Source organism: Pseudoalteromonas sp. P1-7a (assembly GCF_001401855.1).
GTDB lineage: Bacteria > Pseudomonadota > Gammaproteobacteria > Enterobacterales > Alteromonadaceae > Pseudoalteromonas.
This window is the reverse complement of sequence record NZ_LKDU01000036.1, coordinates 1-41,121: the sequence shown is the minus strand read 5'-3', so window position 1 is coordinate 41,121 and position 41,121 is coordinate 1. Positions and strand designations below refer to the sequence as shown.

38 protein-coding genes, 2 tRNA genes and 1 pseudogene are annotated in these 41,121 nt (G+C 40.4%); 23 read left to right on the top strand and 18 right to left on the bottom strand.

Annotation, left to right across the window (positions count from 1 at the left end; genetic code table 11):
- Window positions 1-2 precede the first annotated feature (2 nt).
- The 5 genes from AN389_RS17375 (at window position 3) to AN389_RS17355 (ending at window position 6,023) form a co-directional block, all read left to right on the top strand.
- Window positions 3-79, top strand: a tRNA-Arg gene (locus AN389_RS17375).
- A 569-nt stretch (window positions 80-648) separates the two neighbouring features.
- A complete protein-coding gene (locus AN389_RS17370; RefSeq protein ID WP_055020345.1) occupies window positions 649-1,824 on the top strand; it encodes an exo-beta-N-acetylmuramidase NamZ domain-containing protein in 1,176 nt (391 codons plus the stop codon).
- Between the two features lie 9 nt (window positions 1,825-1,833).
- The gene (pbp4b, locus tag AN389_RS17365; RefSeq protein ID WP_055020344.1) at window positions 1,834-3,495 is read left to right on the top strand and encodes a penicillin binding protein PBP4B; all 1,662 of its coding nucleotides are present in this window, start codon (window positions 1,834-1,836) and stop codon (window positions 3,493-3,495) included.
- Window positions 3,496-3,681: 186 nt separating this feature from the next.
- On the top strand, window positions 3,682-5,058 hold the full coding sequence (locus AN389_RS17360; protein WP_055020343.1) for a Na+/H+ antiporter NhaC family protein: 1,377 nt from the start codon (window positions 3,682-3,684) through the stop codon (window positions 5,056-5,058).
- Between the two features lie 98 nt (window positions 5,059-5,156).
- The gene (locus AN389_RS17355; RefSeq protein WP_055020346.1) at window positions 5,157-6,023 is read left to right on the top strand and encodes a hypothetical protein; all 867 of its coding nucleotides are present in this window, start codon (window positions 5,157-5,159) and stop codon (window positions 6,021-6,023) included.
- Window positions 6,024-6,156: 133 nt separating this feature from the next.
- Here the strand turns inward: AN389_RS17355 and AN389_RS17350 are convergent, their stop codons facing one another.
- The 4 genes from AN389_RS17350 to AN389_RS17335 all read right to left on the bottom strand — a co-directional run bounded on the left by AN389_RS17350 (window position 6,157) and on the right by AN389_RS17335 (window position 8,775).
- Window positions 6,157-6,666, bottom strand: a complete 510-nt coding sequence (locus AN389_RS17350) for a hypothetical protein (RefSeq protein WP_055020342.1) — start codon at window positions 6,664-6,666, stop codon at window positions 6,157-6,159.
- 289 nt (window positions 6,667-6,955) lie between these two features.
- Window positions 6,956-7,579, bottom strand: a complete 624-nt coding sequence (locus AN389_RS17345) for a hypothetical protein (protein WP_055020341.1) — start codon at window positions 7,577-7,579, stop codon at window positions 6,956-6,958.
- Window positions 7,566-8,132, bottom strand: a complete 567-nt coding sequence (locus AN389_RS17340; protein WP_055020340.1) for a sigma-70 family RNA polymerase sigma factor — start codon at window positions 8,130-8,132, stop codon at window positions 7,566-7,568. Before AN389_RS17340 ends, AN389_RS17345 begins: the two co-directional genes overlap by 14 nt.
- A gap of 13 nt (window positions 8,133-8,145) precedes the next feature.
- Window positions 8,146-8,775, bottom strand: coding sequence for an energy transducer TonB (locus AN389_RS17335; RefSeq protein WP_055020339.1), 630 nt, complete (start codon window positions 8,773-8,775; stop codon window positions 8,146-8,148).
- Window positions 8,776-8,920: 145 nt separating this feature from the next.
- On the opposite strand from AN389_RS17335, the gene AN389_RS17330 reads away from it, so the two are divergent.
- Together AN389_RS17330 and AN389_RS17325 are read left to right on the top strand one after the other, a co-directional pair.
- Window positions 8,921-9,427: a DUF3087 domain-containing protein gene (locus tag AN389_RS17330; RefSeq protein WP_055020338.1), complete on the top strand. Its 507-nt coding sequence runs from the start codon at window positions 8,921-8,923 to the stop codon at window positions 9,425-9,427.
- A 33-nt stretch (window positions 9,428-9,460) separates the two neighbouring features.
- The gene (locus tag AN389_RS17325) at window positions 9,461-9,910 is read left to right on the top strand and encodes a low molecular weight protein-tyrosine-phosphatase (RefSeq protein ID WP_055020337.1); all 450 of its coding nucleotides are present in this window, start codon (window positions 9,461-9,463) and stop codon (window positions 9,908-9,910) included.
- A gap of 45 nt (window positions 9,911-9,955) precedes the next feature.
- Here the strand turns inward: AN389_RS17325 and AN389_RS17320 are convergent.
- Window positions 9,956-10,180 (bottom strand): annotated as a pseudogene (locus AN389_RS17320) (energy transducer TonB); the annotation flags it as partial.
- A 249-nt stretch (window positions 10,181-10,429) separates the two neighbouring features.
- On the opposite strand from AN389_RS17320, the gene ribA reads away from it, so the two are divergent.
- From ribA to csrA, 6 genes are all read left to right on the top strand, one after another.
- A complete protein-coding gene (gene ribA / locus AN389_RS17315; RefSeq protein WP_055016555.1) occupies window positions 10,430-11,053 on the top strand; it encodes a GTP cyclohydrolase II in 624 nt (207 codons plus the stop codon).
- Window positions 11,054-11,133: 80 nt separating this feature from the next.
- Window positions 11,134-11,922 (top strand): BPSS1780 family membrane protein, encoded by a 789-nt coding sequence (locus AN389_RS17310; RefSeq protein ID WP_055020335.1) that lies wholly within the window; start codon window positions 11,134-11,136, stop codon window positions 11,920-11,922.
- Complete coding sequence (locus AN389_RS17305; protein WP_055016553.1) at window positions 11,922-12,374, top strand: regulatory protein RecX; 453 nt, start codon at window positions 11,922-11,924, stop codon at window positions 12,372-12,374. Before AN389_RS17310 ends, AN389_RS17305 begins: the two co-directional genes overlap by 1 nt.
- A gap of 19 nt (window positions 12,375-12,393) precedes the next feature.
- Window positions 12,394-14,994, top strand: a complete 2,601-nt coding sequence (gene alaS, locus AN389_RS17300) for an alanine--tRNA ligase (protein ID WP_055020334.1) — start codon at window positions 12,394-12,396, stop codon at window positions 14,992-14,994.
- A 6-nt stretch (window positions 14,995-15,000) separates the two neighbouring features.
- Window positions 15,001-16,218, top strand: a complete 1,218-nt coding sequence (locus AN389_RS17295) for an aspartate kinase (protein WP_055020333.1) — start codon at window positions 15,001-15,003, stop codon at window positions 16,216-16,218.
- 89 nt (window positions 16,219-16,307) lie between these two features.
- Window positions 16,308-16,499: a carbon storage regulator CsrA gene (gene csrA, locus AN389_RS17290; RefSeq protein ID WP_004587515.1), complete on the top strand. Its 192-nt coding sequence runs from the start codon at window positions 16,308-16,310 to the stop codon at window positions 16,497-16,499.
- Window positions 16,500-16,549: 50 nt separating this feature from the next.
- Here the strand turns inward: csrA and AN389_RS17285 are convergent, their stop codons facing one another.
- The 3 genes from AN389_RS17285 to AN389_RS20235 form a co-directional block, all read right to left on the bottom strand.
- On the bottom strand, window positions 16,550-17,017 hold the full coding sequence (locus AN389_RS17285) for a YcxB family protein (protein ID WP_055016550.1): 468 nt from the start codon (window positions 17,015-17,017) through the stop codon (window positions 16,550-16,552).
- 157 nt (window positions 17,018-17,174) lie between these two features.
- Entirely contained in the window at window positions 17,175-17,366 is a 192-nt protein-coding gene (locus AN389_RS17280; RefSeq protein ID WP_004587517.1) for a hypothetical protein, read from the bottom strand.
- Window positions 17,367-17,418: 52 nt separating this feature from the next.
- Entirely contained in the window at window positions 17,419-17,592 is a 174-nt protein-coding gene (locus tag AN389_RS20235; RefSeq protein ID WP_002961939.1) for a DUF1328 domain-containing protein, read from the bottom strand.
- Window positions 17,593-18,121: 529 nt separating this feature from the next.
- Between AN389_RS20235 and AN389_RS17275 the strand changes: the two genes are divergently transcribed.
- The 5 genes from AN389_RS17275 (at window position 18,122) to AN389_RS20575 (ending at window position 22,597) form a co-directional block, all read left to right on the top strand.
- Entirely contained in the window at window positions 18,122-18,367 is a 246-nt protein-coding gene (locus AN389_RS17275; RefSeq protein WP_055016549.1) for an OadG family protein, read from the top strand.
- Between the two features lie 9 nt (window positions 18,368-18,376).
- Window positions 18,377-20,155 carry a sodium-extruding oxaloacetate decarboxylase subunit alpha gene (gene oadA, locus AN389_RS17270; protein ID WP_055016548.1) on the top strand — a complete coding sequence of 593 codons (1,779 nt, stop codon included), beginning with the start codon at window positions 18,377-18,379 and terminating at the stop codon, window positions 20,153-20,155.
- An 11-nt stretch (window positions 20,156-20,166) separates the two neighbouring features.
- Window positions 20,167-21,297 (top strand): sodium ion-translocating decarboxylase subunit beta, encoded by a 1,131-nt coding sequence (locus AN389_RS17265; protein WP_055016547.1) that lies wholly within the window; start codon window positions 20,167-20,169, stop codon window positions 21,295-21,297.
- 138 nt (window positions 21,298-21,435) lie between these two features.
- Window positions 21,436-22,407 carry an aldo/keto reductase family oxidoreductase gene (locus tag AN389_RS17260; RefSeq protein WP_055020332.1) on the top strand — a complete coding sequence of 324 codons (972 nt, stop codon included), beginning with the start codon at window positions 21,436-21,438 and terminating at the stop codon, window positions 22,405-22,407.
- Between the two features lie 13 nt (window positions 22,408-22,420).
- Entirely contained in the window at window positions 22,421-22,597 is a 177-nt protein-coding gene (locus tag AN389_RS20575) for a hypothetical protein (protein ID WP_162838354.1), read from the top strand.
- 74 nt (window positions 22,598-22,671) lie between these two features.
- Here AN389_RS20575 and AN389_RS17255 read toward each other — a convergent pair whose 3' ends face one another.
- The gene (locus AN389_RS17255; RefSeq protein ID WP_055016545.1) at window positions 22,672-23,985 is read right to left on the bottom strand and encodes a peptidoglycan DD-metalloendopeptidase family protein; all 1,314 of its coding nucleotides are present in this window, start codon (window positions 23,983-23,985) and stop codon (window positions 22,672-22,674) included.
- A gap of 379 nt (window positions 23,986-24,364) precedes the next feature.
- Between AN389_RS17255 and tyrS the strand changes: the two genes are divergently transcribed.
- Window positions 24,365-25,564 (top strand): tyrosine--tRNA ligase, encoded by a 1,200-nt coding sequence (tyrS, locus tag AN389_RS17250; RefSeq protein ID WP_055016544.1) that lies wholly within the window; start codon window positions 24,365-24,367, stop codon window positions 25,562-25,564.
- Between the two features lie 56 nt (window positions 25,565-25,620).
- Here the strand turns inward: tyrS and AN389_RS17245 are convergent, their stop codons facing one another.
- The 4 genes from AN389_RS17245 to folE2 all read right to left on the bottom strand — a co-directional run bounded on the left by AN389_RS17245 (window position 25,621) and on the right by folE2 (window position 29,022).
- Window positions 25,621-26,565: a regulatory signaling modulator protein AmpE gene (locus AN389_RS17245; protein ID WP_055016543.1), complete on the bottom strand. Its 945-nt coding sequence runs from the start codon at window positions 26,563-26,565 to the stop codon at window positions 25,621-25,623.
- Window positions 26,566-27,273, bottom strand: coding sequence for a 5'-methylthioadenosine/S-adenosylhomocysteine nucleosidase (gene mtnN, locus AN389_RS17240; protein ID WP_004587526.1), 708 nt, complete (start codon window positions 27,271-27,273; stop codon window positions 26,566-26,568).
- A 119-nt stretch (window positions 27,274-27,392) separates the two neighbouring features.
- Window positions 27,393-27,986 (bottom strand): DUF2726 domain-containing protein, encoded by a 594-nt coding sequence (locus AN389_RS17235; RefSeq protein ID WP_055016541.1) that lies wholly within the window; start codon window positions 27,984-27,986, stop codon window positions 27,393-27,395.
- Window positions 27,987-28,101: 115 nt separating this feature from the next.
- Window positions 28,102-29,022, bottom strand: coding sequence for a GTP cyclohydrolase FolE2 (folE2, locus tag AN389_RS17230; RefSeq protein ID WP_055016540.1), 921 nt, complete (start codon window positions 29,020-29,022; stop codon window positions 28,102-28,104).
- Between the two features lie 226 nt (window positions 29,023-29,248).
- Between folE2 and arcB the strand changes: the two genes are divergently transcribed.
- Window positions 29,249-31,567: an aerobic respiration two-component sensor histidine kinase ArcB gene (gene arcB, locus AN389_RS17225; protein ID WP_055020331.1), complete on the top strand. Its 2,319-nt coding sequence runs from the start codon at window positions 29,249-29,251 to the stop codon at window positions 31,565-31,567.
- A 14-nt stretch (window positions 31,568-31,581) separates the two neighbouring features.
- Here arcB and arcA read toward each other — a convergent pair whose 3' ends face one another.
- From arcA to trmB, 4 genes are all read right to left on the bottom strand, one after another.
- Window positions 31,582-32,298 (bottom strand): two-component system response regulator ArcA, encoded by a 717-nt coding sequence (arcA, locus tag AN389_RS17220; protein WP_004587530.1) that lies wholly within the window; start codon window positions 32,296-32,298, stop codon window positions 31,582-31,584.
- 490 nt (window positions 32,299-32,788) lie between these two features.
- On the bottom strand, window positions 32,789-34,393 hold the full coding sequence (locus AN389_RS17215; RefSeq protein ID WP_055016538.1) for a HAMP domain-containing sensor histidine kinase: 1,605 nt from the start codon (window positions 34,391-34,393) through the stop codon (window positions 32,789-32,791).
- A gap of 153 nt (window positions 34,394-34,546) precedes the next feature.
- Window positions 34,547-35,572 carry a methyltransferase gene (locus tag AN389_RS17210; protein ID WP_055018680.1) on the bottom strand — a complete coding sequence of 342 codons (1,026 nt, stop codon included), beginning with the start codon at window positions 35,570-35,572 and terminating at the stop codon, window positions 34,547-34,549.
- Between the two features lie 44 nt (window positions 35,573-35,616).
- A complete protein-coding gene (gene trmB, locus AN389_RS17205; RefSeq protein WP_055016536.1) occupies window positions 35,617-36,342 on the bottom strand; it encodes a tRNA (guanosine(46)-N7)-methyltransferase TrmB in 726 nt (241 codons plus the stop codon).
- A 161-nt stretch (window positions 36,343-36,503) separates the two neighbouring features.
- Between trmB and mutY the strand changes: the two genes are divergently transcribed.
- Both mutY and AN389_RS17195 read left to right on the top strand, forming a co-directional pair.
- Window positions 36,504-37,565, top strand: a complete 1,062-nt coding sequence (gene mutY, locus AN389_RS17200; RefSeq protein WP_055020330.1) for an A/G-specific adenine glycosylase — start codon at window positions 36,504-36,506, stop codon at window positions 37,563-37,565.
- A gap of 33 nt (window positions 37,566-37,598) precedes the next feature.
- The gene (locus AN389_RS17195; RefSeq protein WP_004587535.1) at window positions 37,599-37,871 is read left to right on the top strand and encodes an oxidative damage protection protein; all 273 of its coding nucleotides are present in this window, start codon (window positions 37,599-37,601) and stop codon (window positions 37,869-37,871) included.
- A 50-nt stretch (window positions 37,872-37,921) separates the two neighbouring features.
- Here the strand turns inward: AN389_RS17195 and AN389_RS17190 are convergent, their stop codons facing one another.
- A complete protein-coding gene (locus AN389_RS17190; protein WP_055020329.1) occupies window positions 37,922-40,696 on the bottom strand; it encodes a hybrid sensor histidine kinase/response regulator in 2,775 nt (924 codons plus the stop codon).
- A gap of 338 nt (window positions 40,697-41,034) precedes the next feature.
- Here AN389_RS17190 and AN389_RS17185 point away from each other — a divergent pair.
- Window positions 41,035-41,110 (top strand) — tRNA-Phe (locus AN389_RS17185).
- The last annotated feature ends 11 nt before the right edge of the window (window positions 41,111-41,121 follow it).

Here is a 41,121-nt window from a genome sequence, read left to right as displayed (position 1 = left end):
GTGGGCGCATAGCTCAGCTGGATAGAGTACCTGGCTACGAACCAGGCGGTCGGAGGTTCGAATCCTCCTGCGCCCACCACTTTCATAGATAAGCCGACATAAGCGTCGGTTTTTTTGTGCCTGAAATAAAGTAAAGCGTAGATATAGATAAAGTAGCTTACTGCGAACCAAGCAGTCTGAGGTTCACTCTTAGAAGAGACGTCCTGCGCCCATCACTTTCAAACATATGCCGACATTAAGTCGGTTTTTTTGTGTCTGAAATAAAGTAAAGCGTAGATATAGATAAAGTAGCTTACTGCGAACCAAGCGGTCAGAGGTTCACTCTTAGAAGAGACGTCCTGCGCCCACCACTTTCAAACATATGCCGACATTAAGTCGGTTTTTTTGTGCCTGAATTTTGAGAAAGCTTTCAGCTATCAGCTATCAGTTAAGTCAAGCAAACACCCCTGCTAAAAATTTCAGCGTAGACGTAGAGCTTGCTCACGTTAGAAGCGCAGCGCCTCTTAACCTCTTTGTGAATCATTAGTCTTAAAAAGTAACAGGACAAAGAGAAGTAAAAGAGGAATAAATGAGAAGCCTAAAACCATTCACTGCTCTTTAACTTAAGCTGTGGTATTTTAAACGCCTAGTTTAAAAGGATCTTGCTGTATGTTTAAAGCCGTATTTATCACCTTTGTATTATTATTTAGCAGCTTACTTAATGTAAGCGCTAAGCAAAGCGAAGCGCAAAATTCCCCCGTTGTTGGCGCTGCTCAATACAAACATTATTTGCCGCAGCTACAAAATAAACGTGTTGGGCTTGTGGTAAACCAAACATCACTTGTTGCTAACACGCACTTGGTCGATGCTTTACTCACTAAAAATATAAACATAACTAAAACTTTTGCACCTGAGCATGGCTTTAGGGGCGATCACGATGCCGGTGCCCATGTTAAAAATGCAGTTGATAGCAAAACCGGTATCCCGCTTATTTCTATTTATGGCAAAAACAAAAAGCCAAGCGCCGAAGCCCTTAGCAATGTAGATGTTATTATTTTTGATATTCAAGATGTGGGCGTACGCTTTTATACCTACATAAGTTCTATGCATTACATGATGGAGGCCGCAGCGGAGCAAGGTATTAAATTTATTGTGCTTGATAGGCCAAACCCCAATATTGCCTACGTTGATGGGCCCATACTTGAGCGCCAATTTAAATCGTTTGTAGGCATGCACCCAATCCCCGTGTTGCACGGTATGACGGTAGGCGAGCTTGCAAAAATGATCAAAGGCGAAAGCTGGATCAATAAAGCGGCTGATTTAAAGCTGACGGTGATCCCGGTTGATCATTACACGCGCTCAACATCCTATAGTTTACCTGTAAAACCCAGCCCTAACTTACCGAACGATCAATCAATTGCGCTTTACCCGTCGCTGTGCTTTTTTGAGGCAACGCCAGTAAGTATTGGCAGAGGCACCGACTTTGCGTTTCAGGTAATGGGCTATTCGCCCGTTGCGCTTGGGGATTTTAGTTTTACTCCACGCTCTATTAAAGGTGCAGCTGCAAACCCTAAATTTAAAAATATCATGGTAAAAGGGCTCGATTTACGCACAGCAGACACGCGCGGGCTTGATTTAAGTTACTTGATTACGGCTTATAATCAATTATCTAAAAATAATATTACCTTTTTTGAACGCGCTGATTTTATGGATAAACTGGCTGGCACTAATAAACTACGTTTAGCTATTGAAGCAGGGCAATCAGAGGCACAAATAAAGCAAAGTTGGGAGCAAGGGCTTGCAGCATTTAAAAAGCAACGCGCGCCATATTTACTGTACAACTAAGGGTTATAAATGGCGTTAGTAATAAACACAACAACAAGCACCTATTTTAAAGCCACCTTATTAGCAATTACGGGTCTTTTACTTGCAGCGTGTAGTAGTAACAAGGCTAATAATTTTAAAGAAAGTGAGCTTAAACAAAGTAAATTAGTAACGCTTCCAAACGCCCAAGTTATTGCCACTTTTCCTGAGGCTAACCCAAGCAGCCGTGAATACGTAAATAACCGTGGCACATTTAAAGCGTACAAAGGGCGAGGGCAGTTATTAATTCAAAATAATAATGCAATAAGCGCCGATATTTTTATAAACAACCAAAAGCTTAATATTACCAACCAACTAGCCGAGAATACTTTATACGAGTATTCGCTCGCAAGGCGCACTCATAACGGGGTAAACACATTTAAAGTTGAAAATATTAAGCCTAAAGGCGCAAGCCTTACTTTACGCTTTGAGTTTCCTACGTTAAATACTGCCGTGCAAAGTAATATAGACTTTAGCCAAGTAGATGCCTTGATAGAAAAAGACGTAAAAGCAGGTTTTCCAGGGGCGGTATTGGCCGTTGTAAAAAGTGGCGAACTCATAAAGCTTAGCGCCTATGGCGATGCCAAGCAGTACCAACAAAGTGATTTAATGCTACTACGCCCAGAGCCAATGCAAACACACACTTTGTTTGATTTAGCCTCTAACACTAAAATATTTACCACTAACTTTGCCCTTATGAAACTAGTAAGCGAAGGGCTTTTAAATATAAACAAACCCGTGCAAAGTTACTTACCCGAATACAAAGGTGAAGGGCGCGAGCTGCGTACAGTAAAAGACTTACTCACACATACCGCGGGTTACCCGCCAGTGTTTGATTTTCATCGAAAAAGCACTAAAAATGGCGAGGCGTATTTTTCACAAAATAGCCAAACCACAAAGCAGCTGTTACTGACGCAAGTACCGCTGAGCAATAAATACCCCGCACAAGCCGTTTACTCCGATATTGATTACATGATTTTAGGCGTACTGGTCGAGCGCATAACCAAGCAACCACTTGATGACTACCTAGAGCAACACATTTACGCCCCACTTAAACTAACCAATACGGTATTTAACCCACTTAAAAAGGGCTTTAAACGCGCTGAATTTGCAGCTACCGAGCTTAGCGGTAATACCCGCGATGGGCGTATAGAGTTTGATAATATTCGCACTAATGTTTTGCAAGGCGAAGTGCACGACGAGCGGGCATTTTACTCGTTTGATGGCGTAGCAGGGCATGCGGGTTTATTTAGTAATGCGCCCGATTTAGCGGTGCTTTGCCAAGTGCTATTAAACCAAGGTGGTTTTGGCAATACCCAGTTGTTTAGCGCATCAACCTTAGCGCAGTTTTTAACGCCACAATTAAACAACGAAACCTACGGCCTTGGTTTCAGGCTTGCAGGTAACAATCAAGCTAGGCGTTGGCACTTTGGCCCTTACGCAAGTGCACAAGCGTATGGCCACACTGGTTGGACGGGCACAGTTACGGTTATTGATCCAACCTACGATTTAGCCATTATTTTATTGACCAATGCGCGCCATACACCAATAAAAGGTACCCAAAAACATTACCAATTTTTGGGCAAACAATACGAGACCGCGCAATATGGCTCGGTGGTATCGCTTATTTACGAAGCACTACTAAATCAATAAATTATCGTTTAGGTTAAAATGGCCTAAGTGCAGTACCTTAAGTGATTTATTTGCAGGTGACTTAACTAAGCCAATCCATTAAGCTAAGCGGTTTACAAATTCAGGCCATATTTTTAAAACGGCTTGCAAAATAAGCGTTTCAACGTGAATAAGCGAACGCACTTCGCTATTAATAAAGGTTAATTTATGTCTTGGTATTCTATATTACCGCCGCTCATTGCTATCGCCATCGTGTTTTGGCGAAAAGAAGTAATAATGGCACTTTTGGTGGCCGTGGCTTCATCAGAACTTTTACTCGCAATACAAGGCGAGGGTAATACCTTATTTGCTACATTTTTAAATACCATTGAGCGCATAATATCGGTAGCCAGCTCGCCAGGTAACACCCGCATTTTAATATTTAGTATTATGATTGGTGCCTTGCTTGCCTACATTCGCGAATCAGGTGGCGTAGCAGCCACCGTTAATATGCTAATGAACAAAGGCATTGCAAAAAGTAAGCGCCAAGTAGGCTTTTTAACCATGTTTACCGGCATCGCGGTATTTATAGAATCAAACCTAAGTGTATTAACCTCTGGCATTGTATCGCGCGGCCTGTTCGACAAATTTAAAATGAGCCGAGCGCGTCTTGCTTACATTATTGATAGCACCAGTGCACCGGTATGTATTTTAATATTACTTAACGGCTGGGGCGCATTTGTGCTGGGGTTACTTGGCAATTATGAGCTAAGCGAATCGGCAGTTTCTATTTTATGGGGCAGCGTAGGATATAACTTTTACGCCATTATCACCTTAGTCATTGTGTTTTACACCATCGCGTTTGATAAAGTACACGGCCCAATGAAAGAGGCCGAGCAAAAGCTAGAGCTGCAAAAAACCGACCTAAAAGAAGAAGTAAAAGGCTCTAAAGCGCGCTTTATGCTAGTGCCACTGCTTACCTTAATTGTAAGCATGGTAGGCTTTATGTTTTACACTGGTAACGGAGTATTAGCAGAAGGGAGCGGCTCTAAATCAGTATTATACGCAACGGTGCTTGCCATTATTGTTGCCTACGTTTTAATGATCAGCTCGCGCCAATTTACCCACCATCAATTAGTAGACACCGGCTTTAAAGGCATGGGCGAGCTATTACCATTGGTAAGTATTGTATTGCTTTCACTTACACTGGGCGCAAGCTTAAAAGAGCTAGGTACCGGCGTATTTGTCGCATCGCTAGTAGGCGACTACTTACCCATTTACCTAATTGTACCTGTGCTGTTTTTAACAGGCGCGGTTATGTCGTTTACTACGGGTACATCGTGGGGCACATTTGCCATACTCATTCCTATTGGCGTACCACTTATTCAAGAGCTTGGCCTACCGCCTTCACTTGTAGTGGGTGCTATTTTGGGGGGGGGCATATTTGGCGATCACTGCTCGCCTATATCCGACACCAGCGCCGTATCGGCTCTTGCCTCGGGTTGTGACTTACTCACCCACGTTAAAACACAGCTACCGTACGCATTATTTGGCGGCGCACTCACGTTTATAGCGTACTTAGTAACAAGCATAATTGTGTTATAAAAACGTATTGTAAATACTGAGTTTTAATTAATTATAAAATGCCTTAAAAGCCTGCAAATATGCAGGCTTTTTTAGGGCATAAAACAAGGATTGTTAAAATGAAAAATAAAGCTTTTGTCCTTTTTAGTTTTTTATTGTTTTTGAACTCATGCTTTTACCAAGAAAGTGAAACAGAGCAATCTAATAGGTTAGCAAAAACATACCAGCTCGATATTAAAGCTGGCGATACTCGTTTATTTTTCCCTGAACAATTTTTAGGAGTTGGAGGCAACCCACCTACACTTGAAATGCAAAGCACTTCTTTGAAGGATTCTTCAGAGTCACTTGATGGTATTGAAACCGCGTTGGAGGTTTATCCTGAAGGTTTTGTTTCCAAATTTATTAATGCTATTTATATTTCAGGGCCTATGCTTATTGAGGGGGCTGAAGCGGGGGGAACATATTCAAGAAATTCTATAATATTATCAAATATCTCAGATAAGAACGGTACTAACTTCAATTATGAAAATTCGTTACGGGGAGTTCATCACGAGCTCAGTTCTTTAATTTATTTACGCTCCCCTTTTGTTAATATTGCATGGCAAGGTCTGTTGCCTGAAAGTTGGAGTCCTGCTTCCTCAAACTATGAGGCGTTAACGCAAGATAGAAATATGGGGCCTGATTATAAAAATGGCTTTCTATCTACCTACGGTAAAACTAATATTGAGAACGACTTTAATATTTATGCTGAATTTGCTTTTGCTGAACCTGAAAAATTACGGGGACTTGCTGCTAAGTATCCAACTATAGCTAAAAAGCTGAGTTTATTTATTACTGCGTATACGCAGGTTTTTCCTGAATACCAGCAGGGCTTCGAAGAATATTTTACTAGAACAGGTTTAAGTGATGTTGCTGTAGAACCTGAGAATGTAGAAATGACGATTCATTTGGACTTGAGTAGCGTTAAGCCGCAAATCATCAGATAACGTAATTTGGTGCTGACCTTACGTTTTTAGCATACTTAGTAACAAACATAATAGTGTTATAAAATTTGATTATTTAAATACTCAAAGCCTGCTTAATCGCAGGCTTTTTATTAGGGATCATCGAATATGGATATTAATTATTAAGTGAGTAATCAACGTTTACAAAAGGCCATTCGTTTTTAATCCATGTTTCAACGTTCGTTTTTAATTCGGTAAAAAGTGGTGTTGCAATATGCTCTTTAGCGACCCAACTAAACACGGTGGCGTCAAACTTATCACTAGCGGCACCTGAAATGTAAATGCAGCCAATCACTTTCGTTTTATTGTTATTTATTACATGGAAAGTAAAAGACTCTTTATTATCAAATGCGATTAAATCATTTTCTAATGTTTGTGTGTTTTCATCCAAAGTAAAGTTATCAGCAGGCCATGTTGTGCCTAAGCTATTTTGAATAAACTCCCGAGCAGACATAAGTGCTTTGTAATCGAGAACTGTGTATTTAGGGTTTACTTTAACTAAGGTAAAGTTTTCAAAGCGCTTTTCAACCGGTACTACAAATACGTTCTTCACTAAAGCCTCAGCCTGCACAAACGAGCAGTAAAATGTATAAATTGCAAAAAAGAGTAAAAGTAGCTTTTTCATATTTCTTTCTTAAATTTAAACTAAAAGTTAAATAAAATTATACCTTTACAACGCATACATCCAAAGAACTAAAATAACGTACATAAAAAGTGGATATACCTTCTGTAAACAAGAACCCAAATGAGACTGACTGTTTTCTAACTTTTATTGAGCACTGCTCGAAGCTTTAAATAATGATGAGGGATAAAAATAGCTATTTTTAATCTCCCCTCAGTGCAGCGCGAAGCGCCTCTGTGTTCTCGGTGGTAATTTATCTAAATTACCACCAACATTAACTGAGCTAAACCACCTAAGCCCCACACTGCCTAACTCCAGCACCCGCATGTTTAAGTGCTACAATCTGCCCTTTACCGTTATGCGCCATAGCCAGCATATCACCCGTATTTAGACCACTTTCTACCGCATGTTTACCCTTTAAATCACTGAGCAGTGATTGCTTAATTTGTACCAGTACCTCGTCATTACAGCTGGCTATGAACCAGTCGTTATCAACCTTTACGAGCGTGCCGTATTCTATGTGGCGTTGTTGGTGTAAGCGTAAGTTATTGGCGTGTTGAGTGTCGAGTGCATGTTTTTGCTCGGTAATAGCGCTTGTGTAACTGCCTGATGGGGTTATTTCGTGAGTTTTTATAATTGAGTAGTCGTGAATGTCTATAGTCTTAAATGAGCTGTTAAGCACGGTTTTTGGCGCGTGAATAACGCCATTGCTGCTATCAAACACAATAAATGCGAACACGCCCAGTGCGCAGGCGAGGCTTGCAAGCTGTAGTGTAAAGCCGAACTTTTTAGGCTTTGTGTGCGTGGCTTTATTAAGTAACGCTTTTTGCTGCGAAGCAGTGAGTGTGGTGCGTGCTTTTCGCTCTTTGTAGTGTTGAGTGAGCTTTTGGTCAAACTGCTCATCAGGCTTGTTCATTGTTTGCTCCTAATAAACGTTTAAGGTTTTGTTTGGCATAGCGCAAGCGCGTTTTTACGCTTTCATGGTTGCTTTGGGTTATAAGCGCTATGTCGGTAAGGCTAAAGCCTTCTTGTTGCAAGGTAATGGCTTCGCGTTGTACAAAGCTTAGCTGTTTAAGTGCACTATCGAATGCTTGATAACTTATATTGCTAATGTGATTGCTTTGCTCATTTTGCTGCGCGGGTAGATGAGTGTTTTCGTCAAGCTCTACAAAGCGCTGCTGTTTGCGGTATTCGTCTATGAGTGTGTTGCGCGCGAGTTTAAATAACCAGGCTTTTGGCGTGGTTTGCGCTTGGTAAAGGTGGCGTTTTTCGATTACCTTTAGCCATATTTGTTGGCTTACGTCGTATGCTAAATGTGTATTAGATTGCGTTACTAGGTAGTGATATAAATCGTTACTGTATAAGGCAATAAGCTGCTCTAAGTGACGATTGTCGCCACTTTTTGCGTAGCTTGCCATGCAATCCTTGCTTGGCGTTTCAAATAACCATGACTTAATACTTAGTAGCATAGGCTCATCGCTTTTATTGTTGTAATTTAAAATCGAGCTGTACGGTTTGACCTGTTTGTAATTGTGCCACACCTTCAATTACTTTGGGGCGATATTTCCAGCGTTTAATGGCTCTTATTGCTTCGCGGTCAAAGGTGCGTTTTGGCTCTGCGTTAATCACTACTGGGTTTATTACTTCGCCGGTGGGCGAAATGCTAAAGCTAAGTTGTACCCAGCCTTCAATGCCATCGCGAGCAGCAGATGTTGGGTATTTAGGGTTTATGCGCACTATGGGCGTTGCATCCCCAGTAGGGCGGCTAATGGTGCTATTTATATCATCACCAAAATCGTCAATAGTGACCGGCATTACTTCGTTTATAGCAATTACAGGGTCGTTTGCGGTATCTATGGGTGGTGCCTTAGGCGGTGTTTTTGGTACCGGCGGTGGCGGCTGTATTTTTGGTTTTTGATTTACTTGTGAATCCTCTGGGACTTGAAAAATCTCTACAATAATATCGCCGCCGGGTTTAATAGGTGCGCGCTGCTCGCCAGATATTAAATATTGCATAAACGCAAAAGCCGCAAAGGTCATTACTGCGCCGCCAATTACGGCGGTTGATGTTTTAATAAATGCTGAGTTATTGGGTACTTCAAGTGTGTGCATAAGCCGCTCCGAGTAAACTTATTTGGGTTATTTAAAAGCTATAACGGGGGGCAAATCAAAAAGGGGTTAAATAGTTTTATAAAAATTGCGGGGTTTAGTTACAATAGCGTTTTGTATTCTTTTACTTATAAATTTTTAGGCTGTTATGCAACTCATACAAATAGATAAAGCACGTTACCGTAAGCATTTAAATCGGGTAATTGTAGGTTGTGCAGCGGGTTTAGCTGTTGGCAGCTTGGCGATATCGCAAACATTAATTGCGCTATTTCCTGATGAAAGCGGGAGCCATTTTCATTGGAATTTAACCGGTGTTGTTATAACTAGTTTGGCGATTGGCTGGCTGTTAAATAAATACCGTACCCATAGTTTTATGACCGAAGTAGTGTACGTGTGGGAGCTAAAACAATCGCTTAATAAAATAACCCGCAAAATGCCAAAACTAAAAGCAGCAGGGCGTGAAGGTAATGCCGATGCACTGTTAGCGATTCATTATAGTTATGCGGGCTCGCGGCTTTTATGGCAGCTTGACGATAACACCATCACCATGGACGAGTTAGCTATAAAACAAGCAGAGCTTGATAGTGTGGCGAGTAAGTATAACCTGACTTTAAATGCCGATGACTATAATGAGTCTATATTAAAACAGTTTTAAGCCTAGGTTATTAAATTAGCGAAAGGAGCTCTAATGAAAAAAGTACTTATAGTGTGTTTAGGTAATATTTGCCGCTCGCCAACAGCAGAGGCGGTGTTAAAAGCGCGCGCTAAAAAATTAGGTGTAGAGGTAAAAGTAGACTCGGCAGGGACTATTGGTTATCACGAAGGTAAAACACCAGATAGCCGTTCAATGGCTGCTGGAGAAAAACGCGGTTATAGCTTTAAAGGAATTTTTTCGCGCCCAGTGCGCAGCAGCGATTTTACTGAGTTTGATTTAATTTTAGCAGCCGACACACAAAATTTAGCTGATTTAAAAGCAAAGTGCCCCACCCATTTACATTACAAGCTGGCATTGTTTTTAGAATACGGCGAGCAAAGCCAAAGCGCCATACCCGACCCATACTACGGCGGCGATGACGGCTTTGAAAATGTGCTCGATTTAATAGAAGCCGCCAGCGATAAAATACTCGCAAAGCTTTGAATAAAACTACCTGAACAAAAAAGACGCGATTTAATACCTTGCGTGTTATCTGGCTATTTTAAAGTCGAGCTGTACTTGTGTACTTGCAACTACAGGTTGGCCGTTTTCAAATTTTGGTGCATAACGCCACTTTTTAAGTGCGCTAAGTGCCGACCTTTCAAACTCTTTACCCCCTTGTGAGCTAACTACCTCTGGGTTTTTAACAAAGCCTGCGGTATCTACGTCAAATTCAACAACCACGATGCCGTCTCGCATTTGGCGCGCTTTGTTTTTACATTAATAAGCTCAAAACACAATTGTGAAGTAAATTTAAAATAGCAAAGCAGAGTTTGATTGTCACCTTTTTAGGTAAGTGCAGTCGCTGTTCAAGGCTGTACTTTTATTACGAGTAAATATTGAAAACAGTGGCTGCCGTCGCCATATATTTGCCATAAACTATGTTGTACTACGATCTAAATTTAAACGTTTGTGATATTATCACCTCATGGTGTCGTAGTTATTTAATTATTTGGATTTGTCGTGGCGCAAGTAAGAGCAAGAGCCCAGCTAAATGTTGGCAAAAATAGTGATATTCCCGCAGAAATAGTGTCTTTTAGTGGCTTAAAAGACGGCCAAGAACACGTTGCATTTGTGTTTAACAATGCCGACTCACAGCAGTCTGTGCCGCTTATTCGCATGCACTCTGAATGTTTAACCGGTGATGTGTTTCATTCATCGCGTTGCGATTGCGGCGAGCAGCTAAATGAGTGTATTGAAATGATGCACGAACAAGGCGGCGTGTTATTGTATTTGCGCCAAGAAGGCCGTGGCATTGGTTTATATAATAAAATTGACGCTTACGTACTGCAATCACAAGGTATGAACACCTACGAGGCTAACAATCACTTAGGCTTTGCCGATGACTTGCGTGATTTTTCGGATGCGGTATTAATGCTTAACGCACTTAATTTAAACCACGTTAAATTAATGACCAATAACCCTAAAAAGCTTAATGCATTAAAAGATGCTGGCATTGAAGTAGATACGGTTATTGGCACCCATGCGCACATTAAAGCAGGGCTTACAGGTAACAAAGCGTACCTAGAAACCAAAATTAAACACGGCGCGCATATGTTAGATATTAAAAAAATTAAAAAACCTTAACTATTTAATCATGTAGTGTCTGTTAATCCCCCCACACGCCAAGTTATACTTGGCGTGTTTTGTTTAATCTAAGAGCCAGTATGTCTAACGAATTACGAATTTTTAAAGCCGATGCCGGGCTAAAGTGGTTTAAAGCCGGTTGGCATATTTTTAAAACCCAGCCATTTACTTTTGTAGTTATGCACTTATTAATAGGCATAGTTGGCTTACTGTCGTTATTTTTACCTTTACTGCAAGTTGTAGCAGCTCTTGCTACGCCTTTTTTAACCGCCGGTTTTTACCAAGCGGTACTTAGCAAGCAGCAAGGCGGTAAAATTATGCTGGCCGACATACTTAAACCTTTTAGCGCAAAAGGAAACCGTTTAGGGCTATTACGTTTAGCGCTTTACCAAATGGGTGCGGGTATTTTAATGGCCTTGTTAGCCAATGGCTTATTTGCTGATGCCGTGGCTATTATGAGCCAAGAAGGACTTGATCCTAACGTTGCGCTTGAGCAAACCTTAAATAGTATTTCGGGTGCAAGCGTGGTGCTATTTTTAGTGGCAATGGCGGTATACTTAATGGCGTTTGCTTACGCGGTACCGCTTATTTATTTTAGTAAAGAAAAGCGTATTTTAACGGCGCTCAAAAATTCATTATTAGTTTTTTACCATAACTTATTTGCGCTAAGTGTGTTTGGCATTATTTGTATACTATTTATGGCGCTTTCTATGTTCTTATCGTTCTTACCGCTGTTGATTTTAATGCCAATTTGCTACATTAGCTTTTTTGTATCTTATCAGGCTATTTTTATGCCAGTTGTACCGCCAAGTGACGACAGTAACATTAAGCCACTTAGCAGTGAACAAAGCGGGCGCTTTGACGCTTAATGGATGATAAGTTAAAGCAAAAGCTTAAAAACTATGTACTGTGGTTACTTGGGCGCCAAGAGTATTCGCGCCGCGAGTTAACCTTTAAGCTTCAACAAAAAGAAGCCAGCGACGAGTTTATAGAAACCCTGCTTAATTGGTGTGAAGAGCACAATTTTATTAACGAGCAACGCTACTGCGAAGGGTTTGTTAGAAAACACATTTTTAAAGGCCATGGCTTAAAGCGCATTCAAAGCGAAGCCATAGGCAAAGGGATTGACCGTTCACTACTTGAAAGGGTGGTTGAAGAGCTTGAAATAGACTGGTTTGAGCTTGCGCAGGAAGCGTACAACAAAAAGTATTCCACTACACCGGCAAACCTCGAGTATAAAGATAAGGCCAAGCGCGTGCGCTACTTAATGTACCGAGGATTTAGCTACGATGAAATTGATTTTGCAATGCAAGCACAGTAAATACAGGTGAGATTTTCACATGCAGCACATGACTACGGCACAACTTAGGCAACAGTTTTTAGACTTTTTTGCCAGCAAACAGCACCAAATTGTCCAATCGGCTTCACTTATTCCGGGTAACGATGCCACGTTGTTATTTAACAATGCCGGCATGGTTCCTTTTAAAGATGTGTTTTTAGGCGCCGAAACTCGCCCTTACACGCGTGCTACAAGTGCACAGCGTTGTGTGCGTGCAGGTGGTAAACATAACGATTTAGAAAACGTAGGTTACACAGCGCGTCACCATACATTTTTTGAAATGCTAGGTAACTTTAGTTTTGGCGATTACTTTAAACAAGACGCTATTAAGTTTGCGTGGGAGTTTTTAACAGAGGTTGTTAAATTACCACAAGAAAAACTACTTGTTACTATTTACCACGACGATGAAGATGCATTTGGCTTTTGGCACAACGATATTGGCCTAAGCGAAGATCGTATTATTCGTATTGCTACCTCAGATAACTTTTGGTCAATGGGTGATACTGGCCCGTGTGGCCCATGTTCTGAAATATTTTACGATCACGGTGAGCACATTTGGGGTGGTCCTCCGGGCTCGCCTGAAGAAGATGGCGACCGCTTTATCGAAATTTGGAACCTGGTATTTATGCAGTACAACCGTCAAAGCGACGGGACTATGGAGCCGCTGCCTAAACAATCTGTTGATACAGGTATGGGCCTTGAGCGTATTGCTGCCATTTTACAAGGTGTGCATTCAAACTACGAAATCGACTTGTTTCAAGGCTTAATTGCAGCTGCGGCAAGCGTAACTAACGCACAAGACATGAACGATAAGTCACTTCGCGTAGTGGCGGATCATATTCGTTCGTGTGCGTTTTTAATTTCTGATGGTGTTATGCCATCAAACGAAGGCCGTGGTTATGTACTTCGTCGTATTATTCGCCGTGCTGTTCGCCATGGTAACAAGCTTGGTGCACAAGGCGCGTTTTTCTACAAATTAGTAGCTGCGCTTATTGAGCAAATGGGCCAAGCCTATCCAGAGCTTGCAAAGCAGCAAGAGATTATCGAAAAAGTACTACGCATCGAAGAAGAGCAATTTGGTAAAACACTTGAGCGTGGCTTAGCTATTTTAGAAGAAAGCCTAAGCGAGCTTAAAGGCGATGTTATTCCTGGTGACTTAGTATTTAAGCTATACGACACCTATGGTTTCCCGGCTGACTTAACAGCCGATGTAGCCCGTGAGCGCCAAATGACAATAGACCATGCAGGCTTTGAAGAGTGCATGGCTGTACAGCGTAAAACAGCGCAGCAAGCGGGTAAATTTGGTGCCGATTACAACGAGCAGTTAAAATCAGAAAAACACACTGAGTTTAAAGGCTACGACAGCACACATCACAGCGCGACAGTAATAGAAGTGTTTGCAAATGGTGAATCGGTTTCTATTTTAGAAGACGGCCAACAAGGCATTGTTGTACTTAACCACACGCCATTTTATGCAGAATCGGGTGGCCAAACAGGCGATACTGGTACCATTACTGTTGCTGGTGGCGAGTTTAGCGTGACTAATACCACTAAATTGGGTAATGCGTTTGCCCACCACGGTAGCGTACAAGGGCGCATTGCGGTTAACGATAAAGTAGATGCCACTATTGATGATGCACGCCGTGAACGTATCAAGAAAAATCACACAGCTACACATATTTTACACGAAGCACTGCGCCAATTATTAGGTGAGCACGTAAGCCAAAAAGGCTCGCTGGTTGAGCCTGATCGTTTACGTTTTGACTTCTCGCACTTTGAAGCGGTAACTAAAGAAGAGCTACGTGAAATTGAGCGTGTAGTTAACGATGAAATTCGTCGTAACTTTGCCTTGAACACTGAGCTAATGGCGATTGATGACGCTAAAGCAAAAGGAGCAATGGCGCTGTTTGGTGAAAAGTACGACGATGAAGTACGCGTAGTCACCATTGGCGATTACTCAATTGAACTGTGTGGCGGTACGCACGTAGAGCGCGCTGGTGATATTGGCTTATTTAAAATCGTATCTGAAAGCGGTATTGCTGCGGGCGTACGCCGTATTGAAGCAGTAACCGGCGCAGATGCAGTAGCCTATGTGAGCGAGCAAGAAAAACAGCTTAACGATGTAGCGGCGCTGGTAAAAGGTGATAGCGCATCGGTACTTGAAAAAGTAACTGCGCTTCTTGAAAAGTCTAAAGGCCTTGAAAAGCAAATTGCACAGCTTAACGATAAGCTAGCCAGTGCAGCAGGTGCGTCTTTACTTGATTCGATTGTTGAAATTAATGGCGTTAAGCTACTTGTGGCAAACGTTGAAGGGACTGAATCTAAAGCGCTTCGTGGCATGGTTGACGACCTTAAAAACAAGATTGGTTCAGGTGTTATTGCTCTAGGTGTTGCCAGTGGTGAAAAAGTGAGCCTAATTGCCGGTGTAACAAAAGATTTAACCGGTAAAGTTAAAGCTGGTGAGCTTGTAAACCACATGGCCGGCCAAGTAGGCGGTAAAGGGGGCGGCCGTCCTGATATGGCACAAGCGGGTGGCTCTCAGCCTGAAAACTTAAACGCTGCGCTTGAGAGCGTGGCTGCCTGGATAAGCGAGAAAGTTTAAGCTTACGTGGCACTTATTGTCCAAAAGTTTGGCGGCACTTCGGTTGGCTCTATTGAGCGAATAGAAGCGGTCGCCGACCTTGTTGTTAAAACGAAGCAGCAAGGGCATCAAGTGGTTGTGGTTCTGTCGGCCATGTCGGGAGAAACCAACCGCTTAATTAATCTCGCCAAGCAAATAGACACTCGCCCGAGTAGCCGAGAACTAGACGTACTAATAAGTACCGGGGAGCAGGTTTCTGTTTCGCTCCTTGCTATGGCTATTATAAAGCGTGGTCATTCTGCTGTAAGCCTACTAGCCGACCAGGTTAATATTCAAACCGATAACATGTTTGGTAAAGCCCGTATTGAAGAGGTGGCTGCGACGCGTTTAAAGCATGAGCTTGAGCATAATCGAATTGCGATTATTGCCGGTTTTCAGGGGCGCGATGTAGAGGGGAATATTACAACCCTTGGACGCGGCGGCACCGATACCTCTGCGGTAGAAATAGCCGCGGCAATAAAAGCCGATGAATGTCAGATCTATACCGACGTTGATGGCGTATACACTACAGATCCTCGTGTAGAACCAAACGCGCAGCGAATGCGCCATGTAACGTTTGCCGAAATGCTAGAGCTGGCAAGTTTAGGCGCAAAAGTATTGCATATTCGTGCTGTTGAGTCGGCAGGCAGGCATAAAATGCCGCTAAGGGTGCTTTCGAGTTTTGAGCCCGATGAAGGAACGCTAATAAGTTTTGAGGAGAGCGATATGCCAACTAAGGTTGTGTCGGGGATTGCATTTAATCGTGACGAATGCTTGATAAAGGTACATGGCGTACCATACTGTGTTCATTCTCTTACAAAAATTTTGAAACTTTTTGCTGAAAATGGCATCGAAATAGATATGATTAGTCAAGTTAATCATAACTTTGAAAAAATAGACTATGCTTTTACTGTGCATTCAAATGACTATTTACAAGCACACGATTTACTTTCTCAACAACAGGTAAATCTGCAGGCTGATAGCATTTCTAGTGATACAACCGTTGCAAAAGTGTCGGCTGTTGGCATAGGAATGAAGTCTCACAGTGGTGTAGCGCATCAATTTTTTGATGCATTGGCGCAAGAAGGCATACACATAGCTTTAGTATCGACGTCTGAAATCAAGGTATCGGTTTTAATTGATGAGAAGTACTTAGAGCTAGCAGTAAGAGCGTTACACTCAGAATTTTTAACAGAAAATGGATAGTTTGGGAGTTTTTACTTACTTTTCAATCAATTTTTCATTAAAATGGTCAAGCGGAATCTTATAATTTATTGGAACATGGGAGCAAGAGAATGCTAATACTAACTCGTAGAGTAGGTGAAACCCTAATGATTGGTGACGAAGTAACTGTTACTGTATTAGGTGTTAAAGGAAATCAAGTTCGAATTGGTGTTAACGCACCTAAAGACGTTTCAGTGCATCGTGAAGAAATTTACATGCGTATACAAGCTGAAAAGTCTAATCCTAATCCGGGCAATGCTTAATCAACACGTATACTTAGCTGAGTAATGCACTTAGCTATACCAAAAGCCACTCACTGAGTGGCTTTTTTGTTTATAAAGTCGCGCATTTCATCAGTTAATACACTGCTAGAAATATATTGCATACCTTTATTATGCTGTACTAGGTAACCGTGGTTGGTTTTAATAATGCGGGTTATTTCTGCCCACTTAAATGTATGGCTTTTATAGTGGTTCTCGGTGCTGATAGCGTCATCGGTAAACGTGAGGGTAACAGTCGATCCCGAAGCACGGCTAAGCATTTGGCGCGTAACCCACCAAGGCCTACGGTAATAAAAGGCAACGCATTCTAAAACACCCAGCATTATTAAAAATGACCCTAGGTAGTGATCGTCCATAACGTAAATACTAATTAAACCTAAGCACACCAGCAATGCCAGCAAAAAGTATTTTGGCTTTGCTGCTTTACTATAAGAGTGGGACTCGTCAAAGCATTCGTAGTAGTAGGGTTTATCGAGTGTGTAAGTGGTGGTGAGTGCCATAATTGCTAATAAATAATAGTTTTCGCTATTTTAGCAAGCTAGTGTAGAAATCACACCCGTTAATATTGGCTATATACTTAAAGAGGTAGAAGCAGCTTTTTGTTTACGCATAAAAAAACGGCTTATTAAAAGCCGTTTTTTTACGTTACCAAGCAGATTAACAGTTAGTTTCTTCTGCGTTAACGCCTTCTTTTACATTTTCACATGCATCTTCAACAGAGTTTTGCACGTCAGTTACTGCTTCATCAATACGCTCACCTGCTTCTTCTGCGTGGTTGTCTTCACAGCCCATCATAAAGAAACCTGCAAATACCGCGATTAGTGCTGCTTTTAAAGTTGTAGAGTTCATAATGTAATTCCTTGTATGTGTTAATTAATTAGTGTTTTAAGTATGTTAGTAGCTACCTGGGCGATTTACCGCGCAGCGCACCTGATACTAAAGAAATCACTAAAAGTACTAAAAAGATAAAGAATATAATTTTTGCTATACCAGCTGCGGCACCTGCGATACCACCAAAACCTAACACTGCAGCGATTAAAGCAATAACTAAAAATGTAATTGTCCAGCGTAACATTGTTTTCTCCTTGGTTATCAAATTCGTTCGAAAGTAATAATGCCAGTTGCGTGCCAGAGTTTAATTTTGTTATTTTTCAGTGTGTTATAGTTTTTTGAGCGAGGGTTATAAATTTAGGATTGGTAAGTTTTACGTTTAACGATGTAACTTATTCACACTATTGTAAAGAGAGTAAAAAAATAAATATTTTATATATGCTGCCTCTTGCTTTCTTGGTAAGACCAATTTACATTTTTAACCACAGTAGGTTTTCCGCTGTTATTTAACTTACTATTTTTTATGACTTTTAAGTTGTTTTGGGTTTAACCATATAATCTTTGCCTATAACGGTTATTTATATCATCTATATCTAAGCTAATTTTACCCTTTATTAGCTATGTTAACTATTGTGACTGTATGTTAGTTTAATTTTAATTGGTTTTACCAATTGACAGGTGGTGGACAAAGTTAAAAGTTTTGTTATCATTCGGTGAATAATTATTTAAATAAAGCGATTTTTTATATCGCTATATAGTGCAGGGGGAGAAAAATGGATATAGGAGCTGTACTCACAACCGCAGGTAGCTTGATGCTTACCGGCATGGTGGGTGTGTTTATATTTCTTTCAATATTGATTGGTGCTGTAACACTTATGTCTAACTTGGTCGCTCGTTTTGATGTGGCTGAAGTTGCAATACCGGTTAAATCACCATCTTTAAAATCTCAAGGTGTGCAAAGCGAGCACATCGCTGCTATTAGTGCTGCCATTGCTCAGTACAAATCAAATAATAAATAAGAGGCACACATGGCTAAATTAAAATTAACAGAGCTTGTTTTACGCGATGCTCATCAGTCTTTACTTGCAACTCGTATGCGCTTAGATGACATGCTACCTATTGCTAGTAAGCTTGATGATGCCGGTTATTGGTCTATTGAGTCGTGGGGCGGCGCTACATTTGACTCGTGTATTCGTTATTTAGGTGAAGATCCGTGGGAGCGTATTCGTGCCCTTAAAAAAGCAATGCCCAATACTAAACAGCAAATGCTATTACGCGGACAAAATTTATTGGGTTACCGCCACTACGCCGATGACGTGGTAGAAAAGTTTGTAGAGCGAGCTCACAAAAATGGTGTAGATGTATTTCGTATTTTTGACGCCATGAACGATGTACGTAACTTAGAAACTGCAATTAAAGCGGCTGTAAAAGTAGGTGCTCACGCGCAAGGTACTATTTCTTATACTGTAAGCCCAGTGCATACGCTTGATATGTGGTTAACCCTTGCAAAACAGCTAGAAGATTTAGGTTGTCACTCTATTTGTATTAAAGATATGGCGGGCTTATTAAAACCATATGATGCTGAGCAACTTATTAAAGGTCTTAAAGAAACGGTCTCAATCCCTATTGCTATGCAGTGCCATGCAACCACCGGTTTAAGTACAGCGACTTATCAAAAAGCCATCGATGCGGGCATTGATATGCTTGATACCGCTATTTCTTCAATGAGTATGACTTATGGTCATTCAGCGACAGAAACCATAGTGGCAATTGTTGAGGGAACCGCACGCGATACTGAATTAGATTTAAACCAGCTAGAAGAAATAGCCGCTTACTTTAGAGACGTACGTAAAAAGTACGCAGCCTTTGAGGGGAGCCTTAAAGGTGTTGATGGCCGTATTTTACTCGCGCAGGTACCTGGTGGCATGTTAACCAACATGGAAAACCAACTTAAAGAACAAGGCGCAGCAGATAAGCTAAATGAAGTATTACTTGAAATTCCGCGCGTGCGTGAAGATTTAGGTTTTATCCCGTTAGTTACTCCAACATCGCAAATTGTAGGCACACAAGCAGTACTAAATGTGCTTACGGGTGAGCGTTATAAAACAATTACCAAAGAAACCGCCGGTGTTTTAAAAGGCGAATATGGTTTAACACCCGCACCTATGAACAAAGAGCTGCAAGAGCGAGTGCTTGATGGTCAGGATGTAATTACGTGTCGCCCTGCTGATAATATTGCCCCTGAACTTGCATCGCTTGAAGCCGAGCTACAAAAAGAAGCGCAAGAGCAAGGTTTAACACTTGCTGATGAGCAAATAGATGATGTGCTTACTTATGCATTATTCCCACAGGTTGGCCTTAAGTTTATTAAAAACCGTAACAACCCAGATGCCTTTGAAGCCGCGCCAAGCGCCGATGACACTAACGCAAAGCCTGCTGCAAAACCTGCAAGTAACAAAGGTGTTAGCGCTGAGCAATACAGCGTTAAAGTTGACGGCAAAGTGTATGATGTCGTGGTTGCGCAAGGTGGTGAGCTTAAAGAGGTAACGCTTAAAGACTCAGAGCATTTACCACAATCTGCATCGGTTGCATCAGGTGAAACACTGAATGCCCCACTAGCAGGTAATATTTTTAAAGTAAAAGTAAAAGCAGGCCAAGCCGTAAACGAAGGCGATGTGGTTGTTATTATGGAAGCAATGAAAATGGAAACCGAAGTTCGTGCAATGCACTCAGGTACTGTGGCTGAGGTCTTAGTATCTGAAGGTGATGCTGTGACAACGGGCGATGCAATTATAGCGATGGCGTAGGAGTAGCTTTAATGGAAGGTCTTTTAAACCTTTGGCATGCTACCGGCATTGCTAACTTTACGTTTCCTGGCTTGATAATGATTGCAGTAGGCTGTTTATTATTGTTTTTAGCAATATCTAAAAACTTTGAGCCACTGCTTTTATTGCCAATTGGCTTTGGCGCGATATTAACTAATATTCCTGTTGCAGGGCTATCAGAGCCTGGTGGACTTTTGCACTCGGTTTACTATGTGGGTATTGATACCGGTATTTTTCCGCTATTAATATTTATGGGGGTTGGCGCGCTGACTGACTTTAGTGCGCTAATAGCAAATCCTCGCATGTTATTACTGGGAGCTGCAGCTCAGTTTGGTATTTTTGCGACCTTATTTGGCGCAATTTTACTTAACTTTATTCCGGGTTTTGAGTTTACACTTCAAGATGCATCGGCTATTGCGATTATTGGTGGTGCTGATGGTCCAACGGCGATATTTTTAGCATCAAAGCTTGCTCCTGATTTGCTAGGTGCAATAGCAGTAGCTGCCTACTCATATATGGCACTTGTGCCAATTATTCAGCCACCAATTATGCGCGCATTAACTACACCTGATGAGCGTGCTATTAAAATGCCAGAGCTGCGCAAAGTATCTAAAAAAGAGAAAATAGTATTTCCTTTAATGGTACTGAGCTTAACCGCTATGTTTTTACCAGCGGCTATTCCCTTAGTAGGCATGTTCTGTTTAGGTAATTTAATGCGTGAGTCAGGTGTAGTAGATAGGCTTAGTAACAGTGCCCAAAACGAAATTATTAATATAACCACGATATTTTTAGGGTTGGCGGTTGGCTCTAAGCTTGCTGCAGATGACTTTTTAACAGTAGAAACCATTGGTATTTTAGTACTGGGTGCGCTTGCTTTTGCTATTGGTACAGCATCGGGTGTGTTTATGGCAAAAGGCCTTAACAAACTCTCTAAAACACCTATTAACCCTCTAATTGGTGCTGCGGGTGTATCGGCAGTACCGATGGCGGCGCGTGTAGTGAACAAAGTTGGGCTTGAGAATAACCCACATAACTTTTTACTTATGCATGCTATGGGGCCAAACGTAGCTGGGGTGCTAGGAAGTGCCGTAGCCGCAGGTATATTACTGGCGCTTGTTGGCTAGTATTTAGGATTTAATCCAACCGATTAGCGCAGTTTACTGCGCTTTTTTTATGCCTATAAAACTGCACGTATTAAAGTTTGTTTGCAACCGTGTTTTTGTTTACAGTGAGGGTTATGCACACTAATAAGGATAGTCATCATGCTTCACACCCCTTTGGCAAAATATTTACCTCATGTTAGTAGACTCGTTTTTGGCTGTATGGGCCTAGGCGGCGGTTGGAATAAAGACGCCATAACCAAAGAGCATTTAAAACAAACTCACGAGTGTATTGATGCAGCCATAGCTGGCGGTATTAATTTTTTTGATCACGCCGATATTTATACCTTTGGCAAAGCTGAGCAGGTATTTGGCCAAGCACTTAGTGAACGACCAGAGCTGCGCGAGCATATGTATATTCAATCTAAATGCGGTATACGCTTTGAAGATGATAAAGGCCCTAAGCGTTACGATTTTTCGGCCAAGTGGATTGAAGAATCAGTTGAAGGCTCACTTAAGCGTTTAAACACCGATTACCTCGATGTGCTTATGCTTCATCGCCCTGATCCGCTAATGGAAGTGGAAGAAATTGCACAAGTGTTTAGCTGCCTACAAGAAAGCGGCAAAGTACGTAATTTTGCCGTATCGAACATGCAGCAGCATCAAATGAACTTTTTACAACATGCCCTAGATATGCCTATTGTGGCTAACCAAATAGAAGCAAGTTTACAAAAACACCAATTTGTTGATGAAGGCGTGTATGCCGGTAATGCAGATGGAAAAGATCTTAACTTTACACCGGGCAGCGTAGAGTATTGTCGACACTTTGATATTCAAATACAAAGCTGGGGAAGTTTATGCCAAGGTCTATACACCGGTGGGGATTTATCGAATGCATCGCAAGCCGATATAAATACCAGCATACTCGTAAATAAGCTTGCTGCACTTTACGATACAACGCCTGAGGCGATTGTTTTAGCTTGGTTATTACGCCACCCTGCAATGATACAACCTATTATTGGCACAACGAACGTTGAGCGTATTGCTGCTTCATGCGATGCGCTAAACGTGCAGTTAAGTCGCGAACATTGGTATGCATTGTATGTAAGCGCCAAAGGCCATGAGTTACCATAAATAAGGTTTAGAAATGAATATATTTGTTATTTTAATTTGCTTGTTTGTCGCTCTTGCAGTACTGATACCTTTGCTTGAAAAGTACCAAGGTAAAATGGGGTTGGATGGCGCAACTAAATACAGCAAATATATTTGGCCACTAGTGATGGTTTCTTTGGTCGTACAGCTTATTTATGTACTGATGTATTAATGGTTTATAGCGTATACAAAAAAGCCTTTGCAGGGTAAACCAGCAAAGGCTTTTTATTATCTATAACTTATACGTTACTTAAGTGCTAGCTGTAGTTCGCGATTGCGTTCAAGCTGTGCAATAAAGTTTTCTGCAATAGGCTTAAACTTAGCAAGTTCAGAGCGTGGTAACGGCTCAGACTTAGGTAACTTAACGGTTTTAGGGTTACGGTGTACACCATTGACTAAAAATTCGTAGTGTAGGTGCGCGCCGGTTACACGGCCGGTAGCACCCACGGTACCAATTTTGTCACCTTGTTTAACCTTTTGCCCTGTTTTAACAAGCTTTTTGTTAAGGTGTAAGTACTTAGTTACATACTGCGTGCCGTGGCTTATAAATACGTAGTTACCATTGTACTTACTGTAGCCTGCTTTAATTACTTTACCGTTACCCGAGGCTACAACCGGTGTACCTGTACGTGCTGCGTAATCAATACCACGGTGTGCTCTTACTTGCCCAGTTACTGGGTGTAAGCGACGTGGGTTAAAGCTCGAGCTAATATACTTAAAGTTTACCGGCGCACGTAAAAATGCTTTTTTCATGCTGCGGCCTTCAGGCGTATAAAAGTTTCCATCGGTATGGCGAATAGCCGCGTAACGCTGGCCTTGGTTTATGAATTCTGCAGCAATGATTTTACCAGTGCCAATAAACTCGCCATCAACATAATGCGACTCGTAAATTAGCCCAAACTGATCGCCCTTACGAATATCGTTGGCAAAATCCACATCCCAACCAAATATATCAGCAAAGTTCATTATTTGGCGCTCGCTTAAGCCTGCAGCAATTGCTGAGGTCCAAAAGCTACTAGAAATTTCGCCACCGGCTGTTTTGCTCAGTGTTTCTATTTCTTTGCTATCTATTGAGGTGTCGTAATTACCTTCGTCATTTAAGGTAACAAACAAAGTATCTGTTTTTGAAATAACATAACGAAGCTGCGCTAAATCGCCGTTTTCTGCTGTTGCAAAACTCAGTATTTCACCTGGGTGAATTTTAGTCAGCTTACGTGTTTCAGCATTGGTGTTAATTAGCTTATGAAGGGTTTGCGCTGAAAAACCAGCACGCTTGAAGATAATTGCTAAATTATCGCCGTTTTTAACTTGGTGATCGACTAAGTCGTATTCTGGCAGCTTTTCTGCTGCTTCTGGCGAATTTAATTCAGTTAATTTTTCGTTGTCTTCAACTTTAACTTGTAACTCGTAACGCTTACCAATTTCTAGTGCATTTGCACTATTGTCTTTGGATGCAGTCGCTTTTTCTGAAGGAAGAAAGGCTAAGCCAACAATAGCAGAAACCAAACCTAGAATAAGCAATTTGTGTTTTTTGGGAAGCGTGTTAACCACGTGAACCATAACGTGCCTTTTCTGCTGTCGTGAAAATAAAATGGATATTAATGCAGGATATACGTAATAAGGTACGAATACTAGTAAATATAGCTAAAAGCCCCGCAATTGTTAGTAAATTAGCAATTTATGATTGTTTAAGTTTATCGATTTAAACTGATTCTAAAGTGCGTTAAAATTAGTGCTTAAACACCATTTCTAATTGCCTAGCACAGTAAGACTAAGTTTATTAAGTTTAGTTGCATTATTCGCATAAAAAATTGTTTTAATTAGGTAGAAATTTGTTATGTTAGCAACATAAGTGCTTTTGGTTTAAATCTGTTTTAAACCCTTATGTAGCAAGTCATCTAGTTGCCCCTTCGTTGGCAGAATTTTGGAGTAATACACAGTGGATTTACAAACCGCTCTAGCAGAGATAAAACGCGGTGCAGAAGAGATATTAATTGAAGACGAATTAGTTGAAAAACTAAAGTCGGGCAAAAAGTTAAAAATTAAAGCGGGTTTCGATCCTACCGCGCCAGATTTACATTTAGGTCACACTGTACTAATTAATAAAATGAAAACCTTTCAAGATTTAGGTCATGAGGTTATTTTCTTAATTGGTGACTTTACTGGCATGATTGGCGATCCGACAGGCAAAAATGTAACACGTAAACCACTGACTCGTGAAGATGTACTTGCCAATGCTGAGACTTATAAAGAGCAAGTGTTTAAGATTTTAGATCCTGCAAAAACAACGGTTGCCTTTAACTCTCAGTGGATGGAAAACCTAGGCGCTGCGGGTATGATTAAACTTGCTGCCAATCAAACTGTAGCGCGCATGCTAGAGCGTGATGATTTTAAAAAGCGTTATGGCAGCGGTCAACCCATTGCTATTCATGAATTTTTATACCCACTTGTACAAGGTTGGGATTCGGTTGCACTTGAGTCAGACGTAGAGCTTGGTGGTACTGATCAGCGTTTTAACCTTTTAATGGGGCGCGAGCTTCAAAAAGTAGAAGGTCAAAAGCCGCAAACAGTATTAATGATGCCGTTGCTTGAAGGCACAGACGGCGTTCAAAAAATGTCTAAGTCGCTAGGTAATTACATTGGTATTACGGATGCGCCAAACGATATGTTTGGTAAAGTAATGTCGATTAGTGACGTACTTATGTGGCGTTATTACGATTTACTAAGCAGCTTATCAATCGAAGAAATTGCAGCGCAAAAACAACGCGTAGAGCAGGGCACTAACCCGCGTGATATTAAGATTGAATTGGCGAAAGAATTAATTGCCCGTTTCCACAGTGAAGAAGCAGCACAAGCTGCACACGATGACTTTATCAAACGTTTTCAGAAAAAAGCGCTACCTGATGAAATCCCTGAGCTGACAATTACAATTGCAGATGAGGGTATTTTAATTGCTAACTTACTTAAAGAAGCTAATTTAGTAGCCAGTACATCTGAAGCAATGCGTATGATTAAGCAGGGCGCAGTAAAACTTAACGGTGAAGATAAAATCACTGATACTAAGCTTGAGGTAGCAAAAGGCACAACCGCTATTTACCAAGTAGGTAAACGTAAGTTTGCGAATATTACTGTTGCGTAAGCGCAGTTAAAACAAAAAAACCAGCTTAGGCTGGTTTTTTTGTGCGCGTTAAAAAACTAAATAAGCTTTACAATTTCAATGCTGATAATGACTAACAGCCAAAATACACGTGCTTGATTTAACCTATTAATTATTACGGGCACATCATCGGGAGATGGCAGTCTATCAGTACCAATTCGCATTTTATTAAAGCGCTTACCAAAATAAACTGCAGGGCCGCCTAGCTGTACGCCCATAGAGGCGGAGCACACACTTAAAATCCACCCTGTATTTGTTTGATAAAAATGTCTGCCATAGTGCTTTATGTAATGCATACTTTGTTTACTGGCTTTGCTTGCGGCAATGGTTAGTGCAAGTATGCGTACGGGGATAAATTCGATTACAAACAAAAGTATTTTAAGCGGTTTTAAAAAATGGCTGTTAGGTGATATATCGGCGCGCCACGCGTGTTGTATTAAAGTGAGGAGCCGATACGCTAAAGCGCTAATTGGCCCAAGCAATAAAAATATAAATATAACGGTAAAGTAATTGCGAGCTGTGCGTAAAATTAAGCTTTCAATTAAGGCTTTCATGATACCTGGCGCTGAGAGCTTATTAACCTCTCGGGCAAGCAGCGGCTTTACAAGTTCTCGCGCGGTAGATTTTTGGTTTTGTTTTACGAGCTTGGCAACACGCAGGGCTTTTTTCTCAATCGCTTTGCTTTCAAGGCACAAATATAAAATAAGACCTGCGAGCAGTTCAGGGTAAAAGGCAAATTCAAGCAGTAATACAATAATAATAAGAATAACGCTTAAAACTAATGTACTGGCAAGAGTGGCGGCTAAATAAAGGTAGTTTTTAGGCTCATGTGGTTTATAAACCCGTTTTCCTATCGCACTAAAAACAGCGGTTAATACTGTATTAGGGTGATACCAGCTTTTTAACGGGAAAAAGCGCTCAGCAAGGAGCGCTACAAAAAAGGCAATAAAGTCCAAATGGTTTTGAACAATATTGCTTAGCATTTACAGTGTAACTTTTGTTAGTTTTTCTAATAGTGCAACAACCATTTTTGATGAGTTGATTGATGCTGTTTCTAGGTATTCTTCAAACGACTGCGGTGACTCTTTTCCAGCAATGTCAGACATAGAACGAATAACAACAAATGGGGTATTAAGCGCAAAACATGTTTGTGCAATAGATGCACCTTCCATTTCTACAGCTAGCATTGTTGGAAAGTCGCTACGAGCTTTATCAATACGCACAGGGTCACACATAAATGAATCACCGGTACAAATTAAGCCTACTAAGGTTTTTACTTCGCTGATTTGGGCAATGGTCTGCTCGGCAGCTTCAACAAGTTTTGGGTGTGCGGCAAAGCCTGCAGGCATTTGTGGAACTTGGCCAATTTCGTAGCCAAAAGCAGTTACATCTACATCGTGATGACGTACTTCTGAAGAAATAACAACATCGCCAACACTTAGTGAGGGATCAAAGCCACCGGCAGAGCCTGTGTTAATAACACAATCAGGATTAAAGTTATCAATTAATAACGTGGTTGCAATAGTTGATGCGACTTTACCAATACCCGATTGCACAAGCGTTACTGTGTTACCAGCCAATTCGCCTGTGTAAAAAGTAAACCCTGCTTTAGTTAGCACTTGTGGGTTTTGCATTGCTTCACGTAAAATTTTAACTTCTGGCTCCATTGCGCCAATAATACCGACATTCATAGTGTTTGATTCCTGAGTTTGAATACGTAGATTATACGTGAAGTTAGCAATAAAAAACAAAAAAGCGAGCTGTTTTACGGCTCGCTTTAAATACTTTTAGGAGAGTATTTAATTCTATTTTAAATTTCGGCTAAGGCAGTGGTTTGCGCTTTAGCCTGAGAAGGTGACAATACCGCAGGTTTGCTGACGCGATTACGAGTTGGGCGAGCCGATTGCACGGCAGGTTTGCCTATTTTAAACATAATTGCATCGCGCACCTCAGAAGGCCGGTAGCCTGATTTTACTTTCATACGAATATGTGGAATGCCTGCTGACTCTAGAGCACCGTTTACAAACCAGTCGCGCTGAGCTTTGTGGCCATCTTTGTTGGCATTATTAACTAAATCGACTGCAGCCACTATCGTCATTTTTTCTTTATCGACCAGCACAAAATCGAGTTGTTTATTTTTAGCTTTAGCTAAGGCTGCACGTTTTGATTTAGCAGATAGCCCTTGCTTACAGTCGATGACATCGATAAGTTTGACGCGGCTTACAATTTTATATTGATCGCCTACCGCACGCTCTAAAAGATTTAAAAATGCCCCCTCAACCTGTGTAAACACGGTTTGTTTGCGGGTAAAAGGATACGGGTTTCCGCCATCATCATTAAATTTTGACGCAACCACGGAGGCCCCAACCACTAATACTAAAATTGATAATAAAGCGAATTCCATACGGTAACTCCATAACAACAAATTGACACTGCTCAAACAAAGCAATTTACGTGCCTAAAAATTTGGTGTTATGCGTTAATTACCGTATGTATTTAGTATTAATACAGCGCTGATATTAGGCTTTGTAGCCGCCTTCAATACCTTTGACGGCAATAGCAACCGCATCATGCGCATGAAGTGATTCATAGTGATTAATTTGCAGCCAGTAATCACTATAATTATTATGCTCAAGTACCGCTTTAATTTTCCGAGCAGCGTCTTCACAAAACATTAAATTTTGACCGTTAAGGCGGGCAAACTCTTGCTCATCTTCGCGTTTTACTGCCGCTTGTACAGGTGTTTTTAGCTCAGCTTCTAATGTATCAATTAAATTGACTACATCAAATTCACTAATCGTGTTATTTAGCTTTACTTTAACGTTGGCAATCGAACGCTGTGAGTGAGGCGTTGCCACAATACCCTGCGTTGTGCCTAGCCATGCTAAAACGTCTTTTTGATTCAATGTTTCTTGGTTAAATTTTTCGCTAAACGCATTTTGAATGAGTTGGCGAGCAAGTGCTGCAGAGCACGGGCAAGTAGATGAATAAGTTACATCAACGCTTAGCTCAAAATTAATTACGCTATTTTCAATGGTACTGGTTAGGGTAATTGGGTAGCTTTTCCAACCTGCTTTACCACTTAATAACGACTTACGACGCAGTGGTAACTCAAATTTAAATTCTATTTGGGCTTTGTCACTTAACCCTTTATGGCTGGTAATAAAAGTATCGAGTGCTTGAGCTAAAGTGTGTGGGTTAACTTGTTGCTCTGTTGAGAGTAAATCAAGCGCCAAAAATAGACGCGACATATGAATGCCTTTAGCGTCTTCTTTATGCAAATTAACAAAGGCACGCGCTTTTGCATTAACGGTAACGGGTGCTAAATCTTTCGATTCAAAAATAAATGGCAGTTCTATTTCGCCCATACCAACCCAGTCTAACTTACCTGTTTGTAAGGCGGGAGCCGTATCAGCTATATCGGGCATATTGGTTTGCATGTGCGCTACTCGTTATTGGTCATAATAAAGCGCAGCATTTTACACTAAATAATTTATTGCTGAAATGATGAGTTTAACGAGTAGGCAAAAGTAAACATGAAAATTTTCTGTTTTTGTCGCACAACATGAATATAGCTAATAGAAAAATGCTAAAATCTGCTGCAAAATGCGTTTGACTATTAATAGGCACTTTTTATTTATGCCTAGTAACGAGATACACTGACCTATGACCGATTCTTCTTTGAGCCCTTGGGCTCGAGTACTTTCTAGTTTAATAACTCGCTTTGGTGAGTTAAAAACCGCGGCAATGTGCTACGCGCTTTTATTAGGCGTGTCGCTTATATTGTCGAGTATGTTTTATTATGTGGCACTCGGTGAGGTTAATTTAGTTGATATTTTAGCAGTGGTATTTTTTACTGCGGTTGTATCTCCTTTTATGATCAGTATTTTACTCAACTCGATTAGACAATTAGATGCCTCATATGCTTATTTAGACAGCGCCACCAAACAAGAAAAACTATTAAACCAAACATTAAAAGATAATATTAACCGCCTTAATATTGAAATAGATGAGCGAAAAATGGCGTTTCATGCCAAGCATCGCGCTATTGAAGAGCTACGCCGTGAAATCGCGGAGCGTAAAAAAACTCAACAAGAACTTGCTCAACAAGGCATGCTTCTTCGCTCTATTGTCGACTCCTCCCCTGATTTATTTTATTACCGAGATAACAATGGTGTGTTTGCCGGCTGTAATAAAATGTTTGAAGAGGTTATGGGCAAAACCAGCGCTGAATTAATTGGTAAAACCGTAGAGCAGATTTTTCCAAGCTACTTTTTAGCAGAAGTACTCAGAACGGATAAGAAAGTAGAACAAACGCATCAAGCGCTGACAATTGATGTTGAATACATGGTAAATGGTGAAAACCGTTGGTTTGAGCTGCGTAAATTACCCTTTATAAACGATCAAGGGGACTACATAGGTTTATTGGCGTTCGGGCGTGATATAACTAGCCGTAAAGAAGCAGCACAAGCGCTTGAAACAGCCTATAAAGATAAAGGTAAGTTTATAGCAACGCTTAGCCATGAGCTGCGCACGCCATTAAATGGCATTGTAGGTTTAACCCGCATGCTGCTTGATACAGAGCTTAATAAGCAGCAACGCAGTTGGTGTAATACGGTGTTTTCGAGCGCTGAAACCTTAGGTAATATTTTTAACGATATTATAGATTTAGATAAAATAGACCGAGAGCAGTTAGATATAGCAACCGACTCTATTAACGTTTCAGACTTTATTAACGATGTAGTGAACTTTGCAGGTTTAATTGCTGAACAAAAAGAGCTTGAATTTTCAATTGAGCGAAATGGCACATTAGATGTTTATGCACTCCTAGACCCAACGCGTTTACGCCAAGTGGTATGGAACTTAATTAATAATGCCGTTAAGTTTACCCAGCATGGCGAGGTAAAACTCACATGTAGCCGAGAAGAGCGTAACGATGGACCGTGGCTTGAACTTAAAATATCAGACACAGGGCAGGGGATCCCAGAGGATCAACTCTCGCGCATATTTGATATGTACTACAAAGCCCCAGATTTAAGCGGTAAAAACGCGATTGGCTCAGGCATTGGTTTAGCCGTAACCAAAGCGTTGGTCAGTGCAATGAAAGGCACTATTTCGGTAACCAGTACAGAAGGTGAAGGCAGCTGCTTTACAGTACACATACCGCTTAGCTTATGTGTAGCGCCTACCGAACAAAGCTATGCAGGTAGAGGTTTATATATTTTACTTGTAGAGGATGTGCCATTAAATGCTGAAATTGCGACTAACCTGTTAGAGCAGCGCGGCCATGAAGTGATTTGGGCCGAAACAGGTGAAGATGCACTCTCGTTTGTAGAAACCGAAGACGAGCTAGATTTAGTACTACTTGATATGCAACTGCCCGATATAAATGGTGATGAGGTGGCAAGACAAATACGTGCCGATAGCCATTTTGATAAACTACCTATCGTTGCGCTTACAGCGAATGTACGTAGCGCCGAAGAAGACTTAGAAGGTATTTCGGTGCAAGGGGCGCTTGCTAAACCCATTAATACAATAAAGCTTGATAAAATGCTGGCTGATTTGTTTGATATTCAACAAAGTGAATCAGACAAACCGCTGCTAACGGTAAGTAAAGAAGCGCTTGAGGGCATTAATGCAGGTGTGCTTGATGTTGAAACCATTGAAGACTTTGTAAACTCTATGGGGCTTGAAGTATTTAAGCGCAGCAGTGGTTTGTTTGAAAAACTAAACCCGCAATATCAGCAAGAGCTGCAAAGCGCGTTAAATGAAAACGACAGGGAAGAGTACAAATCGGTGGCGCATAAGCTTAAAGGCGCTGCGGGCTCTGTAGGATTAAACGACGTACAGTTACATGCTAAAAAGATGGAACACGGTGCGCTTGATGAATCAGATGAAGTACTAAAAGAATGGTTAGATACATTGGCAGATAAAATAAATGAAGGACAAATTGCCCTTCATTCGTTTTTACAATTATTAGAGTAAGTGGTTTACTCTAATTAAGCGTCGATTTTACCAATAAAGCGGTAACCTTCACCATGGATGGTGCTGATTAGCTCAGAAGTAGAATTATCACTTTCGAAGTGCTTACGAATACGACGAATCGTTACATCTACTGTACGGTCATTAGCGCGAAGCTCACGGCCAGTCATATGCTTAATAAGTTGCTCACGGCTAAAAATACGCCCTGGAGAATCAAGCATTAAACGTAGCGCTCTGTATTCACCTTTAGGTAAACGCTTAGCATCACCATTTGGTGACGTTAAACAACGGCTGTTTTCGTCTAGTTCCCAACCGTTAAATGTAATTACACCGTTGGTTTCTAGCACTGACTCTTCGCCGCCTAGCGCTGTACGGGTAATTAAGTTGCGAGCGCGTATAGTCAATTCACGAGGGTTAAAAGGTTTAGTGATGTAATCATCAGCACCAATTTCTAAACCTAAAATACGGTCTACATCGTTATCACGGCCGGTTAAGAAGATTAAACCGACTTTGCGTTTTTGGCGTAATTCACGTGCTAAAATTAGCCCGTTTTTACCCGGTAGGTTGATGTCCATAACTACAAGATTGACGTCATCATTATTTGTAAGCTTGTCATGCATATCATCGCCATCAATGGCTTCAATAACTTTGTAACCTTCAGCTTCAAATAAACTCACGAGGTTTAGTCGAGTTACGTCTTCATCCTCTACGATTAGAATGACTGGCGTTTGCATTATTAATTAACCTTTTTGGAATATTTTATTTACAAAAAATCGAATTTTAACTAAATAATTCGATTACTAGAGATTATAGGATTATACCCAAATGTTAACAAGAAAAAACAAGTTGGATAAAAATAAAACAGTAGGGGTGTTCCAAACTAACCAAAAGGCATTGTGCAAAAACTACTGTTTAATGATATATAACGGATGCAGCTTTTTGAATTATGAAAACGAAGCCATTTCCTTTAATGATTGATACATCCACCAATCACTTAAAGGTACTAAAAATAATCGCGCAAATTCAAAACGGAATTATATCATTTTATAACCTTTCATCAATGTATGTGATACTGCAAAAGCAATAAAGTTCATAAATTGTATCGTCCAATTATTAGATCAAGTTAAATAATTAAACGTGAAATATCACATGCTCTCTCTATAAGGTCATTAAATAGTAATTCAAGTAAAAAGCGTAAATAAATACTCTTTTTTTAAACACTTTTTATGGAATTGTAATAACAAAGCGTACGCCGGGTTTTGCATCTAGGTCATACAGTATATGTCCGCCTAGCGCTTGGGTTACAAGGTTGTAGACCAAATGCATACCTAATCCACTGGCTCCTTGGCCGCGCTTAGAGGTTACAAATGGGTCAAATATCCTATTTTTGACATTTTTATCAACGCCTTGTCCGTTATCTGTATAAATGATCTTTATTTGTGGACCTGTAATTTCTATATCAAACTGGATTTCGTTATTTTCACTACCCACAAACCCATGAATAGCTGAGTTTAAAATAAGCTGTTGAAATATTTGTTGTAGAGGTTCTGATTTACTTTCAATTGTTAAGTCACTTGGGCAATTGATCACAACGTTAGGTTTGGAGGTTATTAACTCTGATTGAATCGACATTAACACGTCAGATATTAATTTATGGATATTTACATGGGTTTTAACCCCGTCATCTTGAATTACAGCTACCTTTTTAAAGTTAGAAATAAGGTCGGCTGCTCGATTTAAGTTTCGATAAATTAAATCGAGATTTTCAATACCTTCATCTATAAAACGTTTTAATTGGTTAGAAGTAAGGGATTTATTATCAAAGCTAAGCTGAACATCGGCAAGTTTGTCGCGCAATAAGGTTGAACCCGTGATACCTAAACCTATAGGGGTGTTAACCTCATGCGCCACCCCAGCTACCATTTGCCCTAACGAAGCCATTTTTTCGTTTTCTACTATTTGTTCTTGGTATTGATGCATTCGCTCAAGGGTTGAAAGTAATTCTTGGTTTGCCTCACGCAGGGCTATTGTCCTTTGATTTACCTTTTCTTCTAAGCTTTGGTTGAGCTGTTTTATTTCTAGTTTGTCTTTTTCATGTCGCTCTATTTGCTTACGCGTACGTGTAAGCATGATATTTAAGCTATTTGATAAGGCTGTTACCTCTTTTACTTTAGTCGCAGGAGCGCGTACATCGTAGTTATGATTTTTTGAAACGTCTTGTAGTAATCCACTCAAATGCTCAATAGGGTTTGCAATACTTTTTTGGGTGTTTATGGCAATAAAGTACACAAAAAATAATATAAATAGGGTGAGGAAAACATCTATGATTATTTTTTGTTTTATAAATTCATCTAGGCTTTCTAGGCTGCCACGCATATAAACATAGCCAACTACTTGCTCGTTATTAAGTACAGGTGTTATCAGCTCAATATAATTGTTGGTAACTCTAGGCTCTTTTAGCTCTTCAATGCTGTCTACGCGCAAGGGCACCGGCGGGGTTTTTTTAGCATTAAAACTAATAAAAAACACAGGCTTGCTCGATGTTTTTTCTATGGCGTAAATGTGGATGTTTTTTACAAGAGGGATTTTTTCAAATGACTTTAAGCGTTTTTCTTCTGTTTTTCTATCGTCATTTACTAGTGAATCCGATGCATCAAACGCAACAATATCAGAGAGGATCACAAGCTTGTTTATGATCAGTTCCTTTTGTTCTTTTACACCCATGTAGGTAGAAATCGAAACCGATAAAGTTAAACAAATAGCAGTGATAAGCATGATGGTGTTGATCAGCGCTTTTCTAATACTTTTTTGGTGTACTTTTTTTGGCATTATTGCTGCATCGCCTAAGCAAGGATATTTACATTTAGAACTTTAGTTTAGCAAAAACCGAAGAAAGTGAAGGGAAATCGTAAAATTAATTCTGATATTTATTCGAAAGTTAGGCTAAGTGTTAATTACACTTAGCCTAATAAGTGTAATTAGTTAACTACTGTAAACGGCAAATTTATTATTTTTGTACACAGTATGGAAGCTACCAAATTGCGCTTCTAAGATAGGTGGGTATTTTAAAAAGCTATTAGCCACTATGGATAGCTTACCAGCTTTGGTTAAATGCTGTTTAGCATTTGATAAAAATGCTTCAGCAATTGTGTAGTCAGTCGCGATGCCAGTGTGAAACGGTGGGTTACTTACTATTAAATCAAACTTGCCGCTAATATTTTTTAAGCCATCACTTAAAATAGTGCTGCCTTTAATATTATTAAGTTTTAATGTTTGCTCAGTTGCATAAGTTGCAAGTGCGCTTACATCGCTGCAGGTAAAAGTAAGTGCTGGATTTTTAATACCTAAAAAAGTAGCAATCAAGCCTGCACCACAACCAAAATCCAGTACATTACCTTGTTTAGTGGTAGGGGCATTTTCTAATAACATTTTTGTACCAGCATCTAAAGCGCCGTGGTTAAAAACCCCTGGAACACTGATCGCATCAAACTCTACACCAGCTACATTTACGGTAAACGTTTTATGGTAGCGGCTGATGTCAAACGCAGTGGTTGTCTCTAGTTGCTCAAACGAGAATAAAATGCAATGCTTGGCAGAGTCGATTTTATTACTATAACCTGCTTTGCCCGCGAGCTGTTTTTCTATCGATTTAACGCCACTTTTATTTTCGCCCACAACAAGTAGCTGTGCTTTTTCGTTAATAACGGCGCGAATATTATCAAGGGCCATTAATACTTCAGGCTTTGATTTTGGGTAATAAAGAATGACTAAATCATAATCGTTGGCATCTATTTCATGATGAACACACACGTTTACGCCATCTACTCTTTTAGCAAATTCCCCATTAGCATGGTTATAACTAAATGCGGTGATGTTACTTTGAGGATTTAGCTGTTTTAGCTCTGCTAAAAAGCCATCTTGAACAAAGTTGACCACCAAGATAGATTTTCCCACTAGTTCCTCGCTATTACGAAGTAACAGTAAACTTGGGTTGGTTAATACGCTCATAAATGGCTTTGCCTTACAAATTATTGATTAGTAAAAGGTGTGGATTACTTTGTGCGCTCAAACATTAGGTCCCACACGCCATGGCCTAAACGGTGGCCGCGCTGTTCAAACTTAGTTAGTGGGCGCGAATCCGGGCGCGGTACGTAGTCGTTGGTAGATGACTGATTTTTATAGCCAGGCGCTGCTTGCATAACTTCTAGCATGTGCTCAGCGTAGTTTTCCCAGTCAGTAGCCATATGAAAAACACCACCAATTTTTAATTTGCTACGTAGTTTTTCAGCAAATTCTGTTTGCACTATACGGCGTTTATGATGACGCTTTTTATGCCATGGATCTGGGAAGAATAATTGCAGCGTTGTTAAGCTTTCATCTGCAATGCAGTCCGCGAGTACTTCTACTGCATCGTGTTCAAATACACGTAAATTAGTAACTCCGGCTTCATCAGCGTCCATTAAACATGCGCCAACGCCTGGGCGATGTACTTCAATACCAATAAAGTTTAGGTGTGGTGCATTTTTTGCCATTTCAACTAATGACTTGCCCATACCAAAACCAATTTCTAATACTACATCATTGTTATTGCCAAATACTTGGGCTAAGTCGAGTAGGCCGTTTTTATGCTCAAGCCCCATAGTTGGCCAGCACTTTTCAATTGCGGCAGCTTGGCCTTTAGTTAAGCGGCCTTCGCGTTTTACAAAACTGCGAATTGTGCGGATATACTTACCTTCTTGCTTAGCTTGCTCAAGGTTGTTGTTACTTGATTCACTCATATTATTGGCCTGACAAAAACAATGTGTTTAAAAATGGTTGCGTATTATCCCTGACCACGCAGCTAATCACAAGTATTAGCGTGTTATAGCGCCTTCATCGCTTGATCTTTTTATTAACTGCAATAGACTGAGCCGCTATTGAGCATGAGTAAAAGTAGTATATGTTGGATTTAAATAAACAGCAGTCAGACAAGTTTGCTAACCGAGTGGTTGATTGGTATCACCTTCATGGGCGTAAAACACTGCCTTGGCAATTAGCTAAAACACCTTATAAAGTGTGGGTGTCGGAAGTAATGTTACAGCAAACGCAAGTTGTTACGGTTATTCCATATTTTGAAAAGTTTATGGCAAGCTTCCCAGATATTGTTGCTTTGGCAAATGCAGACGAAGATTTAGTGCTGCATCATTGGACTGGCTTAGGTTACTACGCACGGGCACGTAACTTACATAAAACGGCCAAAATAGTGCGAGATAAATACCAAGGTAAATTTCCAACTACACTAGAAGAAGTCATGGATTTACCCGGAATAGGGCGCTCTACGGCCGGTGCCGTATTATCGCTGTCGCTTGGACAGCACCACCCTATTTTAGATGGCAATGTTAAGCGAGTGCTTGCCCGATATTTTATGATTGAAGGGTGGTATGGGGTAAAAAAAGTAGAAAACCAACTTTGGCATTTATCTACTCAGTTAACCCCTAAAAACAATGTGACTGAGTTTAACCAAGCCATGATGGACTTGGGCGCCAGCCTTTGCTCGCGCAGTCGCTTTGACTGCCAAGCATGTCCACTAAATAACGATTGCGGTGCGTTTAACGCAGGAAAAGTTAAAGAGTTCCCTCATTCTAAGCCTAAAAAAGTGGTTCCTAAAAAAAGTTGTCATCAGCTGATTATTCAACATGACGAGAAGGTTTTAATGGAAAAACGCCCAAGTAGCGGTATTTGGGGCGGTTTATTTGGTTTTTTTGAGTTTAATGAATACAGCGAAATGGTGTTATTTTTAAATCAGCAAGGTTTAAAAACCGAGCTGGAAGAGTGGGTGCCTTTTACTCATGTGTTTTCGCATTTTGAGCTAACAATAAACCCGTATGTTCTTAATATTGATAGCGTACCGGATGTAGTAAATGATAAACAGCTCGTATGGTACCCACTCGATCAATCAATAGAGGTGGGTTTAGCCGCACCAACTAAAAAGTTGGTTAAACAAATGAGCTCAATAGGTTAAACTATTTACATTTAGCGCTTAAGAGAGTCAATTATGGCACGTACAGTATTTTGTCAAAAGTTACAAAAAGAAGCCGAAGGGCTTGGATTTCAGTTATACCCAGGTGAACTAGGCGAGAAAATTTTTAATAATATCTCTAAAGAAGCATGGGGCCAGTGGCAGCACAAGCAAACGATGCTAATTAACGAAAAGCATTTAAATATGATGGACCCAGAGCACCGTACGTTTTTAGAAGAGCAAATGGTTGGTTTTTTGTTTGAAGACAAAGACGTAGAAATTGAAGGTTATCGACCGCCAGAAAAATAAAAGTACAGATATAAAAAAGGGCTAATTAGCCCTTTTTTTATAGCTATATTCTATAGCGTTTCCTCATCAGTGCTTGCCGAGCGTACTTGTTCTTTTAAAAACTGTGCAGCTTTAGAGTATTCAATCTCAAGGGTGTCTCTTTGTGCGATTAGCTCATCAGTATCAAGCTCTGCATTTTTACACTTTTCTTCAAACTCTTGTGCACATTGTGCTACGGCCTCAGCACCAATTGTTTTAGAAATAGACTTAAGTTGATGACAGGCATCACTGATTTCATCTCTGTCATTAACCATAACACCCGAATTAATGCTTTTAATTAAGCTTTGGCTTTGCTCCAAAAACATTTTGAAAAAGCGTATTTGCTTGGCTTCGTCGCCATTTACATAAGTGGATACCGCATCCATATTAATGGGCATAGCAGGTTTTTGATGAATGACAACAGTTTGGTCTTTGTTATGTTTGTCATACCAACGCTTTAAGGTATCTTCTAGGGCATTAAGCTCTATAGGCTTAGTAATAAAATCATTAATACCAACAGCAAGGCAACGTTCTTTTTCACCTTTAAGCGCATTGGCGGTAACGGCAATAATATAAGGCTGTGAGTCTATAGAGTCTAACAACTCGGCTTCATCACGAATTTTTTCAACCATGTCGTATCCCGACATTTTTGGCATGTGTAAGTCGGTTAATATGAGCGAGTAATTGTTTTGACGCCACATATCTAAGCCTTCTTCACCATTGTTAGCTACTTCCACGCCATAGCCTAATATGTGCAGTTGATCAGTTAACACTTGCTGGTTTAGTAGGTTGTCTTCTACTAGTAAAATGAGTTTATTTGCATCGCGTGCTTGTTCAACATTTAAATAATTGTTGAGTGTTTTTGTTTTTTTAACTTGCTTAGGCTGATGCAAACCAGCTGCCACCAATATCGACATCATAAAGTTAGATTTACAAAGCGGGGAAGCATTTATATAAAATACATTTTTATGGTTTATAGCAGCTTCATCAAGCTTACTTAACACCACAACTTGCTGGTTGTTATCTTCAAGCGAGTATATAAGACGACGTAGTAAAGAGTTAACCCTTTCCATATCGTCTATGCCATCAACAACCCATATAATATCGCGGTGCTCTTGTTGTGCTTCTATTTCTTGTTGATCGTGCACGTAAGTAATTTTAGCGCCCATAAACGATAAATAGCGGTACATCGCTTTTTCACGTTCTAAATGGTTACTTACAACCACCACATGTTTACCATTGAGTGCATTTTTATGTGCGTATTTAATTTTTCCAGAGGTACCAAATGGCAGCTCAACGGTAAACTCGCTACCAATACCCGCATGGCTCGTTACATTAATAGTACCAAGCATAAGCTCTGTTAAACTTTTACAAATCGAAAGCCCTAAACCTGTCCCACCGTACTCGCGGGTAATTGAGTTTTCTGCTTGTACAAACGGATTAAATATTTCTCGCAGCTGCGCCTGGGTCATGCCCTTGCCGTTATCGGTTACACAAAAACGTAGCGTAAAATGATCCGCTGTATTATGAGCGACCTCTACCGATATTTTTACATGACCTTGGCGTTTGTCATCGGTGCTGGTGAACTTAATTGCATTACTGCATAGGTTGTACAGCACTTGGCGAACTCGGATTGTATCGCCAGTCAGATTAGTAGGAATATCTGGTGCAATAGAAAGCTCTAAATCTAATTGACGTTTTTTAGCAACAGATGAAAGTACCCGAGCTACCTCTTCAATTGTATCGGTAACAGAAAAAGGCGTAGGGTCAATATTTAGCTTACCCGCTTCAATTTTTGAAAAGTCTAAAATGTCATCCAAAATACTTAGTAATGAAAACGCTGACTCACGGATAATGGTACTTAAGCGATGCTGCGCACCATCAAGCTCTGTTTGTCTTAATAAATCAATAGTGCCAATTACGCCGTTCATAGGCGTGCGGATTTCATGGCTCATAGTGGCTAAAAAGGTGGTTTTGGTTTCGCTGGCGCGCTGTGCCTTTAATGTAGCTTGCTCTAATGCAATCGTTCTTTGCTGTACTTCACTCTCAAGGCCAGTTTGTAATTTTTGAAGCTCCTTTTGCGCAGCCTCTTTTTCAGACATTACTGAGTTAACTTTACCAAGCAGTAAATTAATGTTTTTAGCAACGCCAGATAAGCCTAAGTCTAGTTTTTCACTTATTTTACTTTCGTAATTGCCATTTTCAGTAATTGCTTGCAGTTCTTCATTTAATAAATGGCTGCTTTTACGCAAGCGGGTATTTATATAGGTATTAAATAGTAAGGCTAATGCAAATAAGGCAAACACGCTCACAATTGCAATAATATAGGCTATTACTTGCGAGTCTTGCTGCGTTAAAGGCACCGCTGGTAACTGCTGTTTTATTATTAGTTCACCAATGGGTTGGTCGTTTAATAGTAATATATGGTGTAATACACCTTGCTCAGCTAAATGCTCATTTACTTTTTTTGACTCGATAGCGGGTTTAGTGCTGCTATATACAAGTTGGGTTTCTGAGGTGGCATTAAAGCGATAAAGCGTATATTCAAACTCATCATCTAATATTGAGGTAAGTTCAAGTAGCTGACGAACCTTACCTTGCCCATACATAGTAAGTGCATCTACCATTGGTAAATCAAGTTGCTGTGCAAGTTGCGTAATACTTACTTTTTGTTTGGCTGCTGGTGCAGGTTGTGTGTTTTGCGAATAAAACGCGAAGGCAACAATAGCAAGCGCTGTTACTGCAATATTAATTATTAAAAAAAGCGGCAGTAAGCCTTTCACAGGCGAAGAGAATTTACTCTGCATTGATTGTTCCCATTGGTATTTGTTATTACGATAAGCCCTTACCGCATTTCCAAAGTAATCGTATCATTTACGTAAAATAATTCACTACGTTTTTAGTCTGGTTTAATTGATTAAATTAAGGTTTTTCGTAAATTTTTGCTGGATAAATAAACATTAGTATATAAAAACTTGCATTGTTGTGTGAAAACCGTTCAAACAGTTATAAAGAGTAAAAAAAAAGTTGACTTGTAAGGGCAAAACTCGTTTAATACGCCGCACGCCCAAATGGCTCAGCCGATAACGCTGAGTGGGAATTGCATTAAAAATACTTTGTTATTTTTAATCAGCACTGTATAAGTGCCTCGATAGCTCAGTTGGTAGAGCAGAGGATTGAAAATCCTCGTGTCCCTGGTTCGATTCCGGGTCGAGGCACCATTTACTTTAAG

What these genes read in the sequence shown, in the direction of transcription:
- AN389_RS17370 (WP_055020345.1), top strand. Translation starts at nt 649, where the DNA reads ATGTTTAAAGCCGTATTTATCACCTTTGTATTATTATTTAGCAGCTTA.
- pbp4b (WP_055020344.1), top strand. Translation starts at nt 1,834, where the DNA reads ATGGCGTTAGTAATAAACACAACAACAAGCACCTATTTTAAAGCCACC.
- AN389_RS17360 (WP_055020343.1), top strand. Translation starts at nt 3,682, where the DNA reads ATGTCTTGGTATTCTATATTACCGCCGCTCATTGCTATCGCCATCGTG.
- AN389_RS17355 (WP_055020346.1), top strand. Translation starts at nt 5,157, where the DNA reads ATGAAAAATAAAGCTTTTGTCCTTTTTAGTTTTTTATTGTTTTTGAAC.
- AN389_RS17350 (WP_055020342.1), bottom strand. Translation starts at nt 6,666, where the DNA reads ATGAAAAAGCTACTTTTACTCTTTTTTGCAATTTATACATTTTACTGC.
- AN389_RS17345 (WP_055020341.1), bottom strand. Translation starts at nt 7,579, where the DNA reads ATGAACAAGCCTGATGAGCAGTTTGACCAAAAGCTCACTCAACACTAC.
- AN389_RS17340 (WP_055020340.1), bottom strand. Translation starts at nt 8,132, where the DNA reads ATGCTACTAAGTATTAAGTCATGGTTATTTGAAACGCCAAGCAAGGAT.
- AN389_RS17335 (WP_055020339.1), bottom strand. Translation starts at nt 8,775, where the DNA reads ATGCACACACTTGAAGTACCCAATAACTCAGCATTTATTAAAACATCA.
- AN389_RS17330 (WP_055020338.1), top strand. Translation starts at nt 8,921, where the DNA reads ATGCAACTCATACAAATAGATAAAGCACGTTACCGTAAGCATTTAAAT.
- AN389_RS17325 (WP_055020337.1), top strand. Translation starts at nt 9,461, where the DNA reads ATGAAAAAAGTACTTATAGTGTGTTTAGGTAATATTTGCCGCTCGCCA.
- AN389_RS17310 (WP_055020335.1), top strand. Translation starts at nt 11,134, where the DNA reads ATGTCTAACGAATTACGAATTTTTAAAGCCGATGCCGGGCTAAAGTGG.
- AN389_RS17305 (WP_055016553.1), top strand. Translation starts at nt 11,922, where the DNA reads ATGGATGATAAGTTAAAGCAAAAGCTTAAAAACTATGTACTGTGGTTA.
- alaS (WP_055020334.1), top strand. Translation starts at nt 12,394, where the DNA reads ATGCAGCACATGACTACGGCACAACTTAGGCAACAGTTTTTAGACTTT.
- csrA (WP_004587515.1), top strand. Translation starts at nt 16,308, where the DNA reads ATGCTAATACTAACTCGTAGAGTAGGTGAAACCCTAATGATTGGTGAC.
- AN389_RS17285 (WP_055016550.1), bottom strand. Translation starts at nt 17,017, where the DNA reads ATGGCACTCACCACCACTTACACACTCGATAAACCCTACTACTACGAA.
- AN389_RS17280 (WP_004587517.1), bottom strand. Translation starts at nt 17,366, where the DNA reads ATGAACTCTACAACTTTAAAAGCAGCACTAATCGCGGTATTTGCAGGT.
- AN389_RS20235 (WP_002961939.1), bottom strand. Translation starts at nt 17,592, where the DNA reads ATGTTACGCTGGACAATTACATTTTTAGTTATTGCTTTAATCGCTGCA.
- AN389_RS17275 (WP_055016549.1), top strand. Translation starts at nt 18,122, where the DNA reads ATGGATATAGGAGCTGTACTCACAACCGCAGGTAGCTTGATGCTTACC.
- oadA (WP_055016548.1), top strand. Translation starts at nt 18,377, where the DNA reads ATGGCTAAATTAAAATTAACAGAGCTTGTTTTACGCGATGCTCATCAG.
- AN389_RS17265 (WP_055016547.1), top strand. Translation starts at nt 20,167, where the DNA reads ATGGAAGGTCTTTTAAACCTTTGGCATGCTACCGGCATTGCTAACTTT.
- AN389_RS17260 (WP_055020332.1), top strand. Translation starts at nt 21,436, where the DNA reads ATGCTTCACACCCCTTTGGCAAAATATTTACCTCATGTTAGTAGACTC.
- AN389_RS20575 (WP_162838354.1), top strand. Translation starts at nt 22,421, where the DNA reads ATGAATATATTTGTTATTTTAATTTGCTTGTTTGTCGCTCTTGCAGTA.
- AN389_RS17255 (WP_055016545.1), bottom strand. Translation starts at nt 23,985, where the DNA reads ATGGTTCACGTGGTTAACACGCTTCCCAAAAAACACAAATTGCTTATT.
- AN389_RS17245 (WP_055016543.1), bottom strand. Translation starts at nt 26,565, where the DNA reads ATGCTAAGCAATATTGTTCAAAACCATTTGGACTTTATTGCCTTTTTT.
- mtnN (WP_004587526.1), bottom strand. Translation starts at nt 27,273, where the DNA reads ATGAATGTCGGTATTATTGGCGCAATGGAGCCAGAAGTTAAAATTTTA.
- AN389_RS17235 (WP_055016541.1), bottom strand. Translation starts at nt 27,986, where the DNA reads ATGGAATTCGCTTTATTATCAATTTTAGTATTAGTGGTTGGGGCCTCC.
- folE2 (WP_055016540.1), bottom strand. Translation starts at nt 29,022, where the DNA reads ATGCAAACCAATATGCCCGATATAGCTGATACGGCTCCCGCCTTACAA.
- arcB (WP_055020331.1), top strand. Translation starts at nt 29,249, where the DNA reads ATGACCGATTCTTCTTTGAGCCCTTGGGCTCGAGTACTTTCTAGTTTA.
- arcA (WP_004587530.1), bottom strand. Translation starts at nt 32,298, where the DNA reads ATGCAAACGCCAGTCATTCTAATCGTAGAGGATGAAGACGTAACTCGA.
- AN389_RS17215 (WP_055016538.1), bottom strand. Translation starts at nt 34,393, where the DNA reads ATGCCAAAAAAAGTACACCAAAAAAGTATTAGAAAAGCGCTGATCAAC.
- AN389_RS17210 (WP_055018680.1), bottom strand. Translation starts at nt 35,572, where the DNA reads ATGAGCGTATTAACCAACCCAAGTTTACTGTTACTTCGTAATAGCGAG.
- trmB (WP_055016536.1), bottom strand. Translation starts at nt 36,342, where the DNA reads ATGAGTGAATCAAGTAACAACAACCTTGAGCAAGCTAAGCAAGAAGGT.
- mutY (WP_055020330.1), top strand. Translation starts at nt 36,504, where the DNA reads ATGTTGGATTTAAATAAACAGCAGTCAGACAAGTTTGCTAACCGAGTG.
- AN389_RS17195 (WP_004587535.1), top strand. Translation starts at nt 37,599, where the DNA reads ATGGCACGTACAGTATTTTGTCAAAAGTTACAAAAAGAAGCCGAAGGG.
- AN389_RS17190 (WP_055020329.1), bottom strand. Translation starts at nt 40,696, where the DNA reads ATGCAGAGTAAATTCTCTTCGCCTGTGAAAGGCTTACTGCCGCTTTTT.